We start from the raw sequence: 57671 nt of genomic DNA on the forward strand, positions 1-57671 counted from the left end.
CCCTCTTCACCGACCACTATTTGAAAGCCAGCTCATTGAGCTGGCTTTTTTCATTTTGGTGTTTTTGAAAGAAAATAGTGCAGTTTGGTAGCGCATCCAGAGCTCAGCCTCTACAACTCTTTATTCTTTTGCCAACTGACACGCCGCTGATTGTCCTTTGGTCAGCAAAGTCACTGTCATCCCTTCTTTTTCCAGCAATGAAGGTAATCCCTGCTCCCCAAATAGGTGCAGCGCGCCTACAACAATCAAGTAGGTACCTTTGCGGTAATCCGGGTTTTGGGTTAGTTGTTGTGCCCAGTTACGATTACGCTCAAAAATCAGCTTTTCGTCTGTGGCTTCTCCATACTGACTTTCTTCAAACAGTTCGTTGAGTTGCTGGTGATCACCGGATTTCCACGCGGAAATGAGGCAGGAGAGCTGCGATTGCATCTTGTCCCAGTCGCGAATGGTTGAGAGCAGAATATCTTGACCATGATCCGGCAGTTCCTCCATCACGGCCAGTTGCTGTTTGACGCCTTCCAGTTCAAGTACCGGTAATTTTTGCTGCTCAGCCCGTTTAAGAAGGACGATATCGACTCCTTTTTCCGGATTAAGGCCTACACCAGAAACCATCGCCATTTGCAGATTAACGGCTGCCAGCCATGGCGGGCTGTGGAGCAGGGAAAGGTAGGGCAGTCCGGTTTGTTTGGCAATATCAGCCAGAGTTTCTTTATCTTGGGCTTGCAGTAGGGCATTAGCCGAAGGAATAGTTCGGTCGAGCTGAATATCAACCGGCTTAAGGATATTGGCTTCGACCACCAGACTGTCAGCTTTTGGCCAGTAGTCCAGAAATGCCTGCGGTAGAGGGTAGAAGTCTTGTTCTCCTGCATGGATAGAACCGAGAAGAACAAATTGTCGCTGGGTATCTTTTGCCAGCCATACCATAGGTTCAGCAAGTGCTTGGCCTGCGACAAAAGGAAGGAGAAGCAGGGCTTTGGTGAGCAGTGATTTGAACATGATACACCGGGAAAAAACAGATAACTGACAAGGTTATATCAGTTATCTGTTTGAATAGCTAACGGTGGCAGGCTTTAGCTTTTGGTTTCCGGATGTAGCCAGAACCACCAGATGATAAAGGCGATAGCGGCAAGGCCGATGAGTGCAACCATATTATTTCTCCTGGTGATTTGGGGTGAATAGTCGCAGGCGGTTGGCATTGCTGACCACGGTAATGGACGACAGGGCCATCGCTGCTCCGGCGATAACCGGACTGAGTAGGGTGCCGGTTAGCGGGAACAGAACCCCTGCTGCCACGGGGATACCCAGGCTGTTATAAATAAACGCTCCGAACAGGTTTTGCTTCATGTTTTTCAGAGTCGCTGAAGACAGCTCAAGCGCATCAGCCACGCCATTAAGTGAGTGGCGGATCAGAGTCAGCTGGGCACTTTCAATGGCAACATCACTGCCGCTGCCCATGGCGATCCCGACTTCGGCCTGAGCTAACGCTGGCGCATCGTTGATGCCATCACCGACCATGGCTACGCGTTTACCTTGCTGTTGGAGCTCCGCTATCTTAGCCGCTTTACCATCCGGCAGTACTCCGGCAATTACGGTATCAATACCGGCTTGTTTGGCGATGGCTTTGGCGGTGATCTCGGTATCACCTGTCAGCATTACTACTTCAAGTCGCATTTTCTTCAGGCGTTTAATTGCTGCTATTGAATCAGTTCTGAGTGGATCACTGATCCCCATCAGTCCGGTCAATTGATTATCCACAGCAACATAGATCGGAGTCGCTCCTTGGCTGGCAATGACTTTGGCATCTTCTTTGGCTGCTGAAATATCAATGTCGTGTTTAGCCATCAACTTTGTATTACCGAGCAGAAGTTTGTGACCGCTTACCTTGCCTTGTACACCATAGCCGGGTAAGGCTTTGAACTCTGATTGTGGCACTAGCGGAAGGGACGTTTCTTCCGCTGCAGTGATAATAGCGCGAGCCAGCGGGTGTTCGGAGCCTTGTTCCAGGCTGGCTGCAAGAGTAAGCAGTTGCTCACTGCTTATTTCACTGTAGCTCCGGCAATCAATGACTTTTGGTTTCCCTTCAGTCAGGGTACCTGTTTTATCCAGTACGACAGTATCTACGTCGGCGGCAACCTGCATCGCTTCTGCATTGCGGATTAGCACCCCGTATTCTGCGGCGCGGCCGACTCCGACAGTTACAGACATCGGTGTTGCCAGTCCAAGTGCACAAGGACAGGCAATGATCAGCACTGTGGTTGCCGTTACCAGCATGTAGATAGAGGATGGCTCAGGCCCGACGTAATACCAGATCATGGCAGTAAGGATAGCGATAATCATCACGGCAGGAACGAAAATGGCTGAGATGGTATCTGCCATTTGTGCCAATGCCGGCTTACTGCTTTGTGCCTGACGAACCAGGCTGATGATTCGTGCCAGCATAGTATCGTTGCCGATTTGTTCGGCGCGGAACAGCAGGCTGCCGTTCTGGTTAATGGTTCCGGCATGAAGTTTGTCGCCGGGCTGCTTGTTCGCCGGCAGCGGTTCACCGGTCAGCATGGACTCATCCAGGTAGCTCTGACCTTGTTCAATACGACCATCAACTGGGACTTTGGCTCCCGGATGCAGGCGCAGCAGCATACCGACTTTGACTTCGGCCAGCGGTACTTCGCGTTCTGTGTCGTCGCTGACGATAATGGCAGTTTGTGGTTGCAGGTCGATCAGTTGTTCGAGTGCTTTGGATGTCCTGCTCCGGGCTCGAGCTTCCAGAGCGTGCCCCAGAGTGATAAGCCCGAGGATCATCACCGATGCTTCAAAATAGACATGGCGGGCCTGATCGGGGAAGAGATCCGGCAGCAGCACTACCATCATCGAATAAAGCCAGGCTGCACCAGTACCTAAAGCCACCAGCGTGTCCATCGTCGCGCGGTGATGTTTAAAGGCTTTCCAGCTATTGATGTAAAAATGACGGCCGATAGTGCATAGCAGAGCAAAAGTAATCAGCCCGACCAATCCCCAGCCGATCTGGCTGGCAGTTGAGTCAATCATCATACTGCCGCCGAAAACACCCCATGCCATCATTGGAATACCGACAGCCAGAGCGATAACGGCATTGCGGACATGTTGGCGGAAGTTTTGTTCATTCTGCTGTTGCTGTTTTTGGCGGCGGGTTTGTTCATCTTCACTCTGTTTCGCACCATAGCCGGCATCAGTAATGGCTGAAATGACGCTCTCGACTGGCGCATGACCGCTTACCAGAGCTGTTCTTTCTGCAAGATTGACGTTGGCATGGCTGACACCAGGTACTGCGATAATGGCTTTTTCGACGGAGGCGACACAGCTGGCGCAAGTCATTCCTGACAGCAGCAATTGAACTGTCTCGTCACTTTTACTTTGCCTCTCACTAGTGTTAGCCAAGTTGCCAATCGGCGTTGATTCCGCTGCGGTTTGCGGAGTGGCTTCAGGCGTCAATATGGACTCTGTTTCTGCTGTGCTGTTTTCAGGTTTTGAGCTGTCAGTCAGTTTTGCTGAGAATCCCAGATCATTGATGAGCGAAATTAGGCCATCTGCATCTACCGCTGATTTGATTTCGGCACGGGTTTTACTGACATTGAATTTGGATATTTGCGGATTTTCATTCAGTGCTTTTTCGACTTTAGCGACGCACTTGCCACAATTGAGGCCGCTTAGTGCCAGAATGACGGTATTGTCATCGACAACCTGAAACCCCAGTTTTTCGATAATGCTGATCAGCTCTGTCTCGGGAAGAGTACCTGTGACCGACAAATGGGTTTTGCTGACGCTGAAATCAGCTATTGCCGGATGAGCGGCTAGCTCGGTTTCGACTTTCTTGACACACTTACAGCACGACAAACCGCTTAATCCCAGCGAGTGGTGATATCCGGCTTCATAGCCGAGGTCGGTAACGGCCTGCAGTAGAGGAGGGAGTGTCGTTTCCCCGCGAACAACCGCTTGTCGGGTATCAACGTCTACCGACTCAATACCGGGCAGGGCAGATAAGGATGCTTTGATTTTTCCCGCACAATTCATGCAGCGAACTTTGCTGAGCGGGAGAATGTACTCAGCCATTTGTTTCACCTTAGCTATCAAACAATAGCGCTTGATTGACTGTCCAGGCAGTCTTTTTATAACGATGGCATGAGGATAAACCTTCCATCAAGTGGAATGTCAATGAAATTGTTTCAGTAAGATTTTCGGTTGTGTTTTTGTCATCAATAGAGAAATAATAACTCTATAACCTTCCAGAAACTGTAAGGATGAATAGTGAACATCAGTGAAGTTGCCAGGCTGACCGGCCTGACTGCCAAAACAATCCGTTTCTACGAGGATAAAAGTGTGATTACGCCGCCTTCCCGTTCCTCGAATGGCTACCGTTACTACAGCCAGACTAATATTGATGAGCTGTTGCTGATCCGCCGCTCGCGTCTGGTGGGATTTAATCTGGATGAATGTCGGGAGCTGCTAGATTTTTCACGCGATCCGCAAAGGAAGAGTGCGGATGTGAAAGCCAAGGCCGAGCAGAAGTTGGCTGAAATTGATCACAAGATTGCTGAGCTGATGGAGATGAAGACAACCCTTGAGGCATTGACGGTTCAGTGTCCGGGGGATGACAGCGCACGTTGCCCGATTATTGAAGGTTTGTGCCGCCACGCCAATCAGAATGGAAAAGAGTAAAAAAGCCGCGAGAATATCGCGGCTTTTCTGATGGGGGCTGAACCTGATTTAGTATTTGATGAATCAGTACAGCAAAGAGTACAGTTGACGACGGTACTGGCTGGCAACCGCATTGCCTTGGCCAAGTGCAGACAAGATATCCATCATGGTCTTTTTGGCATTGCCGTCGGCAAAGTTCATATCTTTACGCAGAATGCTAATCAACAGCTCCAACGCATCCTGAGGGCGGTTTACCTGGCTGTACTGCACGGCTAGCTCGTAAGCTACATCGGTGTTGGCCGGATCTGCCTGTAGCTGTTGTTCCAACAACTGGATTTCTGGTGAATTGCCCGCTTGTTTATGCAGTTCCAGCTTAGCCATCAGCCCTTTGTATTTAGCGTCCTGATCCTGCATTGGGATGCTATCCAGCAGTGGCTCTGCTTCATCAAACTGAGCTGTTTCAATCAGACATTCAGCGATAGCTAAGTTGATGATGCTGTTTTGTTCAAATTTAGCGGCCAGTTCACGCAGGATTGGCAGTGCCTGGTTGTGTTGCTGGCTGTCTACCAGTGCAAGAGCTTCTTTTAGTTTCAGCTCTTCCTGGCTTGGCAGGTGTTTGGTCAGCATTTCACGAAGGCTTTCTTCGGTTTGCGGGCCGGCGGCACCGTCAGCCGGTTGACCGTTTTTGAACAGCGCAACTGTTGGTAAGCCGCGAACACCGAACTGGGCTGCAACCATCTGCTGAGTTTCACAGTCCAGGGTGGCCAGTACCAGTTGTCCCTGATACTCCGCAGCTATTTTTTCCAGCGTGTTATTTACCTCGATAGTTTCAGGCATGGATGGTGCCCAGAAGCTGATCACCACCGGGGTCTGCATGGAGGTTTCGATAACTTGTTGCAGGTTTTGCTCGTTAAGTTCGATTGCTAGTTTCTCATACATGTTGCTGCTCTTCACTTAATCAGTCTTTGCTAATAGTTATGGGGGGTTATCGATGGAAATCAAGGGGGAAAGTGAAGTTAGAGTCATAAAACAGGGAGATAGAAAAAAGGAGAGCCAGGCTCTCCTTTTTAATTTTGCATTGTCAGCATCAGGGCAAGTGTCACACAGACACAGAGAATGTTGATTTGGCGCAACGTCATAACCACACCTTTGGATGTTAGTTTCAGCAATCGGATGAGTAACTGTAATGGGGGGGATTTCTGGGCTCCCCTTCAATTTACCCTTTTAAATTAACCTGATTGTGTGACACAAATATGACGTTTCTTTCTTTTTTGGTGGAAATTATTACTTTTAAGGCGCAACAGGGAGTTTTTTGTGTTCTAACAGTCCTAAATGTGATTGTCAGGCAGTGTTTTTTTGCTTTTTTGTCGTTAAGCGCCAGATGATAATAATGGAGGACCTCTGTTAGGTGGCTGATTTTGAATGTATTTGTAAGAACTCCCTCAATCTGTGCAGCTGTTATTTTCCGAGCCGGTCTTAATACATTGCTGATTGAGGGAGAGCGAGTCAGGTACTTTTACTGAGTAACATATCCAGTTTTCGTGTTGGCAGCAGACGGCGTAGGAAGCCAAAAATATAGGTTGGCTGGGTGACATAATAGCGGGGCTTAGGCCGCTGGCTATCAAGGATATTGAGTAGCGGTTTGAGTACGGCTTCTGGTGGCAGGGTAAACTTACTCGATGGTGACGACTTACCGAGCCTTTCCAGTGTTTTACGGTAGCTGGTCTGATGGCGGGAAGCATTCAGGTCGATATGCTGTTCAAATTTGCTTTTGGCATTGGCCCGGAAGTGACTTTCGATAGGGCCGGGTTCGATCAGGCTGATATGAACAGGGGTATCGTCAAGTTCAAGTCGTAGAGTGTCGGTATAACCCTCCAGAGCAAATTTACTGGCGTTGTAGGCTCCGCGGTATTTCATGGCAACGAGGCCGAGTACTGAACTGTTTTGTACGATTTTGCCGCTGCCTTGCTGCAACATAATCGGAATAACAGCCTGAGTCAGTTCATGCCAGCCGAACAGGTTGGTTTCAAACTGCTGGCGCAGGGCGTCAGTCGGTAAGTCTTCCAGAGCGCCGGGTTGGCCGTAGGCGGCATTATTGAACAAAACATCAAGTCGACCTCTGGTAATAGCCAGGCATTCTTGCAGTCCTTGGTGAATTGAAGTGGTATCGTCCAGATCCAGTTGTACGCAATTGAGCCCCTGTTGCCTGAGGGCTTCAACATCTTCGTGACGGCGGCAGCTGGCAACTACGTTGTAGCCTGCTTTATGAAGTTGTTCGGCACAGTAACGCCCGATACCACTGCTGCATCCGGTGATCAGGATGGATTCTTTCATTCTTGTTCCTTAAGTGATTCCTGATTGCTTTTTTAGTTGGGATTAACTGAATGTACTTAATTGACCGCTCTTATGGCAAACAGGATACGCTTTATTCTCTGTTAGTTCCTGTTTTGCCGGAAAAGTTGTGGAAGGAATAAGAAATGTAAAAAGAGAGCAGCGGGTACTCAAACTGCTCTCTCAGGGGGAATGTTATATCGCTTTAGGGAAGGGGTGATTGACTATCTTGAAAGTGAAGAGCCGTTGATATCAACAATGCTGCAGTTCACACCGCCTAAGTCCTCACAGGTTTGGATAGCCAGTTCTGCCGCTTCTCTGGTATTGCGCGCTCCCCATGAGGCTCCGGCAATTTTGTTGGTACCAATAGCATAAGCCTTATTGTTTGTTTGCAGACGGTAGTCCTGATAGAGCTTATAGGTATTATTGTAAGTAGATTCACAACCGGCAAGAGCCAGCAGGGCTGATATAGCGGCGAACTTAATAGTATATCCCTTTAACATAAGCACTCACTCCTGTTCTCTGACAGGTTGAAGCTTAGCCAATGTTTGTTTTTTTATCCTCCTGAAGACAAAAAAATACAACTTTAGGATGAAGTGTTAAGCCTGTAGTAACCCCTAGGCCGGAAGGCTCCGTTACAGGTGTGGCATCAACTCACTCACCATAAATTCCGCAATCCAGGGCTGGGCATCTGGCTTGGGATGCAATCCGTCTTCCATCATCCATTCCTGTCTGAGAATAATTTCTTCCAGGAAGAAAGGCAGCAGCGGGGCATCGTATTTCTGGCTTAGTTGAGGATAGATATTGCTGAAAACGTCACTGTACCGCTTGCCGTAATTCGGCGGGACGCGGATTTGTACCAGCATGGCTTTGCCGCCTTGTTCCTGTACCTGAGTGATCATCTGACTGAGATTCTTGCGTATAGTTGAAGGAGGAAAACCGCGTAGCCCGTCATTCGCTCCCAGCTCAATAATGACGTAATCTGGTTTATGTTGTTGTAATAATTTAGGCAAGCGGGCAAGGCCATTTCCCGTGGTATCCCCTGAGATGCTGGCATTGACCACTGTGATGTAATGGCCTTTTTGTTCCAGGACAGACTCCATCAGCACCGGCCAGCTCTTCTCGGCAGGCATTCGGTAACCGGCACTGAGGCTATCACCGACCACTAACAGCGTATTGCAGTAGGCGCTGAATGAAAAAAACACCAACAGGACAACGGAAAGGAATCGCATCATGTCAACATCCGTAATTAAGGCTTCATCAGTATCCAAACAGGTGACGACAGCAACATCGTCTCTCACCATTCTGCAGGATGTTTCCCTTGAGGTCGAGCAGGGAGAAGCAATTGCGCTGGTCGGGGTATCCGGTGCCGGGAAATCCACGTTGATGACCTTGTTGGCCGGTTTGGATACCCCGAGTAGTGGTGAGATTGAGTTGCTCGGACAGTCGTTGTCCCGGTTGGATGATGAGGCCAGAGCTGCACTTCGTAGCGATGCGATTGGGTTTGTCTTCCAGAGTTTTTTGTTAATTCCCTCGCTCAGTGCGCTGGAAAACGTAATGCTGCCATCGATTATTAAAGATGAAGAAGGGGATGAGCTACGCGCCGCTGAGTTGTTGCATCAGGTTGGTCTTGCGGGCAGGGAGACTCACTTACCGGCTCAGCTTTCCGGCGGTGAGCAGCAACGGGTAGCGTTGGCACGGGCTTTTATGACTCGGCCACGAGTACTGTTTGCTGATGAGCCAACAGGAAATTTGGATCAGCATACGGCCGCAACTGTGATTGATTTGTTATTTGCGCTTAACCGTGAGCATGGTACGACCCTGGTGTTGGTGACTCATGACCCACAGCTGGCTGATCGCTGTGATCGGGTACTTCGGATTCAGGGTGGATGTGTGGAGGCGGCATGACGGAAATGAGTGAAACCAGCCAGCTGACTCTGCCCGGCAAACCTTCACTGTTGCTGAAGTGGTGCTGGCGAGAATTATGGCACGGGCAGCTGTGGCCAGTGGCAGTTGCGTTGACCCTGATTATCGGCTGTGTGTTTGCCCTGTCGTCGCTGGTGGTCAGGGTTGAAAAGATCATGGTGGATCAGGGGCGATCGATGATTGCGGCTGATCTGGTGTTTCGATCACCGAACCCTATCGATGATGCTGTGCTTGAACAGGCAAGGACGCAGGGGCTGACGGTCTCTCAACAGACGCGCTTCGGTACGATGGCCTTTAGTGAGCAACAGATGCAACTGGTTAGTGCCAAGGCGGTTGAGAGTGACTTTCCGCTGCGCGGCGAGTTGATACTCAAAAAAGGTGAAGATGTTCAGCATCAGGTACGTCCGGGAGAGCTTTGGCTGGCTGAACGCCTGTTTTCTCTGTTGGAAGTCGAGCCAGGCGATGTCGTTTCGATTGGTGATGCTGAACTGAAGGTCAGCGGGCGGATCGTTCAGGAGCCTGAGCTGTCTTTTAATCCTTTCAGTCAGATGCCTGCTGTCTTGATCCATAGTGACGATCTGGACAGAACCGGGGCTGTTCAACCCGGCAGTAGGGTACAGTTCCGGGCGTATTTTGTTGGCCCGGACGAGAAGTTGGCTCAGTTGCAGCAGGGGATAACACTTGAACCTGGTCAGCGTTGGATTAGTGAAACGTCGCAGGGCCGAACCGGTGATTTGATTGAGCGGGCAAGGCAGTATTTATCCCTAACACTGATTCTGGTGATCCTGATGGCAACGGCCACACTGGTGCTGACCTGCCTGCACTATACTTCCACCCGAATTGAAACTGTCGCCATGATGAAAAGCTTAGGGGCTGGAAAAGCCTGGTTGTGGCGCTGGTTATCAAGGCAGCTGATGATGTTGTTTGGTATTGCGGCAGTTGCCGGTTTGTCACTGGGATGGGGACTGGAATTCTTGCTGCGCCTGCCTTTGTCTGATGCGCTGCCGGATCCTTTGCCGGGGATTGGTGTGACACCTTTCGCTGTTAGCCTCTTGGTTGCTTTGTTGGTTGCCATCCCCGGAGTCGGTATTTCTCTTCTTCGACTGGTAGATGCGCCGGCTATTTCTGTGATCCAACAGCAGGTGGACTGGCCGGTGAAGCGGCGCGGTTATGTGCTCATTTTGGTGCCGGTAGTGACTGCGCTGTTCTGGTTTGGAAGTAATACTCTGATGTGGCTGACACTGGCCGGTCTCGCGGTTCTGTTGGTGGTGCTGGCTATATTCGGACTGTTGTTTGTTGCTTTGCTGCGGCGCGGTAAGTGGGGCGCAGCGGTCAGATTAGCATTAAGCCGGATTGGTCGTAGCCCGATGGCAACCGGAGCTCAGTTGGCGGCGCTCACCAGCTCGTTGATGTTGCTGGCGGTTATCTGGTTGCTCAGAACTGATTTGCTGGCCGACTGGCAACAGACGCTGCCTGCAAATGCGCCTAATGTTTTCGCCCTGAATATCAGTCCGGAGCTGCAAGAGGCCTATATCCGTGAACTGGACCGTAACCAGGTTGTTCGCTCTGACAGCTACCCTGTGGTTCGTGGCCGCCTGACGGCGATAAACCGACAGGATGTTGAGGCGAAGAAAGCCTCCGGTGAGCTGAGTGATGAGTCACTCAGGCGTGAGCTGAATTTTACCTGGCGCAAGACTATGCCTGTTCACAATGTGTTGTTGGAAGGCGAGTGGCACTCTCAGGGCGGCGTTTCGGTGGAATCCGGCATTGCGGATCGGCTGGGTATAGGTTTAGGTGATGAGCTGACTTTCAACGTTAACAGTCAGCCTTTCAGCGCGACAGTTACCAGTATTCGTCAGGTCGAGTGGCGTAATATGCGGCCGAACTTTTACTTTATCTTTACTCCGGATGTTATGGCTGAACTGCCTGCGACCTGGCTGGTGAGTTATCGGATAGAGGCCGAACAGAATGCACTGGTGAACCAGCTCGGCCGTGATTTCCCGACCGTTACTCTGCTGGACTTGCGGATTATGGCTGAGCGAATTCAGGGAATATTGCAGCAGGTGTCGCTATCGTTGTCTGTGCTGGCGGCACTGGGTGTCAGTAGTGGTTTATTGCTGGTGCTGACATTGCTGCGGCTTAGTTTGTCTCAGCGTAAGGAAGAGCTAAAACTGTATCGGACTCTGGGAGCCAGCCGTCAGCGGATTTCTGCTACTGTGTGGAGTGAGTACGGCATTATGGCTTTGATTGCCGGCATAATGGCAGCCGCCGGTGCTGAGGCGGTCGTGGCCGCTTTGGTGAAGTGGGGCTTTGAGTTACCGCTGCAATGGCATCCAGCCTTGTGGCTGGTTGTGCCTTTGCTGTCTTTACTGCTGGTGGTGATCATTATTCGTTCAATGATCCGGCAGCTATTGCTGCCGTTAAGGGGATAGCGAGTTTTAATGTTTGTGAAGCGAGAGGAAAGGGGAATTTTTCTTCTCGCTTATCGCTCTTAGCCCAACGTCTCTCGCAGTGCGTGTTCCAGGTTTGGGAAGCAGAAGTGGAAACCTTCTTGCTGTAAACGGGTCGGGATGGCTCGCTGGCTGTCGAGCAACAAGGTAGCAGACTCACCCATCGCCGCTTTTAGTACCCAGGCCGGGGTTTTTATTATGTGCGGGCGGCGCAGCACCCGAGCCAGGGTCTGGCTGAACTCCTTGTTCGTCACCGGGTTTGGGGCGGTAAAGTTATAGACGCCCTGAGTTTCCGGATGTTTAAGCAGGAACAGAATACCTTTCACCATATCGTGGATATGGATCCACGGAAAATACTGTTTGCCGTCACCAATCGGCCCCCCCAGCCCAAGCTGGTAAGCTGGCAGCATCCGCGCCAGCGCTCCGCCGTGTTTAGCCAGTACAATCCCGGTTCTGAGCAGGCAGACACGGGTTTTATCTGACTGAGCTTCCAGTGCTGCTTCTTCCCATTTCTGGCAAACCATATGGGCAAAATCATCCGCGTCAGTTTCGCAGTTTTCATCAATGCAGTTTGCCTTTTGATCTCCGTAAATACCAACGGCTGAACCGCTGATAAAAGTGTGAGGCGGATTACTGCTGGCTTTGATCTTGTCTACCAGTTTACGGGTAACTTCCCAGCGGCTCTTGCAGATGATGTCTTTTTGGCGGTCGCTCCAACGTTTGTTCACTATCGGCTCACCGGCCAGGTTGATCACTACGTCGATGTCATTTAAATCATTTAACTGATCTAAATCGCTGATGACGTTGATGTGATGGCCGAGACGCTGGTAAGCGCGGTTGGGATTGCGGCTGAGAACGGTAACGTGATCGTGGCAGAAATGGCCGAGAAGTGCTTTGCCGATAAGTCCGGTACCACCGGTTACCAAAATATTCATGCCGTCCATAGTCCTTACTTTCCGTGGTTAAAGCTGAAGTAATGTACTTAATCAGAGTATTAAAACAATTATAAACGATTCACATAATCATAGCCTAATCAACGCATTGCTGTTCAGTTTGCTCAAGAGAAAAGAAAATTTGAGAGCCGGATACGAGTTCTCAGGATGATGAATTCGGGCAAGATTGCACGATACAGAAATAATGTGTTTGGTATCTCGCCTTGAACAAAAATAGTGTTTATGAATGTAAATGACTACTACCTTAATTGTAAGGGAATGAATGCAGTGCAGGAGGCAGCATGAAGGGCGTGGTGGCAATGCTAAAAGCAATGTTAAGCAGTCTGCGCGATTTGCTGCCCATTATTGTGGTGATTGCTTTTTTTCAGCTGGTGGTATTGCAGCAGCCTTTGCCTGCTTTGGGTTCCATTCTGCTTGGTTTGGTATTGGTCGTAACCGGTCTGACGTTTTTTATATTTGGCCTGGAAATGGGGCTGTTTCCTATCGGCGAATCCATGGCTCGTTCATTTGCCAGTAAAGGCAGCCTGGTTTGGTTACTTATTTTCGCATTTTGCCTGGGATTCGGAACAACCATTGCTGAGCCGGCGCTGACTGCGGTGGCGGCAGAAGCGGCTGAAGTCGCCGCTGAGGGCGGCTTGATCGAAGAAAACTTCGAGGTGATGGATGATTACGCTGGAGGGTTGCGGTTGACGGTTGCCCTGTCAGTTGGAATAGCGATTATGCTCGGGGTGATTCGAATAATCAGAGGCTGGCCGATCCATTGGATGATTATCAGTGGTTATGTGTTGGTGATGGTGATGACCTGGTTTGCACCGCCGAGCATTGTCGGGATTGCTTATGATTCTGGCGGGGTTACCACCTCGACTATCACAGTACCATTGGTGACTGCGCTCGGGGTCGGGTTGGCTTCATCAATTAAAGGACGTAATCCGATGATCGACGGCTTTGGCCTGATTGCCTTTGCCTCGCTGACTCCGATGATTTTTGTTATGGGATACGGCATGTTGGTGCATTAATTGAAGGACGCATGATTGAGCTAACATCAGTAGTAAGTCTGTTTTTTGAGACGTTGGCGACGACAGTCAGGGATGTGCTGCCGATCGCAATCATTATATTTGGCTTTCAGCTCGCGGTGCTGCGGCGACCGGTGGCGAATTGGCATCGGGTATTGCTGGGCTTCGTTTATGTGATACTGGGTTTATCCCTGTTTCTGATGGGGCTGGAACTGGCATTGTTTCCACTGGGCGAGTCGATGGCAGCTCAGCTGACAGACATCGGTTTTTTGTTCGACTCGGATGAGGTGATACCGCAGCCAGTACCCTGGGATGAGTATTATTGGGTTTATCTGTTTGCAGCCGCGATTGGTTTCAGTACGACGGTGGCTGAGCCCTCTCTGATTGCCGTTGCTATTAAGGCTAATCAGGTGTCAGGTGGCACTATTAAGGTTAACGGGTTGCGAATTGCGGTTGCCCTGGGGGTGGCGTTTGGGATTGCGTTGGGAAGTTATCGTATTGTAGCCGGTGATCCGCTGCATTATTACATTCTCGTCGGTTACATTATTGTAGTGATCCAGACCTATTTTGCGCCCAAGACTATTGTTCCTTTGGCTTATGACTCGGGTGGTGTGACAACCTCTACGGTAACAGTGCCGATTGTTACAGCATTGGGGTTGGGATTAGCGTCGAATGTACCGGGACGCAACCCGATGCTGGATGGCTTTGGTTTAATCGCTTTTGCCAGTTTGTTTCCGATGATCACTGTGATGGGCTATGCCCAGTTGTCGGTATGGCGGGGGCGCAAGGAGGAAGAGTAATGCGATTTAAGTTGTTACTTGCATTTGTTGAAGACTCCAGAACGGATGACGTACTGGATGCGGCAAGGGCTGCGGGGGCGACCGGCGCAACGGTGATTAACAATGCCCGCGGTGAGGGGCTTCGCAAGAAGAAAACGTTTTTCGGCCTGAATCTGGAAGTTCAGCGTGATGTCTTGCTGTTTGTGGTTGAAGAGCATTTGGCGCGATCGATTCTTGAAACAATTGAAGAAGTCGGTGAGTTTGATCGCGGAACCGGAGAGGGGATTGCGGTTCAGCTTGATGTAGAGGATGCGGTCGGGGTGGCGCACCAGGTTGAGTCGTTGACCAAGGTGGTTGAGGAGAGAATATGAGCAAGAAGGTGATCAGGGTCAGGGATGTGATGATGGATACCTACGCCATCGTTGAGGGTTTGACCACAGTGGCTGAAGCGGTGGAGATTGCCAAAGAGCGTCAGGTGAAGGCGCTGATCGTCAACAAACGGCATGACGATGACGAGTACGGCATTGTTCTTATGAATGACATTGCCAAGAAAGTGCTGGCAATTGACCGTTCACCTCAACGTACCAATGTTTATGAGATCATGACGAAACCGGCACTGTCGGTAAATGCGGGGATGGATGTCCGCTATTGTGCCCGTCTGTTTGAGCGTTTCGGTATCAGCCGCGCGCCGGTTATTGAAGATGGCAAAGTGTTGGGAATGGTGAGTTACAACAATATTGTGCTTAATGGCATGTTGCGGGTTGATTAGCCAGGATTCACCAGTCTCAAAGAGGATTGACGCCGGGATTTGCGATTAGAAATGTCACAGTGATAAGTGTAGGATCGGCGTATCCTGTTTTAGCTGGTAATTTCCCCTTATGAAGTTGTTTTTTGCATCTGACATCCATGGCTGTGCCGAGAGCACCAAAAAGACACTGGCGGCTTTTGAACAAAGTGGCGCTGAGCACTTGATCCTGTTGGGCGATGTGCTTAATCATGGCCCGCGTAATGCGTTGCCTGCCGGTTATGCCCCGATTGAAGTGGCTGAGCAGCTGAATCAATACGCTGATCGTATCACTGCTGTTCGTGGTAACTGTGACAGCGATGTCGATCAGATGCTGCTCGATTTCCCAATGATGGCTGATTACAACCTGGTTCTGTTGCCAAACGGCCGTCGCCTGTTCCTGACTCATGGTCACCTTTATAACGGTGACAAGCATCCACGCCTGCGTGCCGGTGATGTGATTGTGTCTGGTCATACTCATCTTCCGGTCGCTGAGCAGAAAGGCGAGCTGTACCTGTACAATCCGGGTTCTGTCACTATCCCTCGCGGCGAACATAAAGCCAGCTACGGTATGCTGGAAGACAATATCCTGAAAGTATTGGACTTCTCTGGTGAGGTGATTTGCCAGGTAGAGCTGGCATAAGCGCAACTTAATTGAATGACTCAGAGCGGCCAGAGTGCCGCTCTTTTTATGTCTGCTTTTTGTCAGATCAGATACCCAGTAGTAGCTTAAAACCGACGACAAAGGTCAGCAGTTCAAAGCAGCGTTTAATGAGGGTATTGCTTTTCTGGCTTGCCAGGTGAGCCCCGAGATAGCCGCCAAGCAGGGAGCCTGCGAGTAATATCGGAAGCCACGGCCAATATATTTCAGCACCTGCCAGATAGATGGCTGCTGCGCCAATGCCGTTCCAGAACAATCCGACACTGACCAAGGTAAGCGCCACTGCTTGCTTGTAGTCAAATCCGAACCAGCGGATCAAAAACAGGGTTACGAAAAGCCCGGTTCCTGCAGTCAGAGAGCCGTTTAATACCCCGATAGCAGCAAGGCCTAAACCACCGAGAATGATGCCGGTGCGATGACGATTGCGAGCTTCTTCCTGTTGGCCTAGTTCTTTTTTCGTCAGTGAATAAACTCCCAGCCCGAGAATTAACCCGCCTAACATCGCTTCAGCAATCCGGCCCGGTACAAACAGGATCAGGTTAGCGCCGAGAATAACGCCTAGCATACCGGCGAGAATGATCGCCAGGGTCAGGTTCCAGTTTAAGGTTCCGGATCGAATATGTTTCACTGCCGCTCCCATTCCTAAAGCAACGCTGGCGACTTTGTGGGTCGCGAGGGCAATACCAAATGGCAGTCCAAGAAAAATCAGTAGGGGAAACTGAAGCAGACCAGAGCCGCCTCCAGAGAGGGAGGCCAGGGTATTGGCGAATAGCGAGCCCAGAAACAGGCCGAGAGTGTTGAATAATTCCATAAATATGCGGTGATTCCTTTTACCTGCAATGAAATCATCTTAACAGTTATGTGATTGAGTGAGCCAGAGCAATGATTGGGGTGGATGTTGGTTTCGGCTAAACCGAATGTTGTTATGGCATCGATCTGTTGATTTTTGGTTGATGCTTTGCCGGAGAGGCGAAAAATCATCAGTTCTCACCAGCTATGGCAGACAAGAACTCACGTGGTTTGGCCGTGGTATTGTGAGTGCTATTTTGTGCAAATTGATCAATAGAATTACCGAAATGTTGATGTATGTTTACTTTATCTGTTGATTCGGTATATCCGAAATATTGATTCGTTTTTATCGAGTTTTTGTTGTGATCTAGCCTTGAATTTTATCTGAATAAAGTTCAATATCCGGCAACGCTTTTTATGTGTTTCAGTGAGTATCAGGTGCAATAAATATGAGTCAGGGTCATTTTGATTCTTTGTTACCGCCTCAAATGGCGGAAAAGGCGGCTGAGATCGGTGTCGGTAAGGCGACCAAAGATCCAATAAAGTCGTTGTTACTGGCGGTGACCGCCGGTATGCATATTGGAATTGCATTTGTGTTTTACACGACAGTCACCACAGGAGCGGGTGATATGGCGTGGGGAATGTCTCGATTTGTTGGCGGACTGGCATTCAGTCTTGGCCTTATCCTGGTAGTGATCACTGGTGGTGAACTGTTTACAAGCTCGGTGCTGACTTTGGTTGCCCGAGCTAGCGGTAAAATAAGCTGGAAGAGCCTGTGGTTAAACTGGGGTGTTGTGTATATCGGTAACCTTATCGGTGCTTTGTTGCTGGTGGGTATTATGCTGGTCAGTAAGCAATACATGTCAGCTGATGGCGGCCTTGGTATCAATACTATGGAAATTGCCCAGCATAAGCTGCATCACAGTTTCTTCCAGGCTGTTGCGTTGGGCATCATGTGTAACGTGCTGGTTTGTGTGGCGGTGTGGATGACTTTCAGTGGTCGTACCCTGACAGACAAGATCATTGTAATGGTGCTGCCGGTGGCAATGTTTGTTTCTGCAGGCTTTGAGCACTGTATCGCGAATATGTTCCAGGTGCCGATGGCAATTGGTATTAAGAACCTGGCTTCACCAGAATTCTGGCAGATGAGCGGTATGAACCCGGCTGATTTTGCCGATTTGACGTTGAGCAATTTTATCCTCAATAACCTGATCCCGGTGACCATTGGTAACATCATCGGTGGCGGCGTATTTGTCGGTATGGGTTATTGGATCATTTACCTGCGCGGTAAATAAAGTTTCCTTATTCCTAGTTCTACGTTTATTAACTAATTCGTTAGTTGTTTTCCTTGTTTTATTATCGAGTCTGAGTTTGGCCATAGTACTTCGGTACTATGGTCTTTTTTTGCTTCCTGTCACTGTCGGTATTTGTTGCGGTATTCCCTCGGGGTTAAGTGTTTATAGCTCTTGAATTTGCGGTTGAAGTTGGCCTGATTGCGGTAGCCGACGGCATCAGCAATATACCCCACACTGAGGGTTGTTGTTTCCAGTAAGCGGGCCGCATGACTGAGACGGATTTTCTTCAAATGCTGGCTGAAACTCTCCCCGAAATGCCGTTGAAACAAGCGGTGAATACTGCTTTCACTCATATATAAATGTTTTGCCAGCTGACAGAGAGTGATGTTCACGGCATAATTCTGGTTTATGTACGCTGACAGTTTTTCTATTTTGTCTTTATTCTCATCTTCTTTGCTTTCATCTGTTTGCGTGGATATAGGCACTAAAGTTACTGCATCTTTGTCCTGACAAAGTATCGCAATAATTTCAATTAATATGGCCAGTTGATGGATAGTTGTCGAGCTGTAGTCGATGTGCTTTAACAGGCTATGTACCGACTTAGCGGTTTGTTCCGAAAATAAGATGCCCTTGTCTGAACGTTTAAGCAGCGTTTCCATCTTTCTTAATTCCAGGCAACTGAAAATCATATTGGCAATCCACTCTTTCTTAAACCAGACCGAGTGAGACTCTGTTTTTTCCTCCCGGTTTTTAGTCTTCAGTTCAATAGCATGAGGCATATGTGGCGGGATCAGCACCAGATGATATTCGTTTAACTCTCCCTGAAATTGTCCCAGGCGGATCTGTCCTTTACTCGCTACTTGCAAATTTAGCTCAAATTCATGATGGTAATGGGTTTCCGAATTTGTTGTTAGTGCGGTTTGTATTTGGTGGCGCCAGGACATGCCCGGTCGTTGAGGGACTTTCTCAAGTTTGTACTTCATCACCTGACTACCTTGGAATGCAGAGATAGTACGTATTTTTAGCAAAAAACTATTGGTTTTCTAGCATGATTTGCACTGCTGACAGAAAAGTACTGGTTTTTTGAGGCTTAGTATTAGCTTTGTAAGTATGCAGGCTTAGATTGTGTCCATAACGAGCGACATAATAAGGAGCCAATAAATGGAAAAGTTGTATCAGGCGATTCGGCGTTTAGTCAGCAACACCCGTCGTGAGTGGATTTATACCCTGCTGGTTACTTATGGGTATAGTGGTAGCCGCGACTGGAAAGTCTTTGGTTATCAATCATTACAGGAACTCAATCAGGAGATGGTGACATTAAACAAGCCAGCCAGTATTAAAGCTAATTCTGGTATGAACCGTTAATGGCTATGCCATGTTTGGTGTAATGGTATTTGGATAGCTGATAACTCTTTTGTTCCCCCTAAAGAGAAACACTATCACGGAGTGAGTGACTTTATTGCCTCACTCTTTTTTTGTTAGAAAATCCAACAGTTAGATACAAAAACGCCCCCGCATGGCGGAGGCGCTTTTCAGTCACTTAGTCGTTAATAACGATTAAGCTTTTGCGTCGTCAGCTTGTTTCGCCTGGATCGCAGTCAGTGCAACTGTGTAAACGATATCGTCAACCAGTGCGCCACGAGACAGGTCGTTAACAGGCTTGCGCATGCCCTGAAGCATTGGACCGATAGAAACCAGGTCAGCTGAACGCTGTACGGCTTTGTAAGTCGTGTTACCAGTGTTCAGGTCAGGGAATACGAATACAGTCGCTTTACCAGCTACTGGAGAGTTTGGTGCTTTAGAAGCAGCAACGTTTTCCATGATAGCGGCGTCGTACTGTAGAGGACCGTCGATAACTAGATCTGGACGTTTTTCCTGAGCGATGCGAGTTGCTTCACGTACTTTATCTACGTCGGCACCTTTACCAGATTCACCTGTAGAGTAAGAGATCATAGCAACGCGAGGTTCGATACCGAATGCTTTTGCAGAATCTGCAGACTGGATAGCGATTTCTGCTAGCTGCTCAGCGTTTGGATCTGGGTTGATTGCACAGTCACCGTATACCAGTACTTGATCAGGCAGAAGCATGAAGAATACAGAAGATACGATAGATGCATCAGGTGCAGTCTTGATGATCTGGAACGGAGGAACGATGGTGTTCGCTGTTGTGTGAACAGCACCAGAAACCAGGCCGTCTACTTCGTCGTTTTCCAGCATCATTGTGCCTAGGAAAACAGAGTCTTGTAGCTTCTCGCGAGCAACAACTTCAGTCATGCCTTTCGCGCCACGAAGCTCAACCAGGCGAGCAACGTAGTTTTCACGTACTTCATCAGAATTGATGATAGTTACGCCTGAACCCAGAACAACACCTTGCTGCTCAGCAACACGCTTAATTTCTTCTGGGTTACCCAGAAGCACACATTCCGCGATGCCGCGCTCAGCACAGATTGCTGCTGCTTTAACTGTACGAGGTTCGTCACCTTCAGGAAGAACGATACGCTTAGCGGCTTTACGTGCAAGTTCTGTTAGCTCGTAACGGAATGCTGGTGGGCTCAGGCGACGTTCTTTAGTAGAACCTTCAGTCAGAGACTCAATCCACTGGCCGTCGATGTGGCTAGCCACGTATTCGTTAACTAGCTCAACACGCTCTTTGTCGTCGGCTGGAACTTCCAGGCTGAAGCTCTGAAGGTTCAGAGATGTCTGCCAAGTGTTACCTTGTGCAGTCATAACTGGCAGGCCAGTTTCGAATGCGCGCTCACATAGTTCCATTACAGGCTTAGGTAGCTCGTAGCCGCCAGTCAGCAGTAGGGCACCGATTTCAACGCCGTTCATTGCTGCAAGACATGCTGCAACGATAACGTCAGGACGGTCGGCTGAAGTTACTAGCAGTGAACCTGGGCGGAAGTGCTCAACCATGTGCGGGATAGAGCGTGCACAGAAAGTGATGCTCTTGATGCGGCGAGATTCGATTTCACCGTGGTTGATGATTTCAGCGTTCAGGTGGTGTGCAATGTCAGTTGCACGAGTTGCGATCAGCTCAGCGCTCCAAGGTGCACAGCCTAGTACACGGATTGGGCTTGAGTTGAACACTTGCATTACTTCAACGTTTGAAGGAACAGTGCTATCTGCATCGTCAAAGATTTCAGACAGATCAGGACGAGTACGGCCTTCAGCATCTACAGGAGCGTTTAGTTTGTTAACGATAACGCCAGAGATTTGCTCGTTCTTGATACCGCCGAAGTTAGAACATGCTACTTCGATACGCTCTTTAAGTTGTGCAGGGTTATCAGTACCTGGTGCAACAACGAATACGATTTCCGCATCCAGCGTTTTTGCGATTTCAAAGTTGATCTGGTTCGCGAACGGGTGCTTGCGAGTTGGTACCAGACCTTCAATCAGAGCAACTTCTGAATCAGCTGTTGCTTCTTTGAAGCGTGCAACGATACCTTCCAGCAGAACATCGCTTTGGTCGTTACGGATAAGCTCTTCCGCACGAACCATTGAGAAAGGTTCTGCTACTTTCATATCGCTGTTCGCGTGGATGATAGTAGTTGTCAGGTCTGGTTGCTCACCGCCGTGACGAGGCTGAGCGATAGGTTTGAAGAAAGAAACGCGAACACCTTTGCGTTCCATTGCGCGTAGAACACCAAGGCTTACGCTGGTAAGACCAACTCCGGCACCAACCGGAACAAGCATAATAGTACGGGACACTGTGGATTCCTCAACTATTTGACACGAAAGTGCTGTTCAATAACGATTTGGGAACCGTTATTGAACAGCACCACAAGAATAAGTCATAGCTTTCCTATATAGCAGAATGCCATGAAAAACGGCCGGCCTAAGCCAGCCGTTAATAATCGCTATGCCCAAGGCATAGGGAGAATCACTAGATTAGATATTAGTCAGACGAGCTGTATCTTCTGCGATTACTAGTTCTTCGTTAGTAGAAACAACCATTGCAGGGATGCGGCTGTTTTCAGTAGTGATAACACCTTCACCACCGAAACGAGCTTTCAGGTTAGCTTCAGAGTCAACTTCAACACCCAGGATAGCCAGACGGTTAAGAACCATCTCACGGATTGGTGCAGAGTTTTCACCGATACCACCAGTGAAAGTGATTGCGTCCAAACGACCTTCAAGAGTTGCAGTGTAGCCAGCAACGTACTTAGCCAGACGGTGGCAGAATACGTCCATTGCACGAGTTGCTTCTTCTTTGTCGCCGTAGTTGTCTTCAACGAAACGGCAGTCAGAAGTAACGCCAGTCAGACCTAGAAGGCCAGACTCTTTAGTGAACATAGTGTTGATTTCGTCAACGCTCATGCCCAGCTTGTCGTGTAGGTGGAACATAACTGCAGGATCCAGGTCACCACAACGAGTACCCATTACCAGACCTTCCAGTGGAGTCAGACCCATAGAAGTGTCTACAGATTTACCGTTCTTAACCGCACAAACAGAAGCACCGTTACCTAGGTGACAGTTGATGATGTTCAGTTCTTCTTCTGGCTTGTTCAGCAGCTTCGCAGTTTCGCGAGTGATGAACAGGTGAGAAGTACCGTGTGCGCCGTAGCGACGGATGCCGTGCTCTTTGTACAGGTTGTATGGGATAGCGTACAGGTATGCTTCTTCAGGCATAGACTGGTGGAACGCAGTGTCGAATACAGCAACGTTCTGAAGGCTTGGGAAAGACTTCTGAGCTGCTTTGATACCGATGATGTGTGCAGGGTTGTGCAGAGGAGCGAAAGTTGCTGCGTCTTCGATACCCTTAAGTACAACTTCATCGATCAGAGCTGACTGAGTGAACTGCTCGCCGCCGTGTACTACACGGTGACCGATAGCTTTTAGGTTCTCAGCTAGTTCTGGTTTAGAAGCAAGAATAGTATCAACCATGAAAGACAGTGCTTCTTCGTGAGCAGCGCCTTCGCCTAGTTGTGCTTCGTGCTTACCGTCAAGTTTCCACTTGATACGTGCTTCTGGAAGGTGCAGACATTCTGCTAGACCTGACAGGTGCTCTTCACCTGATACTGCGTCAACTACTGCGAACTTTAGAGAAGAACTACCGCAGTTAAGAACTAAAACCAGCTTAGACATGAGTGACTACCTATAATCTGTCTGAGAGTTGATATTCAACTGAAAAAAGTACCCAAAGAATAGACGACGATTGTTTAAGTCTGCCTACACAGGGTTAAATTCGTATGTATTATGTCCATATATAAGAATTGAGGTTACCGCAATTCCGGTCCTTCCTGGAGGTCGCCCTAGGTTGCCAGAACAGTGATTACAGGCAACAATTAGTTTAGGCGTGCTTAGGATAGCGATAGTTAAGCAATTTAACAAAAAGATTTTTAGAAAAATTTAATTTCAATCAAGTTTATTGTCACTAAATTTGAACCTTTACTATTTTTTTTGAGTTTTGGTGTTGTATGAGTCAAAGAATCTCGATCTGGCAGTGCTTCCAAAATGGCCAGCAGTACATGGCAACCTGGCCGATGCGAAAGGAGCTGGCGGTAATGTTCCCGGAGGCCCGTTATATCAGGGCAACCAAATTTGCCAACCGGGTGATGCCTGCTGTTGCTGTGATGAGTGTTTTGAGCCAAATGGCGTTTAATAACTATGATGCATTGCCTCAGGCTATAGTGATTGCTTTGTTTGCTCTGAGTATGCCATTGCAAGGTTTATGGTGGCTTGGTAAGCGAAGCCGTACAGACTTACCGCCGTCACTGGCAACTTGGTATCGTGAAATCCACGATAAAATTCTCAGTGAAGGGCATGCGATGCATCCGTTGAAATCGCGCCCGCGTTACCTCGAGCTGGCACAAGTGCTTAACCGTGCATTTAAGCAGCTGGATAAGGCATCATTGGAGCGGTGGTTTTAATTTTGATGTGTTTCGGGCTGAAAAGCAGACATAAAAAAAGTAGCCGGTTGGCTACTTTTTTGTGAGATGCGATCGGCTTATTCTTCTTCAGCATCGACTTTCTTCTGGCGAACAGCTGGCTTGGCCAGGATTTCCAGATAGAATGAAGTCAGAGCCAGCGATTCCGCTTCATCAATACACTTATTGATTTCTTTGACGTGAATTACCTTTGCTTCCTGCTCGGTGTGGCCATATCGACAGTCGAAATCCCAAAAATCCGCGCCTGCTGGCAGCGCTTTGTTACGCTCCCTTCTCAGGTATTTTTTTACTTCATACTTGACGGCTTCAACAACGCGAGGAACCGCTTTTTTTGGGTGAGTTAAAGCAAATGTTTTTTTCATCGTTTTCCTAAATATTCATAGGCCCGGAACATGCCGGGCACGATGGGTATATTACTTTAAATCTGCGGATGTCGCGAATATCAAGTTTCAAGCAAGGCTAACTAAGTAGCCAGTTATCTTAGGCTAACTCTTCTCCCCGAGCTTTGTTGGACATTTCCAGCGACTAACGCAATGGGGAAAGAATAGCCATGTCATCAACTAATAAAACATTTTGTGGCGGTTTTGTTCAGCCGGGATAAAGCTCTATTGAGCATAATGAATGTGCTTAAGGAAATACTAGCTGTTTCCCCCTACGAACCCCACAAGCTTGGCCGCCGGTGGGATTCGGTTCCTTTCTGCTTTTTCTTTATTCAGGTATTATTCGTAACACTTCAATGTATTGTTTCGGCTGTGTATTTTCTTCATGGCAGCCATCATTTTTTCTTTGCTCATATACCCATTTGGCAGTGGCATAACCTGCACGCGGTAGTCCGGGGCTGAATCTGACAGCTCAGAGGATTCAGACACAGGTGTAACCATCATAACTTTCAGGTTTGGGTTACGAGATTGGATCCGTGAAGCTGTTCCCATCCCCTCTGCGACATGAAAGCGGCCGGCGACGTGGATGATCTTTTTTCCCGGATGAAGAGCGAGATAATTGACCATGCTTTCCGCCATGGTGTCATCCCAGGTGGTCTGTGCGGCAAACTGGCGTTCAGTTTTGGCTTCATTGCCATGGTGCATTGAAGCGGTGAACTTCTGATGGTAAGCATCATCACTCAGTGTCAATGTGTCGGCTGCCCACTGGCGCTCAACGCCTGGCAGGCGGTCAAGATAATCGGCACCGTATTTACCGACGCAGCGCACAATAGATTTCGGTGCATTGGCGGCAATCACATCAAGTTGATACTGTTTGGCGAACTCAACCAGAGGGCGGTAGTTGCTGTCGTAATTCGGCCAGGCATTCGCTTCAGCTTTCAGCGTCTTTTCTCCGATTTCATTGGCCAGATATTGATTGATTATATGTTGTTTGTCCCTGGTGAACTGTTCCATCGACAAAGCAAGGTTTGGGGTTTGCTGATATAGCCGGGCAAAGAGTTGAGCCTGCAATAAATGGGTGCCGGGATGACCATGCCATTCACCGACCAAGATGATGTCGGCATCACGCAGAGCAAAAGCCAGTTCCTCTATATTCATCGCTTTTCCTTGCGGAGAGGTAATGGAGTAATCGTAGAACGTTTGAGGAAGTGCGTTAGATTGTACTTCATTTGGGGTTGATGATGGCTGGGTTGCGCATCCCATTAATAGCCCGGTTAGTCCCAGGGAAAACCATTTTTTCATTATTGTCACCATAGTGGTCGATTTGTTTACGGGCGTGCCTTGCAGATCAGGAAAGCGATAGGGAGAAGCCCCGCCAGAGAAAACAGACACTGATATAACTGTAGACGGTGCGGAATGATAAAAGAGAAGTTATCGCCAGGCAATGCAAATGATAATTAATTGCAGATTGGGTTTTAATTAAGCTGAGAGTTACAACACAGAAAAAGAGGGGGGAAGGGGAGAAGTGCCAGAAGATAAAGAATGTACCAGAAGGTAGATATAGTGATTGTCGGCCCGGATAAGGATATTCGGGCCAACGTTGTGCAGGCTGATTAGCTTCTACGGTAAACGCGGATAGAAAAGTCTGCCTCGCACTGGAAGCCTGAACTTTGTGCGAGTTGCTGCCATACCTCTTTTGAGGTTTTCCACGCAAAAGGTGTCATTTGCATCAGCGCCGTTGCTTCCTCTCCGGAAAGTGTCATGTTGTAGTGAAGCTGTTGGTCTGCAATCAGTTCAAAGCTTTCAATCTCTTCCGCCGCCATGTCGTGCAGGCGGACGCCATCATAGATAAGCTCTTTTAGTTGGTACAGGTGGCGTGCTGCCGGAGTCACGGTTACCAGAATACCGTCGGCTTTGATGGCACGACTGAGTTCGGAGTCTTTGCACGGCGCATAGATTCGCACAACGCCATCTAGCAGACCGTCGGCAAATGGCAGGCGATGGCTTGAACCAACACAGAAGAGGCAGTCCGGGTAGCGCTTAGCCGCATAGCGAACAGCGACTTTCGAAATATCAAGACCGTAGACAGACAGTTCCGGGTGTGCTTGGTTGAGCTGGGTAAACTCTGATGTGTAATAACCCTCACCACAACCGATATCCAGCAGGTGTCGAGACTGTGCCGGTAGGTGCTCGGCAAGCTGTTTTATAACGGCTTCCCTTAGCGGTTGGTAATGTTCCGTATTCAGGAACAGACGGCGCGCCTGCATCATTTCCTTGTTGTCACCAGGATTTTTAGAGCTTTTGTGATGGGCCGGCATCAGGTTGACATAGCCTTCTTTGGCCTGATCGAACTGATGGTTATTTTCACAGCGCCAGGTATTGCTCTGGAGTACAAGGGCTGAATGACATAGTGGGCATTGATAAGACATGGTGAAAACCGGACGGTGAGAAAATCAGCGCGTATTGTAAACATCCGTTATCGGGGCGACAAGGTGAGGTTTATCTCTCGGATTGAGAAAAAGATGAAAAGGGAGGGGAATGGGCTCTGGAACCCATCCGTTGTTGGGGGCTTATAAAAATCAACCACCGCATTTTTCGGTGGTTGATTTAGATTAACTCGAAGCGCGAACCTTATATTCAGCTTTATCTAGATTGTGTTTCTTCATACGTAGATAAAGCTTTTTACGTGGGATCTGCAAGTAGTTGGAAACATCATTAATGCGGCCTGCAAACAGGTACAAGGCATCTTCAATCACCTGCTTCTCGTAACCGTCGACCAGATCATCCAGTGGGCTGCTCATTTGCTCCAGTGGTTTGGTGCGCTCTTGCCCTGCAAGTTTAACGATGCCGATGGCATAAAGTTCCGCGACATTTTTCAGCTCCAATACATTCCCCGGCCACTCATGGCGGTTAAGCGTATTGATATAAGCTTTATCGACGGCTGGAAGCGATTTATTCAGCTTAAGGCAGCTTTGTTTCAGGAAATGGCGGAACAGCGGAGTAATATCACAGCTGCGCTGTTTCAGCGTTGGCAGGCTGAAACGAACCTGACTCAGGAAATAGAAGAGTTCCGGCAGTAGTTTTTCCTGCTCAACCAGACTTTCCGGTGAACCGTCAACAATAACCAGAAGGCGCACTTCTTTTTTCCCTTGACGATCCTGTTCCAGCAAGAAGCGGCAGAGCCATTGCTGGGTTTCAGTTGGCATTATCTGTGGGTTTTTCAGGCACAGGCTACCGCTGCGGGCTGAAATCATCTTACGTTGTAAATCAGCGGTGCAGCTGATTTCCTGGCCTAAGGTTGAAACGTAAGGGCCTTCACTGATTTCGCTGTTTTGGTGTAGTAGTTTGGCAACAGTATGGCGACCTGTGCCACTGTCACCTTCGATCAGTACATCTTTGGTTGTCAGGGCTATATCAGCAATTTGTTCACGGATTTTGATGATCAGTGGGCTGTCGCCTAGTAACATTTCAGATGCTGAAAGATTAAGGGTATTGCGCTGTTCAATTTTTCGTTTCCGTTCCGGCAGGTGCTTTTCAAGTAAGGCTAGCAGTTCAGCTGGCTGAAGAGGTTTTTGCAGGAAATCGAGAGCGCCTTTCTTCAGGGCATCGACAGCCATCGGAATATCACCATGACCAGTGATCATAATCACCGGAAGCTCAGGATCCAGTTCCCGAACTTTTTCAAGCAGTTCCATACCACTCAGACCCGGCATGTACATGTCAGTTACAACTACGCCTGGCCAGTCTTTGTGGAGCATATTGATAGCCACTGTTGGATCGGTTGCTGTCAGGGCTTTGTAGCCGGATACTTCAAGCAAATGTTGATAAGCTTCGACAACATCCTGGTCATCGTCGATGATCAGTACTTCTATATCATTATTTATCATCATGTTTATTTAACTCCAGTACGACCATAGCGCCACCTTGAAGGTTTGAGGCAAGAAAAATATCGCCATCAAAGCGGTTCATGATAGAGCGGCAAATACTTAAACCGAGGCCAAGGCCGACCTCTTTTGTTGTGGTAAATGGAATGAAAAGTTTTTTTATTATTCCTGCGTCAAAGCCTTTACCGCTATCGCAGACTGCAATGCGGATACGGCTATTTTCGCAGGCTAGCTCACTGACGGTAATTTCGCGCAGTTCACAGCTTGCGACGCTGTCGCAACTGTTAACCAGCAGGTTAACCAATACCTGTTCCAGTTGTACTTGATCGGCCTGAACCCTCAGCGGATAGTTAATGTCGCTGGTGATTCTGGTTTTTTGTACTTTGGCTCGACTCTCGACGATCAGCATTGCCTGCTGGAAGCAGGAAGGAACGTCAACCGGAATGAGCGGGCTGCTGGCCGATTGCTTTTTAGAGAAGCTGCGTAAGCTGGCAACAATCCGTCCCATACGGGAAGTCAGATTGTCTATCTTCTCTAGACTGTTTGGCAGCTTGGTATAATTTTCTCTTTCGATTGCCATTTTTGTTGCGAAGACATGGGTAGAAATAGCTGACAACGGCTGGTTGAGTTCGTGAGCCAGCGAGGTCATTGTCTGACCGACGACAGCCATCTTGGCGGCTTGGATCAATTCGTCTTGAGTGGAGCGCAGATCGGCTTCAACCCGTTTACGATCTTCGATCTCTGCTTTGAGCTGGCGGTTACGGTTGGTCAGGGACTGGGTTTTTTCCCGAACCATTTTTTCCAGCCAGCGGGCGGCATTTTCTTGCTCGGTAATATCTGTCATGGTGACGATTACCTTCTCGAAGCTGCCCTGTTGGAACAGGCGGAAATCCAGCCGTAGATAGAGGTTATTCTCTGACTCTTGGGCGTGCTTTAGGGTCAGCTGACATGCGCTGTTTAGTAACAAGGGACTGTTTTCATCAAACAGCGACTGCAGGCGAGGTTGCATTTTGTTGTCAAATAGCGACCAGACAGTTTTGTTTTGTGGGAAGGTGTCATAACGAAACAGGGTCTGCGCGCTTGGGTTAACTGATTCAACCTGGCCGTTGAGATCGCAGGTAATAATACTGGCTTGGGTATTATTTATCAGGTTAAGGGCATTACTTCGCTGCATTTCCTGCATCTGCTGGCAGAAATGGCGCAGGTTGTCGCCAAGTTTGCCGATTTCATCATTACCAGAGATCTGGATTTGGGCATTCAGGTGATCGTTAGCCACCGCCGCCAGATCCTGTGACAGCAGGTTCAGGCGTTTGACAATACCGCGGCCGACCAAGTAAATCGACAGAATAACAGACAGGAAAATTGACAGGATAACCACAACAAACAAGATCAGGTTGCTGAGCTGAACAGCCTCGCGGGTCTGCTCATTGAGTTCGCGAAGTGATGTATTCTCTTTTTCTACTATCGCCTGGATGACCTCTTCTTGATGTTTTAGGCGAGCCTGGATCTGCCTCTCAAATTTATCGATGGCGTTATGCAGTTCAACATCCAGCCTCAGTTGTTGTTCTAGGATGCCGTTGGGTTCCACTATGGTGATCAATTCCTGCAGCAATTGTCGGTATGAAACGGTTGACGGGTAATGGTTAAGTGCTTGGCTCATTTTGCTGACTTCATCGGTTTTATAACCGATAAAGTAGAAAGCATTGCCAAGATCCCGACTCTGACGTTGCTGAATGATTTCTTGTACCAGCTGATACAACTCGCTTTCATGCACAGTGATTGACTGGATCAGGGAAAACTCAGTCATTACATCGGCAACAGCCTCTATGTTGATGGCATTAGGGAGCATCCGGGTCAGCTGCCACTCGACTTCCTGACGGATAGGTGTCAGCTCATCAACCAGATCCTGATGAAGCCATTTAATGTTGTTTTCAGTTTGTGCCAGGGATGCATGCTGCATGTTGTGCCGGTAGAGTAGGTTGGCGTAAACCGCGGTATCGGTCAGCAATGCTTCATGTTCGGCCTTGATACTCGGATGCAGTTCGGTCAACGAAGTGTGGTTGATTGTATTGGTAATTCTTGCCAGTTTTTCGTCAACTTTTTGCTTCAGTTCACCATGCAGCAACGGATCGTGATTATTACCAAGCTGGTTCAGCGCCGCCTGCAGACCGGCAGTGTTCCGTTCCAGTTGGTAACTGGTTTTTAAGGTCGGGATATTTTTTTCGACGATGGAGTTTATTTGATCGTCCAGCGTTTCCCATGTAACAGCCGCAATCATACTCACACTGATAGTGAGGGTTGCCATAAAGCTGATAGCCAGGATCAGGTTTTTACCTATGGTATTGCGAAATGGCATCAGCGCTCCTTTTGTGCGCTGGCAAGGATCAGCTCTGAGATTCGGATAGATTGTTCCAGCTGTTTAGCCATCGCTGTTCGCCAGTTATTTGTCTGTCTGGCGGTAAAAACATCTGATGGTGACATAGTCAGCCGATTGAAGTAATTGCTGCTTTTTGCCTGTTCTTCTGAAATCGGTGGCGTAGAGGCCAGTTGTTGAGCCAGCTTATATTGTTGGCGTTGGGCTTCGGTTAGCGAGTTAAGCTGGCTTATTTTATGGAGCAGCTGCCAGGCCTGATTAAGGCTGACCAACTGGTGGCTGATCACCTGCTCAAATAACTGCATTACCAGCACGTCACGTTGAGATACTAGCTGATGATCAAGCGCCTTAACGATGAAAGGCATGCTCTCTGTTTGTTTGAGGTTATGTTTATGTACAGAGCCTTCCAACATATTGCTCTGGACGGGCTCAGACAACATAAACTCGATAAATGCGAGTGTGTCTTTGGCTTGATGGGTGTTTTTCAGTGCTGCAATATAGCTTGGCAGGTGCGGGCTGTTTTCCTGATAGCGGAAACCGATGAACGGGAATTGTTGGCTGCTTTGTGAGGCAAAGTTGTCGAGAACAATGCCAATACCGGCCAGACCACGAGAGACTGCATCGTTGACGCCAAAGCTTCTGGCTGATACTGAGGCAAGGTTTCCGCCAATTTGAAGCAGCAGTTTCCAGCCTTGTTCCCAACCGTAGTGTTGCAAGATGTTTTCAATGACCAGATGAGTAAAACCAGAACGCGCCGGACTGCTCATAATGACATGATGGTAATACTGAGGTTGAGCCAGACTCTCTAATGAGTCCGGAATATCAAGCCGGTGCTTTTGTAAATATTTTGTGTTCCACATCAGGCCATAGCCAGAGCAGGCAAAGACAGTGACATTGTCTGGTAACTGATGGAGTCGGGTTTGTCTTTTTGCCGACGGAGTCAGTTGAATGTCACCCAGCGGTAGAAATTCATTTTTTTCAATGACAGGCATAAACGCCAGTCGTGATGATGAAATGACTATATCAATATCATGAGCTTGTTTTTCCAGCAGGCGAAGCCCGGCCTCTCCACGACGATGGAGTACCTTAACCGAGGTTTCGGGATGTTGTTGTTTAAATTGCTGGATCACGGGTTCAATAGAGGACTCGGAAAAAGTTGTTAAGATAATTAAATTATTTGTTGATTTAGCAAGGCAGACTGAAGAAAAAAACAGACAAATAATAAGTAAACGGTTCATGAATTAATAACTTACCTTGCATTGACAGTCCCTATATACAAGGTTATTTGATTGGTTTGTAGTGAATTAAGTCAGGTGGGTTAGGATTTTCTAATAGTGCTATCGATTTTGTATTTGTAACTGTTTGTTATGAGTCAGGGGTGACACATCATGACATTAAATACTGCTTAATGTCACATTTTTCTGGTGTTGGAGCAGATGAAACCGAGGTGTTAATAAGATGTCTGCCGATGTTCTTTTTTGCTATCAATAAATTGGGCTGAATAGAACGATTAGCTATATATAAATATAAACCGCCCATAAAAGAAAACCGGAGCCAGGCTCCGGTTTTCTTTTAGAAAAATCGCTGGAAATTAAGCGTTCTGGATCTGTTGGATTTCTGTTGCAGACAGGTGGTACTGACGCGGGCAGTTACGCCAGGTTTGCAGCATGCGCTGGTATTTTTCCAGCATCGGAACCTGGCTGTTGAAATGGTGTTCTGCTTTATCAAACTGAGGGTAAAGACCTTCTTCTTCGGTCAGGAAGCGAACATAGTGCACAAGCTGAGATTCTGTTGCCGCATCAAAGCCAAGGAACTGCAGACGGCGTTGGTCTACTTGTTTCTGGTTTTCTTCACTCAGCATTTTGTATGATTCCTGCATGGCATGATGCATTTCCATGAAATCAATGATGGTGCGACATTCTTCTTCTTCAAGGCAGCCAAAATCTTTATTAAGTTCACGCATCTGCAGGCCGTAACCACGTTCTACAATGGTTTGCAGGCGACGGTATTTTTCGGCGTTCTCAGGGGTCAGCTGAGCCATCAGGTAGTACTGGTTAGAAAGAATCAGACGTTGTGCGTTAGTCATTTCCATAATGATAGGCCTTTAATTATTTATTGAGCTGGCTTTGAGATTATCAGGTTAATTGCAAAAAAAATTGATCTGACGACATCTTTGCGGACGATTTCTTGTTAAAAAATCATGTTTGGCTAAAGCTTGTCCAATCAGGTTTGAAGCTGATGTTTTAACAATATTTACCCTTATTCATTACATGGTTATTGTCGGGTTAATCTTTTAATTTTAGCTTATCAACCTTAAAGGAAAGTGACAGGGATGACGGCGTTGCAGTGGTGCGGACTCCTGCTCTGGCTGGCGATTCTTGTGTTGAGGTACCCACGGGAATTCTGGTCGAAGTTCAGAGCGGAAAGTGACTACCAGCATTTGGTGATGGCAAGTGTGTTGGTATTGTTTCTGCTCTGGAGCCTGAGGGCCGGGATCGCAGAGGGGCTTCAGGTGCATTTCCTGGCACTGACTGTGCTGATTCTCTGTCACGGCTGGAAGATAGCTGTTTTGATTGGCTCTTTGCCTGTTGTGGGGTTGAGCTTGTTCGGGATGGTTGCCTGGCCGGATGCCGGGCTGTATGCCATGACGGGAGTTGTGTTGCCGATAACCTTTAGTTACGGCTTTTTCCTCTTTACCTACCGTTTCCTGCCCAGGCATTTGTTTGTTTACCTCTTTGTCGGGGCTTTCTTCAACGGCGCGCTGACAATGGCGGTGCATTTGTTGCTGACCAGCGGTTGGGTATTTTTCAGCAACCTGTATTCATGGCACTACATTGTTGAAAATTATCTGGCATTACTGCCTTTGCTGTTATTTCCGGAAGCACTACTCAATGGGATGGCGATGACGTTGCTGGTGGTGTATAAGCCGGAGTGGGTGAGGACGTTTGCGGACAGAGACTATATCTATTCATCCCGTGATCGGGATGAATAGATAGGGTGGAAGTGAGTTGAAGATCAGCTCAAACCGGTGATGTTACCGTCTTCATCAATATCCATTTCCATGAAGGCCGGCCTTTCAGGCAGGCCCGGCATGGTCATAACATTGCCGCACAGTGCATAGATAAAACCGGCGCCGGCGCAAAGCTTCAGCTCACGGATCGGAATGGTGAAATCAGTCGGAGCACCTTTGAGACTCGGATCATGGCTGATAGATAGCGGGGTTTTTGCCATGCAAACTGCCAGATTGTCGTGACCCAGAGCTTTAAGTTCAGCCAGTTGGTTTTTAGCTAGCTCGGAAAGTTCAATGCCTCGACCGCCGTAACCGACTTCTGCCACTGTCATCAATTTCTCTTCCAGAGTTTGTTCAAGGTTGTACAGCGGCTTGAATTGAGCCGGTGTTTCACAAGCTTTTACGACCGCGTTGGCCAGCTCAATCGCTCCTTCACCACCTTTACCGAATGCTTCGCTGATTGCTACATCGACATGGCAGCCAAACTCTTCGGCTTCAACCATGGCTTTTAGCTGGGTAAGTTCAGCATCAGTGTCCTGTGGGAAGCGGTTGATTGCTACTACCACCGGGATCCCGTATTTGGCTGCGTTACGGATATGCCATTTCAGGTTGGCAAAACCAGCCTGCAGTGCCTGTTCATCCGGTGCAAAAATCGCTTCAGGTAATGCCTGGCCCGGGCGCAGATCATACAAGCCAGAGTTGGCTTTAAGGCCTCGCAGTGTTGCAACGACAACCGCACAATCCGGTCCGCGATCAGCTTGCTGCGCTTTGATGTTACAGGCTTTCTCGAAACCCATGTCTGAACCGAAGCCGCCTTCGGTAATGGTGAAGTCGCTTAGCTTCAGGGCAATACGATCAGCAATGACAGATGAGTTGCCGTGGGCAATATTGGCGAATGGGCCTGCATGGATTAATGTCGGAACACCTTCCAGGGTTTGCATCAGGGTTGGCTCTATGGCTTCGCACATAGTGACAGCCATGGCTCCGGCTACTTTGAGGTCTTCTGCTGTTACCGGTTTACCATCAAGGTTATAAGCCATAACGGTGCGGCCGATACGTTGGCGCATGTCCTTGAGATCTTTTGACAGGGCAAGGATAGCCATCAGCTCAGAGGCCGCCGAGATATCAAAGCCGTCTTCACGGGCAATGCCATTGATGGTTTTACCCGGCTCATTGTTGCCGACCGTGATCATACGCAGGGCGCGATCGTTGTGATCCATTACGCGCTTCCAGCTGATGCGGTTGATATCAATGCGCAGTGCCTTTAGGCCGGTCTTCTCTTCAAATGCATCGTAACCATGGCGCTGTTCATGGTAAATCCGGGCATCCAGAGCTGCTGCTGCGAGGTTGTGGGCTGCGCTGACCGCGTGGATATCGCCGGTCAGGTGCAGGTTCAGCTTTTCCATTGGAGCTACCTGACTGTAGCCTCCACCGGCTGCGCCACCTTTGACGCCAAAAACCGGCCCCATTGATGGTTGGCGGATGCACGCCATAACGCTTTGGTTGATTTTGGCCAGCCCTTGAGCCAGTCCGATGGTGGTTACGGTTTTGCCTTCGCCTAGCGGAGTCGGGGTAATGGCGGTAACCAGTACTAATTTACCTTCTTTTCGGTCACTCAGACGATTGAGGATAGAGGGCTTTACTTTCGCTTTCAGGCTGCCCTGGGGAGATAAGTCGTCCGGTAGAATTCCTGCTTGTTCTGCGATTTGCTCAATTGGGGTCAGTGTGGTGTCACGACAGATTTGAATATCACTTTTCATGGGCGGCCATAACCTCGCATTGGTAGCAATAGAGATATTGCATCGAACTGCTTTTGCAGGTCACGCAATCGTTTGCGTTTGGTTTATACCATAATTTTATCACGTATATGTAGAAAAAATCCGATGTTAGTGTGGTTTATTTGTTCTTAATTAAATCCTTGCCAGATGTGGAGGAGTAATGAGGAGGAAAAAAGAAAACCTGCCGGATATACCGGCAGGTGGTTCAGCGATTAAGCTGTTTCAGTTTTAGCCTGAGCTTGGTCTAACTCAGAAACAGAAACCAGGCTGCCGTATACCGGGCGTAGGGCCTTGATGATATCGTGGCGGCTGATCATACCAACCAGTTGCTCGTCTTTGACAACCGGGAAGCTTTGCGGACGGCTTACAACCATAGTGCGGGCACGCTCAGTCAGTGATTGGGTAGTCATTTGAGTTGCGATACCGCTGCTGCTTACCGGGTACAGGATGTTCTTGTCGATGCTCATGTACTCAGCAATTTCCAGAATTGAATTGTCTGGGCTTACTGTCTGGATTTCATGCTTCATCAGATCCTGCACTTTGCATTCTGCATCTGGCATGTAGTCGTTACACCATAGGTCAACCAGCGCATCATGAACAGAGAAGAAGCCAACAAGGCGGTTGTCGCTGGACAGAACCGGCGCACCTGACTGTTCTTCTTTCATCAGAATATCCAGCGCCTGTGCAACAGGCATACCTGGTTGCAGAGTCGTAGTTGCCGGACGCATGTAATCGTTCACTAATAGGTTTTCCTGAAGCATAGCGTTGTCCTTGTTTAAAACGGTGGAGTTAGAAAAATCCGGGGTGATGATGGTTGCAGTGGCTTGGTGCGTCTTATTTGAGCTGAAGATAGACCAGTAGCTCAGGCCGACAAGCACGCCGCCGCCAACAATGTTGCCCAGGGTGACTGGGATCAGGTTGGCAAAAATGAAGTTATGGATATTGAGGTCGGCAAACTGTTCAGGCGAAACTCCCAGGTTCAGCCAGAATGATTCCGGGGCAATGTTCTGAATAGTAATACCCAGCGGGATCATGAACATGTTTGCGACGCTGTGCTCAAAACCGGTGCTGACAAACATCGCAACCGGCAGGATCATCATGGCCATTTTGGTCATCATGTTGTTTGAGCAGAAGGTCATCCAGATAGCAAGACAAACCAACAGGTTACACAGCACCCCCAGAGAGAAAGCTTCCAGTGGCTGGTGGTGAAGTTTGTGCTGGGCAACGTGCAGGGCGTTAAGACCCCATTGGCCGCCGTCCAGTTGGTAAAGGCTACCCATGGTTACCAGGCTTAGCAGCAGCATCGCCCCCAGGAAGTTACCGAAATAAACTTTGCCCCAGGTTGCCAGCATACGGCCGGTGGTTATGTGTTTATTGGCACGGGCGATGGAAGACAGAACTGTACTGGTGAACAGTTCACCGCCGCAAATTACGACTAGGATCAGGCCCATACTGAATGCCAGGCCACCGAACAGACGGTTCAGGCCCCAGCCCAGGTTGCTGCCTGTGGTTACAGTGATGTAGAACACGAAAGCCAGGCCGATGAAGACACCGGCGGTAATCGCCAGTGAGATCGTGGTGCGGGTTGGTTTAGAAGCTTTGCCAACCGCGTACGCTTCTGCCTGTTTCATCATCTCCTTCGGAGTGAAGTTATGGTTATTATTGGTTGCTGTTGACGCAGCCATGTCAAAATTCTCCTTTAAGTTTACTGACACTCCGGTGCGGGATGCGTGTTTGCGCTTTGGTTAGTAATGTCACTTTTCCTCCTCTGTGTGACGTGAATTACTGAGCGTCAGAATAAGTGGGAGCAAAGTCTTGAGTAAAATTGATAATTTCTTTAACCCCAATCACAAAAATTGATATTCTTGGCGATAAGGAACGATTTGCATTGGTAATAGGAGTTTTGAATGCGTTATTCACTAAAGCAGCTTGCTGTTTTTGAAGAGGTGGCAAGTACGCGAAGTGTGAGTAAAGCCGCTGAAAATCTGGCATTAACCCAGTCTGCGGCCAGTATGGCACTCTCCCAACTGGAAAAGCTGCTGGGGCGGCCCCTGTTTGAACGTCAGGGAAAGCAAATGGCACTGACATATTGGGGGGCCTGGCTGCGACCACGGGCTAAGAAACTGTTGTTTGATGCTCAGCAGATAGAATTGGGTTTTTATGATCAGCATATTGTCAGCGGTGAAATCAGCCTGGCTGCCAGCCAGACCGCAGCGGAACACCTGTTACCTGAACTAATCAGTATCATTGATAAAGACTTCCCTGAGTTGCGCATTCAGCTGAGTGTAAAGAATGCTCAGAAAGTGATTGATCAGGTTAGGAACTATGAATGTGAGTTAGGGATTATCGAAGGACGTTGTGATGACAGTCGGCTGGAGCAGGAAGTCTGGTGTCATGACCATCTGGTAATTATCGCCTCCAAGTACCATCCTTTTGCCAATTTCGAAAAAGTCAGTTTTGCTCAGTTGGAACAGGCGAAGTGGGTGCTTCGCGAACAGGGGGCCGGTACCCGAAAAAGCTTTGAGAGCGCTTTGCACGGGGTCATTGAAGACTTAGATGTCTGGCGTGAGTATGAACAGATTTCCGTCCTTAAATCTTTGGTTACTCATGGTCCTTATTTGAGTTGTCTACCTTATCTGGACGTGGCTAAACATATCGAGCGCGGAGAGTTGGTAGCCTTGAATGTACCTGAGCTGAATATGAAGCGAACACTTTCTTTTATCTGGCGTGCTGACTCGATAGAGAACCCGTTGCGTGAGTGTATCCGCCGTGAAGCTGTCAGGATGATTAAAGACCGTAAGATGGAAATGTAATCTGCATCAGAAAAATTGATGTACATTACAAATTATATAAATATAAAACCAAGGGCATAACGATCGGTTCTTACTTATAAAGTGTGATCTCATGAAGCCATAAAGGCTTAAAATTGACCTTAATGATGACCAAGAACACATATTTAGTTGTTTGTTTTTCCGTAAAGGAAAAAATAACATGATTTCTTATGCTGAACCGAATGCTAATTTGCATCAGTTTTCATGATAACTATTTTTAGTGAAATTGATATGTAAGTATGTGCATTGATCGTAGTTGAGTAGGTGGTTTTTGTTGGTTATTTAGACAAATAATCAAGTTTTCTTATTAAAAATAGAAGAATTGATACTGGCTGGCTTTTTATTTGTGCTGAATGCTTGTTATTAAGGCGCTTTAAAGGCGTTTTTGCGATATAGGAAACTTTGAATAAAGTAGGTTTAACTATCAGTATTACTTATTCACTAGTGCAATAAACCTTATATGCATTTATATCCATATTTAGGTTGAGGTCGCCCAGAAAACCTAGTGGTGAAAAGCCGGATAGCAAAATTGTCAGGTAAATCTGAAGAAAAACAAAAAGGAGAGCGATGAGCTCTCCTTTTTAAAATGAATCGATTTGATCTGGAATTAATACATTACTTTAGCAGAAGTGTATTCGCTGATAATGCCTTTGATTTTTTCCATGGTTTCTTTTGGTGGTGGTTTTACGCCGGTAAGAGGGTAATCATAGCCCATGGCTTCCCACTTGTGTTCGCCAAGCTGGTGGTAGGGCAGCAGCTCAACTTTTTCAATGTTATCCATGTCCTTGATGAAATCACCCAATAGATGAGCAGATTTTTCATCGTCGGTGAAACCCGGAACGATAACATAACGGATCCAGGTCTTCTGGTCACGTTTGTGAAGGTAGCGGGCAAAGTCCAAAACGCGCTTGTTAGGTACGCCAACCAGTTGTTGGTGAACGGAATCATCAAGCTGTTTCAGGTCCAGCATGACCAGATCAGTGCTGTCTAGCACTTCGTCAACAACATCCGTATGTTTGCGAATGTAGCCATTGGTATCAAGACAGGTATGGATTCCTTGCGCCTGTGCCGCACGGAAGAAGTCGCGGACAAATTCAGGCTGTAGCATGGCTTCACCGCCAGATGCAGTAACACCACCACCGGAGGCGTTCATAAAGTGACGATAGGCACCGGCTTCTTTGATCAGTTCATCAACGGTGATTTCTCGTCCGTCATGCAGGTCCCAGGTATCACGGTTGTGACAGTACTGACAACGCATCAGGCAGCCTTGCAAAAAAACGATGAAACGGATGCCGGGTCCATCCACGGTACCGCAGGATTCAAAAGAGTGAATACGGCCTTTTACAGACATTGCTTTACTTCTCCGCGTGGGGCGTGTTTTATATTGTTATTTTATTACAAAATGTCTGGCTTAAATAGCGAAAAAAGAGTCAAAACTGTAATAGTTCTACATTTTTTATGTGGAAGCGTTTGCGTCTCAGCCTGTTTCTTTTTGCTCTGCTACTTTCCATGATTATAGCTGTCTGGTTTGTTGTTCAAGCTGCAAAATCAGGTCGCTTGGCACAAAGAGTGTGGGTCAAAATATAAAAAAAGCCGGTCAGAGACCGGCTTTTCTGTTTGTCAGCTAGTTACTATCGCTAGCGGCTAGCTTACTTACACTGAAGTCTCAATTATAGAGATGCAGTGAAAGTACGAGAAATTACGTCACGCTGCTGCTCTGGAGTCAGAGAGTTGAAGCGTACAGCGTAACCAGATACACGGATAGTTAGCTGTGGGTAGTTCTCTGGGTGCTTAACTGCGTCTTCTAGAGTTTCGCGGTTAAGAACGTTAACGTTCAGGTGCTGACCGCCTTCGATGCCAGCTTCGTGGTGGAAGTAACCATCCATCAGGCCAGCAAGGTTAGCTTTCTGAGTCTCAACTTCTTTACCTAGCGCGTTAGGAACGATAGAGAAAGTGTAAGAGATACCATCTTTCGCGTCAGCGAATGGTAGTTTACCTACAGAAGTCAGAGATGCTACCGCACCCTTCTCGTCACGACCGTGCATTGGGTTAGCACCTGGAGCAAATGGAGCACCAGCTTTACGACCGTCTGGAGTAGTACCAGTCTTCTTACCGTATACCACGTTAGAAGTGATAGTCAGGATAGACTGAGTAGGGATTGCATCACGGTAAGTGTTAAGCTTACGGATCTTGTTCATGAACGTAGTAACAAGTTCACAAGCGATGTCATCAACGCGTGGGTCGTTGTTACCGAATTTAGGGTAATCGCCTTCGATTTCGAAATCGATCGCGATGCCGTCTTCGTCACGAACTGGTTTAACAGTTGCGTATTTGATTGCAGACAGTGAGTCAGCAGCAACAGATAGACCAGCGATACCACAAGCCATAGTACGCTTAACATCACGGTCGTGAAGAGCCATTAGAGATGCTTCGTAGCTGTACTTGTCGTGCATGAAGTGGATGCTGTTCAGTGCAGTAACGTACTGTTTAGCCAGCCAATCCATGAAGTGATCCATGCGATCCATTAGGTCGTCATAGTTCAGAACTTCGTCAGTCATCTTGTCCATTTCAGGACCAACCTGGATCTTCAGCTTCTCATCCACACCACCGTTGATGGTGTAAAGCATTGTTTTAGCTAGGTTAGCACGAGCACCGAAGAACTGCATTTGCTTACCAACAACCATTGGAGATACACAACATGCGATTGCGTAGTCATCAGACTCCATGTCTGGACGCATTAGGTCGTCGTTTTCGTACTGGATAGAAGAAGTATCGATAGATACTTTCGCACAGAACTTCTTGAAGCCTTCAGGTAGCTTCTCAGACCATAGAACAGTGATGTTCGGCTCTGGAGAAGGACCCATAGTGTACAGGCTGTTTAGGAAACGGAAGTTAGTACGTGTTACCAGCGTACGACCGTCAAGACCCATACCACCCATAGATTCTGTTGCCCAGATTGGGTCGCCAGAGAACAGCTCATCGTACTCAGGAGTACGTAGGAAGCGAACCATACGTAGTTTCATTACGAAGTGGTCGATCATTTCCTGAGCTTGTTCTTCAGTGATCTTACCTGCTTCGATATCACGCTGGATGTATACGTCTAGGAACGTAGAAGTACGACCCAGAGACATAGCTGCACCGTTCTGAGACTTAACAGCAGCCAGGTAACCGAAGTAAGTCCACTGGATTGCTTCTTGTGAAGTTTCAGCTGGACGAGAGATGTCACAACCGTACTTAGCAGCCATCTCTTTGATCTGGCCTAGAGCACGGTGCTGCTCAGCGATTTCTTCGCGTAGCTGCATAGTAGCCTGTAGGTCTTCGCCGTTCTCGAATTTCTCTTGAAGAGAAGTGAACTGAGCGAACTTGTCCTTCATCAGGTAGTCGATACCGTACAGAGCAACACGACGGTAGTCACCGATGATACGACCACGGCCGTATGCATCTGGAAGACCAGTCAGAACACCAGACTTACGACACTTCATGATATCTGGAGTGTAGATATCGAAAACGCCTTGGTTGTGAGTCTTACGGTATTCAGTGAAGATTTTCTTAACTTGAGGATCTAGTTCGCGATCGTACGCTTTGCAAGAACCCTCAACCATGCGGATACCACCGTTAGGGATGATCGCACGCTTAAGTGGTTTTTCAGTCTGAAGACCAACGATAGTCTCTAGATCTTTGTTGATGTAGCCTGCATCATGCGCAGTGATGGTAGAGATAACAGAAGTATCGAAATCTACAGGAGCGTGAGTGCTGTTTTCCTGCTTGATACCTTCCATTACCTGAGCCCATAGCGATTTAGTCGCTTCAGTACCTTCAGATACTAGGAAAGATTCGTCGCCTTCATACGGAGCGTAGTTCTTCTGGATGAAGTCGCGTACGTTAACTTCGTTTTGCCAGTCACCTGCCGCAAAACCTTCCCAAGCTTTAGCAAATTGCTCTGCCATGACATACCTACCTTTTTAGTAGAAAAAACACGTACTGTTGAACTTTGACAGTTCTTCACCACCGGAGGGTGGTGGACAGTACACTTTTATTAACAATAATACGGATAATCAAATCATAGGTTTCAGATTGTTTATGATTTCATTATTCGTATTAGTGCTAGAAACTTGCACTAATACTAAGTTGGGGCAGCATCATCTACTGCCCCAGCTTTGATTATAGTAACGCTGGAATGCCGTATTGGCCTTCAAGCATACCAACTGCCAGCATCGCAATCAGACAGATAATCAGTACACCACCAGGGATGATTACCTTGTCAGCGAAAGACAGCTTAGTTGCGCGCTCTTTGTCACCGATCAGACCGTTGTTGTCCAGTAGCATAGTCAGAGCCCATGCCAGAACCGGGTTAACAACAGCAGATGCGAAGATACAGATACCCGCAGACTGTGAATCTTTAGTGTCTTTAACCATCTGAACACCAGCTTCCAGAAGTGGCAGGAATACACCAACCAGCAGAGCAATACGCATTACTGGTGGCCATACTGCTACGTCCATTGGGAAGCCAAGGATAGCAATGAACATTACCAGACAGCCAAGAACGATCGCGCCAGCTGGAATTGGACGCTTCGCGATAGCTGCAGGGATCATGTAAGTACCCCAAGATGAAGTGATGTTACCACCACCCAGAGCAGTACCTACCATCTGACGGATAGAACACATAGTCATAGTGTCATCAACGTCCATCAGTACTTTATCAGTGCCTTTAGGGTAGTTCAGTTCCTGGAAGATACGGTGACCAAGGAAGTCTGGAGACCACATTGCTACAGCCAGGATTGCGAAAGGTAGAGATGCGATGAAGTGCTGCAGGTTAGGCAGACCAAGCATCCAACCTTCTTCTGTGCTACCCCACCAGTAAACAGGGTTCAGGTTAGGCAGGCCCATTTCTGTTTCGAACTTAAGGTCGAAACCGGCGCCTAGAACCAGGGCAACGATCAGGCCTGTGATAGCACAAGCAGGGATCGCTAGCCAGCGTTTGTTAATACGCGCCAGGTAAGCATAAAGAATAATGTTTACAGCCAGTACGATCAGACCAACGTAGCCCATGCTGCCAGCAGCAACATCAGCAGACTGAAGACCTGTAGCCCAAGACTGGATTGAACCGATCTGGCTCATGGTACCGGTAAAGCCCAGGAAGATAAGCAGACCACCGGCTGTACCTTCAGAGGTCAGGTTTACCAGTTTAGAACCGCCTTTGAAGTAACTTAGCAGAAGACCGAATACACCAAGAAGGATGGCTAGAGCAAGAGGGTGGGCACCGGCCAGGGCGATAGAACCGATCAATGGAATCATTGGACCGTGGTTACCAGCCAGGTTGGCGCGAGGATTGATGAATCCGGATGCTAATACACAGAAAAGAAGCGCAGGAAGCAGCATTTCAACACGTGCAACTTCGATTGCGAATTCTTTACCAAGGTTGATGTGATCCCAAGCTTGAGTCAGGCCGTCAGCCCAAGACATCATTACCGCAGAGTACATTGCGATAATACCGATAGTACCTGCCAGTGCTGGTACCAAATCTTCAAGCTCGAAACGGAAGTCACGACCAGGCAGGTTAAGGCCGAAGCGGCGTGGCTTCATAATTTTCAGTTCATGATCGAGATATTCCGATCGCGTTGAGAAGTCAGATGCAGGGCGGTGCAGCTCCTGATAACTTCTTTCTTCAGATGACATAATTGCCTCGTTCTACGTTTAAAATAATTCTTGTCTTTGGTTTCTGTAATGTAGCTTGCCACTCAAAAATTGGACAATCTGAATTGCGCGCCGATGAGTGTAATTAAATTTCACCAAATTTTATCCGAAGTGTACCGTCAGAATACTAAAATGGAATTGATCTCGATCACTACGACTAAAATATTATAAGAAAAAAACCAACAAAAATTGAGTGGAAAGACTAAAAATTATGAAAAATGTCGTAAATTTCATAACAAAATAGTACTTGTGAATACACTTTGAATAGGTTTTTATTGGTTTAAGTTATTATTTTATAATGGATTTTACCATTGTAGCGCATGCATCATGGTTTACAACTGGTGAAATGCTGTTGTCACTATTAGTTGTTTTATTTTTAAACAATTCATTATGAGCATAGATGAATAAAAATGCCGATAGAAAACTACCGGCACAAGTCTATATAGCTAAAAGTTGTAAAAAACCTACATTTCACTAGCCGCTTTGGCTTTCTGTAGCTTCTGGTAAGAAGCTAGCAACTGCTGATGGGCCGGGAACTGAGCCATACTCAGGTCACCACCGGTCAGGCCATAAAAGCGAACTGTACCCTCAATTGAGCCCCATGCTGCTGTTACGGTATCTTTACCGTACAGGCGTTCAAATTCAGCTTTGCACTGAGCCGGATCGCGTTCTTCATCAAGAGCAAATGCCAGGCTGGCGATTAGGCAGTGGAAAAAGTGGGTACGTTCCGGGCTGTATGATGAAGCGTTATACTCGATACTCCAGTTCGCATATTCCAGAGCTAGCTCAAGATCACCGCCAGCCAGTGCCAGCAGACACTTTAGCTCGCCGATACACAGGGTTTGCCAGGCACTATCCGCTTTAGGTACTAAGCCGATGAGTTCAGAAAGGTAATTTCTATCATCCAGGCGCTCTTCTTCCAGAATGCAATACATTTCGGCATATTGCTCGCTGTCCCATTCTGTTGTCGGTAGTGCTAATAGGGTTTCACGCAGTTCCAGAGCAACGTTATTGTTGGCTTCGATCAGTTTTTCTACTGGATAAATTTCAGACCAGCCCGGTACGATGATGCGGCAACAGTCAACCCCCAGGAAGTCATAGTCAGCAATATAGACGTCAGTATTTTCTTGCTCAAAGATAGCCATCAGGTGGTTGAATTCTTCTTTTGACGTACCGCTGAAGTTCCAGTCAACAAATTTGTAGTCGGTTTCTTCTTTTTCTTTGAAAAGATCCCATGACACCAGAACCGATGAGTTGATGAAGTGAGCTTCTTCATTATCAAATGGCGCTTTAGGGAATACATCAAGGTCTTTCAGTCCACGTCCCTGAAGTAGTTTGGTAACACTACGCTCTAGTGCAACCTCGAAGCGAGGGTGAGCGCTAAATGATGCTAAGCAGCTATTGCTCTGTTGGTTTAACTGTATCACGCAGATCACTGGGTATTTACCACCCAGCGAGGCATCGTAACAATAAATAGGAAACCCTTCTGCTTTCAGGGCGCTGATTGACTCTTGAATGCCAGGGAAGCGATTCAGAACTTGCGTCGGGATTTCCGGTAGTCTGATGTGCTCTGTGATAATGCGGTTTCTGATGGCATGTTCGCAAATTTCCGCGAGTCCCTGAATGCGGGCTCCTGCTTTTGTATTGCCAGCCGCGATGCCGTTAGATTCATACAGGTTACTGATGATGTTCATCGGGATATACGTTGTTTCTTTGTCGCTCTGACGTTCGAACGGTAGGCAGCATATTCCGCGTTCCATATTGCTTGATTGCAAATCGATCAGATCAGTACCCAGTAGTTCCATGGTGGGATCGTAGAACTGAGTCAGACGTTCATCGAGGATCTCTTCCGGTGGCAGGTTTTCTTCAAGGCTGACTGGGAACCACTTTTCGTTCGGGTAGTGGACGAATTCGCTTTCAGCAATGTCATTCCCTAGGTAGTAGTCGGTATAGAAGTCATTATTCGACAGGCGCTCAAAGAATTTACTCAGAGCTGAAGCTAACGCAGCTTTTTCACTGGAGCCTTTACCACTGGTGAAATTCATCGGTGCGTCGACGTCGCGGATTTCGACAGACCAGACATTGGCTACCGGGTTCTGCCATGAAGCTTCTTCAATATTAAAGCCTTGTTTTTTCAGTTGGCTCTGGAAACGTTCGATTGTTTCCTCAAGTGCGGCGTCTTTACCTGGAATAAATGTTTTCATTAGCGATTTCGTCAGGAATCTTGGGGGGCGCGCAGTATACCTAATTCGTTCGCTTAAGCCTAAGAGTGGACAGAACCAGTTTTTTGGAAATTAAAAGTGAGGGTAAATAAAAGAGGGAACAACTAAGAGAGTAATGAAGAAGAGAAGGAGGAGTGGCTTCAGCACCACTCCCTCTTTATATTACGAGTGCTTTGCAACCTGGAACTCACCCAGGCGTTTTTTCTGGTCTTCTGCAAGTCGCGACAGGTGATTGCTGGCTTCGGCTGTTTGGCTGATGCCTGCTACGTTTTGGTTAATAATGTCGTTGATATTGTTGATGCTCTCAGTGATCTCAACAATAGCTCGGCTCTGTTCGTCGACAGAAGTAGTGACATCACCGTTAACGTGGCTGATCTGTTCCAGCGCTTGGCTGATTGACTCTATCTGGCGGTTTGTCTGCTCAGTGATCTCATTATTACTGTTGACCTTGTCCAGACTGTTGTTGACAGCATCAACAACAGCTGCTGATTTTTGTTGCAGCTGCTCGATAATGGACTGGATTTGCTGGGTTGAATCCTGAGTTTTAGCCGCCAGAACTCGAACTTCATCAGCAACTACGGCAAAACCGCGTCCGCTGGCACCGGCACGTGCCGCTTCGATGGCGGCATTCAGTGCGAGCAGGTTGGTTTGCTCTGAGATACTGTCGATAACAGTGATAACTTCACTAATCCGGATGCTCTGCTCATTCAGTTCCGTCACCTGGCCAGAGGTATCGTTCAGTTGCTCAGTTAGTTCCTGAGTCAGTACGCGCGCCTGCTGGGCAATAGCGGTACTTTCTGCGCCTAGTGCCAGTGCCTGTTGAGCACTTTCATCGGCTGTTTTGGCATAGCCATCTACTTGGGTTGCCGCCGAAGAGAGCTGAGTAACTGCAGTGGCAATCTGTTCAACTTGTTGTTGCTGATCACGGCCGTTAACTTCACTTTGAGTCATAACTGCAGCCAGTTCAGTAGATGATGCTGCTACTTCATCACTAACGCTACGCAGAGCACGGATTGTGTGGCCCAACTGGGTAATAGCATTATCCAGGCTGGCACCCAGCATACCGATTTCATTGTTACCACTGATGCCGGTTGTTTTATCCATCTTTCCATCCGCAAGGTCGCGCACAGCAAGATAAAGGGTGCGCAGGATTTGATTGATAGCATTGGCCAGCAATAGGCTGATGGTGATCGACAGGACAACAGCAATTGCGCTGGCTGTCATCTGACTGGTTGTTACTGAGCTCAGCAGAGATGTCGAGGTTTCTGACAGTTCTTCTGTGGCAACGCGAGATTGCTCGGCCAGCATATTGATCAGTCTGGTATTTTTATTTGCCAGATCGATCATGTGCTTGACGGTGCTGTCTTTTTCATGCTGAAGGCGAATGATTGTCAGCAGTTGCTGTTCCCAGATTTGTACATCGGTATACAGTACTTTGGTCTCTGGCCATTGCGCGAATGGTTTTACCAGCTTAAGCATATCGCGGGTATGCTTCAGGGCATTTTGGGTTGATTCTTTATTTTGATCTTTTACTCCTTCAGCAATGTTGTAGAGCATCAGGCCTGCAATGTCAGACATCTGGGCAATGTCTTTATTCCACTTTGCAAGATCAGCAGCACTTCTGTTGCGGGTAACCCGAACATCAGCTTCGTTTAGTACAGTAGAAATCCAACTGGTCTCATCATAGATTTTGCGAATTTCACGGCGTTGCTGGCGTAACTGTTCTGAATCAGCTGTGTATTGTTGGAAGTTCTCAATGAACTGTTCCAGTGAACGGGAAAGTTCGGGTGTCAGTGCCTGGTTGCCATTGGTACGTAGCTGGCTGAATTCGTTTTTTATTGCAGTTAGGTTGTTGTTATTGGTTTGTACCATGGCATCAAGATGCTGGTAGAAGCCAAGTGCATAAATGCCTTTCATGCGGCTGGCATCGAATAGGTTCTGGAAGCTGTTTATCTGGCTGTTGAAAACGATGTAGTCATTCACTTTCTGAGTATTACTTTCTACTTCATTAAGCAGGTTTTGGCTGATGAAGATAGTGATGATGAAACACAAGATGGCAAAGGCCGAAGAAAGTGAAAGCAGGATGCGTAATGGTATATTTTTGATTGTATTTAACATGAATGTCGCAGCTTAATTCTGTGTGAATGCACGAAAGATGCTTTGCGGGCATCAGGTATTCGGGAGGGGTATATTAAACGGGTTGTAATGTATTTTGTTTTATATTAATCCGAGGTGGCAGTAGTCTATTGCCATATATATGCTTTGTAAATACATTAGCTTGCATTTGTGTGATGAATTATTCGGCAGTTAGATGAAGACCCGGCCGAAATGGCAGAAGGTGGTGAAAGGTTCGTCGGATGAGAGGGTATTTGATGAGGGTATAAGAAAAGGAAGTGACATTGCTGCCACTTCCTTTTAATAAAATATGGGGGTTATTGGCCGACCTGGAATTCACCCAGGCGATTTTTCTGGTCTTCTGCCAGCTGAGACAGGTGGCTGCTGGCCTCGGCACTCTGACTGATACCAGCTACATTCTGGCTGATAATATCGTTGATATTGTTGATGTTCTGAGTGATATCAACGATAGCCCTGCTTTGTTCTTCCACTGAAGCGGTAACATCGCCATTAACCTGACTGATTTGCTCCAGAGCCTGAGATATCGACTCGATCTGGACCGTGGTTTGCTCTGCAATCTCGTAGTTGCTGTTTACTTTCTCAAGGCTGTTGTTTACTGCATCAACCACGGCTGAAGATTTATGCTGCAGCTGCTCAATGATCGTCTGGATCTGCTGAGTTGAATCCTGAGTTTTGGCTGCCAGTACACGAACTTCATCAGCAACAACCGCAAAGCCGCGACCGCTTTCACCGGCACGTGCTGCTTCAATCGCCGCATTCAGCGCCAGCAGGTTTGTCTGCTCTGAAATGCTGTCAATTACAGTAATGACTTCACTGATCTTGATGCTTTGCTCGTTCAGGTCAATTACCTGGCTTGATGTTTCATTCAGTTGATCGGCCAGTTCTTGGGTTAGCTGACGTGAGTGCTGGGCAATCGTAGTGCTTTCAGCGCCCATTGCCAGTGCCTGTTGGGCATTTTCGTCAGCCGCTTTGGCATAACCGTCAACTTGGCTGGCGGCTGCAGAAAGCTCAGTGACTGCTGTGGTGATCAGTTCCACCTGCTGTTGCTGTTCACGACCATTGACTTCGCTTTGGGTCATCACCGCCGCCAGCTCTGTTGACGATGCGGCCACTTCGTCACCGACACCACGAAGAGCGCGAATGGTTTGTCCCAGCTCTTCAATGGCTTCATCAAGACTTGAGCCAAGCAGGCCGATTTCATTATTGCCTTTGATGTTTGAGCGAACATCAAGTTTACCTTCTGCCATATTTTTAACGGTCTGGTATAAGGTGTTCATGATATCGCTGATCGCATTGGAGAGCAGGATACTGATAGACAATGCCAATACAGTTGCAATCAGAGTCGCGATTAGCTGAGTGCTGTTAACAGATTCAAGTAGATCTGTGGTTGTCTCAGACAGTTCAGCCGTTTTGCTATTTGAAGCCTGTGATAGCTTAGTGATGATTTCGGTATTGATATTACCTAAATCAATCATGTGTTTAACTGTCTGGCTTTTTTCGTTTTGCAGCTCAATAATTTGTTTGATTTGCTGCTCCCACATGCGTGAGTTTTGTACCAGTTCTTTACTTTCTGGCCAGTTGGTAAAAGGAGCTAGCTGTTTAAGCAGAGACTGGGTGTGTTCCAGAGTGATTTTGGTATCTTCCTGGCTTTGACCTTTTACACCAACTGCAATGTGGTAAAGCATCAGGCCGGTAGTATCTGCCATTTGTGCAATTTCTTTATTCCACGGCTCTCGTTCTTCTTCGCTGCGTTTTTCTGTCACCTGCAAATCAGCATTTTTCAGATCGGTGGTGATCCAGCTGGTGGCATCATAAATCGTTCTGATTTGCTGGCGCTGGCTGCGCATCTCTTCAGAGGCTTTTACGTACTGCTTGTAATTACTGACAAATGTTTCCAGAGATCGCTTTACTTCCGGAGTCACTGCGTAATTATCAGAATGCATTAACTTGTCAAAGCTGCGCTGGATATTTGCCAGGTTCTCTTTATTGATGCTGACCATTTCGTCCATACGGTCATAAAAACCCAGTGCATAAATAGATTTCATCCGGCTTACATCCTGCAAGTCCTGGAATAGTTTCATTACACTGTTAAATTCAATGAAATCATTAACTACGTCGGTATTATCTTCAACCTCTGAAATCAGGTTCTGGCTGATGACAATCGTAATAATGAAACACAGCACAGCAAAAGCTGATGATAACGAAAGTAATATTCGTAGTGGTAGATTCTTTATTGTATTTAGCATGACTTTTAACGTTATTTATGGCGCAAGAACGAAGGTGGCTTTTTATAGTAATTAGTGTGATTGCATATATTGAACATATCCGTCACACATAATCTGTTCGTGGTGGGTATTATATGTTCAATCAATAAAACTTAATAGAGGATAAAGGGCGCAATTTCTTATTTGGTGGTAAAAATAAAATGAAAAAAATAGATCATACAGAAATATATAAAAATACTTTTTCATAAATACAAATAAGCCTGATCTTTATATATTAATTGTATTTTCTCCTTCTCTTTTTCTTTATTTAATTTGTTTCATAGCTACTTGGATTTACTGTTGACTGATTTTAATTCTCACCTTTTTCTAGGAAATATTCCTAATTTAATTAAAGCTATCTTCACTGCGCTTTTTTACTTTTCTTTGTGTTATATGATTTGGCTATATGCCATTTGTGCAAAGATTAAGGTTTGGTGACAACTTGATAATTATTATTGAGTTTTTGACCGCCATCCCACCTTGATATAACACCAAGTGAAAGTTGTCACAGTTAAAATTGTTGCGTTATAGCAGAATGAATTGGTCGGATGAGATGCCGTTAGGTGTTTATTCTGTCAGTTCATAACTATTCATCAGTTTAGCCTGAATTAGTAATAAAAATCAGTCTAAGCCGGATGGTGATAAGAGGGATACGATGAAAGCAACAATAGCATCAAAGATAAACGCAATGCGTGATGACTATATTGCCGCAGTGAAGCGTTTAGTGGCGATACCGAGTGTTTACCAGGAAGACGATACCGACAGGCCGTTTGGGCAGCCGATTGATGATTGTCTGACGGAAACACTGAACCTTTGTCAGGAAATGGGTTTTTCCGTTTTTAAAGACAGTGACGGTTATTACGGTTACGCCGAAATTGGTGATGGTGAGCAGATGATTGGTGTGCTTGGCCATTTGGATGTTGTACCAACAGGTGAACTTTCTGCCTGGGATTCTGAACCATTTGTACCAGAGATCCGCGACGGAAAATTATATGGTCGTGGTACCCAGGATGATAAAGGCCCGACACTGGCCGCTATCTTTGCGGTTAAAGCCCTGATTGACAGCGGCGTTACCCTGAACAAGCGAATTCGTTTTATCTTCGGTACAGACGAAGAAACCCTGTGGCGCTGTATCGATCGCTATCTGGAAAAAGAAGAAGTACCTCAGTGCGGTTTCACACCAGATGCTTCTTTCCCGTTAATCCACGCAGAAAAAATGCTGATCCAGTCCTGGGTTCACGGACCGGGTGACGCAGAAGTGCAGTTGGATTGTGGCGGCGCATTAAACGCTGTGCCTGAACTGGCGAAGTATGAAGGTCCGCTATGGGAAGAGCTGGTTGCCAAACTTGATGAACTTGGTTTTGATTTTACTGCTGAAGATGCCGAGGTAACTGTTTTCGGTAAGGCGGCACACTCTGCGGCTGCGGACATCAAGGGCGTTAATGCGATTTCTCGCTTGTGTATTGCTCTGAGTGAGCTTGGCGTTACCCATCCTGCGGTTCACTTTGTTGCTGAGCAGGTTGGTGAAGATGCCAATGCCAGAGAGATTTTCGGCCCGGTAGAAGATGTCAGCGGTCGCCTGACATTTAACGTTGCCCAGCTCAATATTAATGAACAGAGCAGTAAGCTCGGTATCGATATCCGGGTGCCGGTAACTTTCAGTAAAGAAGATTTTGATAACGATATCCTGGCGGTTTGCGAGCAGTATGACCTCAGGTATGAAGAGTTTGATGTGTTGCCATCTCTGTATATGCCAGCAGAAAGCCCGGTTATTCAGACATTAATGGCCGCATATCAGGAAGTAAGCGGTGATATGGAAAGTCAGCCTATGACCTCGGGAGGCGCGACTTATGCTCGTGCAATCCCTAACTGTGTTGCTTACGGGGCGATTTTCCCTGGCCGTGAGAAAGTTGAGCACATGCCCAACGAGTATTTGATCATTGATGACATGCTCAAAGCAATGAACGTGTATGCAAATGCGATCTACCAATTGCAGGGAGTAGAGCTATGACGACAGCAACAGAGGCTGGCAAAATGAAAAAATCATTCAAGATGCCAACGGTTTATACCATCCTGTTTATCATCATTGCCCTGGTGGCATTGCTGACGTGGATTATGCCGGCTGGTAAATATGACTACATCGTTAACGGTACGGATCAGGTGATCCCGGCTGCTGAAGTGTTGGATTATTCTGGTGGTGAGCGCCTGTTGCCGATTCCTGGCTCGTATCAGGAACTGGAATCTTCGCCACAGGGTGTGATTGATGTGCTGATGGCACCAATCAAAGGCTTCCACAAAGCGGTTGATGTGGCGCTGTTTGTGCTGGTGATCGGTGGTTTCCTTGCAGTAACTATGCGCACCGGCGCGATGGACTCCGGGGTTGCGGCGATTGTTCGTAAGTTCCATGGTCGTGAGCAGATGATGATCCCGGTACTTATCACCTTGTTTGCATTAGGTGGTTCTACTTACGGGATGGCGGAAGAAACCGTTGCCTTCTGGGCGGTGATTCTGCCGGTAATGGCTGCTGCCGGCTATGACCGTATGGTTGCGGCGGGGATTATCCTTTTGGGTTCCGGTGTCGGTGTTCTGGCATCTACCGTTAACCCATTTGCGACAGGTATAGCTTCCGGTTTTGCCGGGCTGCCTATCGGTGAAGGTATCGGCTTGCGTGTGATTCAGCTTGCAGTTTTGGTTGTGATGGCTTCATGGTTCGTTATGCGTTATGCATCGAAAGTGAAAGCGGATAAATCACATTCTGTGCTGGCTGATATCGAGTTTAATGATGAGTTCTCTCATGTTAAGGAAGATGACGGTGAATTTACCGGTAAGCAGAAGCTGACCATGACCGTCTTCTTCGGTGCTTTCCTGGTGATGATCTACGGTGTTATTCCTTGGGAAGACATGGGCATTACGGCTATTCCAACCCTGTGGTGGTGGTTTGATGAATTGTCTACCTTATTCCTGACCGCTGCGATTGTTATTGCTGTGATCAACCGGATGTCTGAGGGGGATTTCATTAAAACCTTCATGGAAGGTGCCAAAGATCTTATCGGCGTTGCCCTGGTTGTTGCGGTTGCCCGTGGTATCTACGTGGTGATGGATAACGGTGTGATTATTGATACTATCCTGAACTGGGCTGAAGGTGTGGTTACCGGTCTGTCATCTGGTGTTTTTGTGGTGGTGACTTACTTTGTACACATTGTGCTGAGTTTCTTCATTCCATCTACATCCGGCCTGGCAACAGTTTCTATGCCGCTAATGGCACCGCTGGCTGACTTCTCTGGCATCGGTCGTGACTTGATCATTACCGCTTACCAGTCTGCTAGTGGCTGGATCAATATCTTTGCGCCAACTGCCGGTCACCTGGTTGCGGGTCTGGCGCTGGCTAAGATCCCTTATGAGCGCTTCCTGAAATGGGTAATGCCTTTTGTCATCATGGTATTGGTTGCAACTGTCATTATTCTGTTTGCCGGAGCAGCAATGATGTAATCATCAGAGAAGGGGCCTGGTTCTCCTTTCTTGTTACAGTAAAAAGAGCGAGTGGGGTAACCTGCTCGCTCTTTCTATTTCTGGCTGCTTATAGCGGTCAGGATTAGTGTTTGTTCACCTCTTTTCATTTCTTCATCTCCCTGCTTTCGGTTCGTATTTTATGCTTGGCTTGTCATGTTCTGGCCATTTGCCTAGCTGGAAAAACGATAAGCTCATTTTTGTTTAATGAATATTTTTTCAGGTCGGGCTCGTTGGTTTTACCTCTGATAACATCAATACATTTTAGAGTGTTGCTTATTCTTTGGTGAGTGTTTATTGGCTTGTCTACTATAGTTTCTTATTACACTCAGGCTGCTTTTGTTTCTTTTTCTTTGCTCGCCGTTAGTCAGAGCTATGATGATTGAAATTTGATGTAAAATTGTTCTTTTTCCTCATTGTGAGTTGTTATAACTGGTTTTTTTTGCTGTTTTTTAGTTTGGAATAGGGAGCAAATTTGTAGGAAAAACAACATTTATATCTGTGTTTGTGTGGTAGTTAATGATATCAGGTTCACTATTATCCCGCTTTTAAAGAAGGAAAAGCTATAAAGGTTTTTTTTACTATCAAAGCAGGGCGTTCTTTTTTGCAGTCAGGAAGGGTGATGTTGTTGCTAAGTGAATAACTATTCGTGTATTTTAGCTAATGTTGTCGCCTTGCTTTAGGTTAATGAAATGTTGCCAATTGTTATTGGTGGTGATATTTTCGGTAAGGTGCTCGGAATGCAGACAATCTGGCTATTCTTCATTTGAGTGTTCAGGCTGGCAGGAATAATGGCTCAGCATGCATTGTCGACGGGCGTAATTTTGAATTCACGGAGCAACAGGAGTTAGCGCGCATGGCAGAACAAGTGGCGCTTGATGTAAAGGATCTGCACAAATCTTTTGGTCAGAACGAAGTCCTTAAGGGGATTTCGCTGACAGCTCATCGTGGTGATGTCATTTCAATTATCGGCTCTTCCGGTTCCGGTAAAAGTACCTTTCTACGTTGCATCAATTTATTGGAAACGCCAACCCAAGGGGAGATTTGGGTTAATGGTGAATTGATCAAGATGAAGAACAACCGTCGTGGTGAATACCTGCCTGTTGATGAGAAGCAGGTTCAACGTATTCGCTCACGGTTGGCAATGGTTTTTCAGGGGTTCAATCTCTGGTCACACATGACGGTGCTGGGTAATGTGATTGAAGCGCCGATCCATGTACTGGGCGTTCCTCGGGCAGAGGCAATAGAAAAAGCTGAAGAGCTGCTAAATAAAGTTGGCCTGTATGAACGTCGTAATTACTATCCGGGTCACCTTTCCGGTGGACAGCAACAGCGTGCTGCAATTGCCCGTGCGCTTGCGGTTGATCCGGAAGTGATGCTGTTCGATGAACCGACATCCGCGCTTGACCCTGAGTTGGTCGGGGAAGTGTTAGGGGTAATGCAGGAGCTGGCACAGGAAGGCCGAACCATGCTGGTGGTTACTCATGAAATGGCTTTTGCTCGTGATGTTTCAAACCAGGTGATGTTCTTGCATCAGGGATTGGTAGAGGAGCAGGGATGTCCTGGCAAACTGTTCACCAACCCTGAATCAGAAAGGTTGCAGCAATTTATCTCATCTATTTACTAAACTCAGTTATCAGGTTTTCAATCACTGCGCAGGCCAACGTTTGGGGACAGGCAGGCGCAGCAGCAAACACAACAGGAGTAGACAATGAAAAAATGGATTTTGGCCGCGGCTGTCGTATTAAGTCTGGCAGTAACATCGGTTCAGGCTAAAGAGTGGAAAGTCGTTCGTTTCGGCATTGAAGGTGCCTATCCTCCGTTTAGCTGGACAGAGCCAAGCGGTGAGCTGAAAGGTTTTGATGTCGATATGGCCAATGCCCTGTGTAAAGAGCTGCAGGTTAAGTGCAAGATTGTGGCTCAGGACTGGGATGGCATTATTCCTTCCCTGCTGGCACGAAAATACGATGCGATTATTGCTGCTATGTCGATCACTGATGAGCGTAAGAAAAAGGTCGATTTCACCGGTAAGTATGCGTTGATCCCAAATAAGTTTGTTGCAAAGAAAGGCACCAAGATTGAGTTCACTAAGGAAGGGCTTAAAGGGGTGAAAGTCGGCGTACAGCGTGCGACAACTCATGATAAGTACCTGACTGATAATTACGGTGATTCTGTTTCCATTGTTCGTTACGGCTCGTTCGATGATGCCTACCTTGATCTTAAGGCCGGGCGTATTGCCACCATTCTTGGTGATGCATCGGCACTGGAAGAAGGTTTGCTAAATAAAGAAGGCGGTAACGGTTATGAGTTTATCGGCCCTTCATTGACGGACCCTCAGTGGTTCGGTGACGGTTTCGGTATTGCTGTCCGCAAGCAGGATAAAGATCTGACCAAAAAGCTGGATGACGCGATTAAATCTCTTCGTGAGAAGGGAGTCTATCAGGAGATTGCTTCCCGCTACTTTGCCTACGATGTTTATGGTGAGTAACGCCCTTTTGTATTAAAGGGTTGGGGCCTGCAGTCTGTGTTGGCCCCGGGAAAATGAGAGCCGGACTCGGAAAGTATATGACAATAAGCCTGAGAGCTTAGTGTCCGGGGCGGCTCTGACCTGAGAAGTTTAAAGGAGTCTTCCCTTGATAGATTTGAAAGGATACGAGTGGTCACTGATTGAAGGGGCGTGGGTGACCCTCCAGGTTGCTTTGCTGTCTCTTTTATTGGCTGTGATCCTGGGGATGCTGGGGGCATTGGCTAAGTTGTCTCCTTACCGTTGGGCAAGGGCAGTTGCTACCCTCTATACCACAGTGATCCGGGGTATTCCGGATCTGGTTCTGATGATGTTGATTTTCTTCGGTGGCCAGATGTTGCTCAATGACAGCCTGTATCGGATCAATGAGTGGCTCAACGAATATTTCACTTCTTCCGATCCAAATCACGAGTGGACTTCTTATCTGCCGGACTATGTGGAAATCAGTCCTTTTATCGCCGGGATCATTACTATTGGCTTTATTTTTGGCGCTTATATGGCTGAAACTTTCCGTGGTGCCATTATGGCTGTCGATAAAGGTGAATTGGAAGCCGGTAAAGCTTATGGCATGAGTAGCTTTCTCTCCTTTCGTCGTATTTTGTTGCCGCAAATGATCCGTCACGCGTTACCGGGGTTTGGTAATAACTGGCTGGTTTTATTGAAAACAACGGCTTTGGTTTCCATTATCGGCCTGGATGACATGGTACGTAAGGGGGCGCTGGCTGCCGGTACCACTCAGATGCCATTTACTTTTTATATGACGATTGCTGTCATTTTTCTTCTGTTTACCTCTCTCTCAACGTCAGTGTTGAAGTGGGCAGAGCGCAAATTCAGTATTCATACGAGGTAGATCATGGATTTTAGTATTCTCGGCGAAAGCTGGACGATTTATCTGCAAGGCTTCTATACCACGGTATGGATGGTATTTGTTGCTCTGATTGTTGGCCTGGTGATTGCGATTCCAATTGGTATTGCCAGAAACAGCCACTTTATCTTCGTTTATGGCCCAGCTTGGGCGTTTATTTACTTCTTTCGCGGAACGCCGCTACTTATTCAGTTGTACCTGATTTATTACGGCCTGAGTCAGTTGATATCTGTACAAGGAACATTATGGGAAGATGCCTGGTTCTGCGCTTTGGTGGCATTTGTGCTCAACACGGCAGCCTATACCGCAGAGATTATCCGAGGCTCAATTAACAGTATGCCGAAAGGAGAAATTGAAGCAGCGAAGGCTTATGGTATGAGCAACGCGCAGGCTTTCCGGCGGGTTATTCTGCCAAGCTCACTTCGCCGGGCGTTACCGGCATATAGTAATGAAGTCATTTTCATGCTGCACGGGTCAGCAGTAGCCGGGATTGTGACCATTGTTGATTTAACCGGAGCCGCCCGTATCGTGAATTCGCGCTATTACGCGCCATTTGAATCATTCCTGTTTGCCGGACTGTGTTATATGGCACTGACGTTTATTATCTTGTGGGGATTCAGGAAGCTGGAAGGGCACTGGATGAGGCATTTAAGGCCATT

At 47.5% G+C, this 57671-nt stretch carries 45 protein-coding genes (1 of these 45 running past the window's edge); 19 read left to right on the forward strand and 26 right to left on the reverse strand.

Annotation, left to right across the window (positions count from 1 at the left end):
• Positions 1 to 120: 120 nt before the first annotated feature.
• Positions 121 to 996, reverse strand: a complete 876-nt coding sequence (locus tag C942_RS15620) for a TraB/GumN family protein (protein ID WP_007467372.1) — start codon at positions 994 to 996, stop codon at positions 121 to 123.
• Positions 997 to 1149: 153 nt separating this feature from the next.
• Positions 1150 to 4086, reverse strand: a complete 2937-nt coding sequence (locus C942_RS15625; RefSeq protein WP_007467375.1) for a copper-translocating P-type ATPase — start codon at positions 4084 to 4086, stop codon at positions 1150 to 1152.
• A gap of 195 nt (positions 4087 to 4281) precedes the next feature.
• On the opposite strand from C942_RS15625, the gene cueR reads away from it, so the two are divergent.
• Positions 4282 to 4692 carry a Cu(I)-responsive transcriptional regulator gene (gene cueR, locus C942_RS15630; RefSeq protein WP_007467376.1) on the forward strand — a complete coding sequence of 137 codons (411 nt, stop codon included), beginning with the start codon at positions 4282 to 4284 and terminating at the stop codon, positions 4690 to 4692.
• A 63-nt stretch (positions 4693 to 4755) separates the two neighbouring features.
• Here cueR and C942_RS15635 read toward each other — a convergent pair whose 3' ends face one another.
• The 4 genes from C942_RS15635 to tesA form a co-directional block, all read right to left on the reverse strand.
• Complete coding sequence (locus tag C942_RS15635; RefSeq protein WP_007467377.1) at positions 4756 to 5610, reverse strand: co-chaperone YbbN; 855 nt, start codon at positions 5608 to 5610, stop codon at positions 4756 to 4758.
• Between the two features lie 567 nt (positions 5611 to 6177).
• Complete coding sequence (locus C942_RS15640; protein ID WP_007467378.1) at positions 6178 to 7005, reverse strand: SDR family oxidoreductase; 828 nt, start codon at positions 7003 to 7005, stop codon at positions 6178 to 6180.
• A 221-nt stretch (positions 7006 to 7226) separates the two neighbouring features.
• Entirely contained in the window at positions 7227 to 7505 is a 279-nt protein-coding gene (locus C942_RS15645; RefSeq protein ID WP_007467379.1) for a hypothetical protein, read from the reverse strand.
• Positions 7506 to 7637: 132 nt separating this feature from the next.
• A complete protein-coding gene (gene tesA / locus C942_RS15650) occupies positions 7638 to 8237 on the reverse strand; it encodes a multifunctional acyl-CoA thioesterase I/protease I/lysophospholipase L1 (RefSeq protein ID WP_036800515.1) in 600 nt (199 codons plus the stop codon).
• Between tesA and C942_RS15655 the strand changes: the two genes are divergently transcribed.
• The gene (locus tag C942_RS15655) at positions 8236 to 8910 is read left to right on the forward strand and encodes an ABC transporter ATP-binding protein (RefSeq protein WP_007467384.1); all 675 of its coding nucleotides are present in this window, start codon (positions 8236 to 8238) and stop codon (positions 8908 to 8910) included. The genes tesA and C942_RS15655 overlap by 2 nt on opposite strands.
• Entirely contained in the window at positions 8907 to 11360 is a 2454-nt protein-coding gene (locus C942_RS15660) for an ABC transporter permease (protein WP_007467386.1), read from the forward strand. The genes C942_RS15655 and C942_RS15660 overlap by 4 nt, the downstream gene beginning before the upstream one ends.
• A 59-nt stretch (positions 11361 to 11419) precedes the next feature.
• Here the strand turns inward: C942_RS15660 and C942_RS15665 are convergent, their stop codons facing one another.
• Positions 11420 to 12313, reverse strand: coding sequence for a TIGR01777 family oxidoreductase (locus C942_RS15665; protein ID WP_036800533.1), 894 nt, complete (start codon positions 12311 to 12313; stop codon positions 11420 to 11422).
• Positions 12314 to 12612: 299 nt separating this feature from the next.
• Here C942_RS15665 and C942_RS15670 point away from each other — a divergent pair, with 299 nt between their 5' ends.
• The 5 genes from C942_RS15670 (at position 12613) to yfcE (ending at position 15550) form a co-directional block, all read left to right on the forward strand.
• A complete protein-coding gene (locus C942_RS15670) occupies positions 12613 to 13347 on the forward strand; it encodes a DUF1538 domain-containing protein (RefSeq protein ID WP_007467396.1) in 735 nt (244 codons plus the stop codon).
• An 11-nt stretch (positions 13348 to 13358) separates the two neighbouring features.
• The gene (locus C942_RS15675; protein ID WP_007467399.1) at positions 13359 to 14144 is read left to right on the forward strand and encodes a DUF1538 domain-containing protein; all 786 of its coding nucleotides are present in this window, start codon (positions 13359 to 13361) and stop codon (positions 14142 to 14144) included.
• Positions 14144 to 14494 carry a P-II family nitrogen regulator gene (locus tag C942_RS15680; RefSeq protein ID WP_007467401.1) on the forward strand — a complete coding sequence of 117 codons (351 nt, stop codon included), beginning with the start codon at positions 14144 to 14146 and terminating at the stop codon, positions 14492 to 14494. The genes C942_RS15675 and C942_RS15680 overlap by 1 nt, the downstream gene beginning before the upstream one ends.
• On the forward strand, positions 14491 to 14892 hold the full coding sequence (locus C942_RS15685; protein ID WP_007467410.1) for a CBS domain-containing protein: 402 nt from the start codon (positions 14491 to 14493) through the stop codon (positions 14890 to 14892). Before C942_RS15680 ends, C942_RS15685 begins: the two co-directional genes overlap by 4 nt.
• Before the next feature lie 109 nt (positions 14893 to 15001).
• Positions 15002 to 15550 carry a phosphodiesterase gene (gene yfcE / locus C942_RS15690; protein ID WP_007467415.1) on the forward strand — a complete coding sequence of 183 codons (549 nt, stop codon included), beginning with the start codon at positions 15002 to 15004 and terminating at the stop codon, positions 15548 to 15550.
• 67 nt (positions 15551 to 15617) lie between these two features.
• Here yfcE and C942_RS15695 read toward each other — a convergent pair whose 3' ends face one another.
• Positions 15618 to 16379, reverse strand: coding sequence for a sulfite exporter TauE/SafE family protein (locus tag C942_RS15695; protein ID WP_007467422.1), 762 nt, complete (start codon positions 16377 to 16379; stop codon positions 15618 to 15620).
• Positions 16380 to 16806: 427 nt separating this feature from the next.
• Between C942_RS15695 and focA (C942_RS15700) the strand changes: the two genes are divergently transcribed.
• Positions 16807 to 17652 carry a formate transporter FocA gene (gene focA / locus C942_RS15700; RefSeq protein WP_007467427.1) on the forward strand — a complete coding sequence of 282 codons (846 nt, stop codon included), beginning with the start codon at positions 16807 to 16809 and terminating at the stop codon, positions 17650 to 17652.
• Positions 17653 to 17771: 119 nt separating this feature from the next.
• Here the strand turns inward: focA (C942_RS15700) and C942_RS15705 are convergent, their stop codons facing one another.
• On the reverse strand, positions 17772 to 18635 hold the full coding sequence (locus C942_RS15705; protein ID WP_007467428.1) for an AraC family transcriptional regulator: 864 nt from the start codon (positions 18633 to 18635) through the stop codon (positions 17772 to 17774).
• Between the two features lie 178 nt (positions 18636 to 18813).
• On the opposite strand from C942_RS15705, the gene C942_RS15710 reads away from it, so the two are divergent.
• Positions 18814 to 19017 (forward strand): hypothetical protein, encoded by a 204-nt coding sequence (locus C942_RS15710; protein WP_007467430.1) that lies wholly within the window; start codon positions 18814 to 18816, stop codon positions 19015 to 19017.
• A 192-nt stretch (positions 19018 to 19209) separates the two neighbouring features.
• On the opposite strand, the gene pta is transcribed toward C942_RS15710, so the two are convergent.
• Complete coding sequence (pta, locus tag C942_RS15715) at positions 19210 to 21363, reverse strand: phosphate acetyltransferase (protein ID WP_007467432.1); 2154 nt, start codon at positions 21361 to 21363, stop codon at positions 19210 to 19212.
• 180 nt (positions 21364 to 21543) lie between these two features.
• Positions 21544 to 22740, reverse strand: a complete 1197-nt coding sequence (locus C942_RS15720) for an acetate kinase (protein ID WP_007467436.1) — start codon at positions 22738 to 22740, stop codon at positions 21544 to 21546.
• A gap of 332 nt (positions 22741 to 23072) precedes the next feature.
• On the opposite strand from C942_RS15720, the gene yfbV reads away from it, so the two are divergent.
• Positions 23073 to 23525, forward strand: coding sequence for a terminus macrodomain insulation protein YfbV (yfbV, locus tag C942_RS15725; RefSeq protein WP_036800521.1), 453 nt, complete (start codon positions 23073 to 23075; stop codon positions 23523 to 23525).
• Between the two features lie 77 nt (positions 23526 to 23602).
• On the opposite strand, the gene C942_RS15730 is transcribed toward yfbV, so the two are convergent.
• The 7 genes from C942_RS15730 to C942_RS15760 form a co-directional block, all read right to left on the reverse strand.
• The gene (locus C942_RS15730; protein ID WP_007467440.1) at positions 23603 to 23905 is read right to left on the reverse strand and encodes a DUF6172 family protein; all 303 of its coding nucleotides are present in this window, start codon (positions 23903 to 23905) and stop codon (positions 23603 to 23605) included.
• 357 nt (positions 23906 to 24262) lie between these two features.
• A complete protein-coding gene (locus C942_RS15735) occupies positions 24263 to 25225 on the reverse strand; it encodes a ChaN family lipoprotein (RefSeq protein WP_007467442.1) in 963 nt (320 codons plus the stop codon).
• A gap of 311 nt (positions 25226 to 25536) precedes the next feature.
• On the reverse strand, positions 25537 to 26352 hold the full coding sequence (gene rlmA, locus C942_RS15740) for a 23S rRNA (guanine(745)-N(1))-methyltransferase (RefSeq protein ID WP_007467444.1): 816 nt from the start codon (positions 26350 to 26352) through the stop codon (positions 25537 to 25539).
• A gap of 183 nt (positions 26353 to 26535) precedes the next feature.
• Positions 26536 to 27813 (reverse strand): sigma-54-dependent transcriptional regulator, encoded by a 1278-nt coding sequence (locus C942_RS15745; RefSeq protein WP_036800524.1) that lies wholly within the window; start codon positions 27811 to 27813, stop codon positions 26536 to 26538.
• A complete protein-coding gene (locus tag C942_RS15750; protein WP_007467448.1) occupies positions 27800 to 30163 on the reverse strand; it encodes an ATP-binding protein in 2364 nt (787 codons plus the stop codon). Before C942_RS15750 ends, C942_RS15745 begins: the two co-directional genes overlap by 14 nt.
• On the reverse strand, positions 30163 to 31419 hold the full coding sequence (locus C942_RS15755; RefSeq protein ID WP_007467450.1) for an ABC transporter substrate-binding protein: 1257 nt from the start codon (positions 31417 to 31419) through the stop codon (positions 30163 to 30165). Before C942_RS15755 ends, C942_RS15750 begins: the two co-directional genes overlap by 1 nt.
• Positions 31420 to 31772: 353 nt before the next feature.
• Positions 31773 to 32273 (reverse strand): YfbU family protein, encoded by a 501-nt coding sequence (locus C942_RS15760; protein WP_007467452.1) that lies wholly within the window; start codon positions 32271 to 32273, stop codon positions 31773 to 31775.
• A 240-nt stretch (positions 32274 to 32513) separates the two neighbouring features.
• Between C942_RS15760 and C942_RS15765 the strand changes: the two genes are divergently transcribed.
• Positions 32514 to 33173 (forward strand): energy-coupling factor ABC transporter permease, encoded by a 660-nt coding sequence (locus C942_RS15765; protein ID WP_007467454.1) that lies wholly within the window; start codon positions 32514 to 32516, stop codon positions 33171 to 33173.
• Between the two features lie 23 nt (positions 33174 to 33196).
• On the opposite strand, the gene C942_RS15770 is transcribed toward C942_RS15765, so the two are convergent.
• Together C942_RS15770 and focA (C942_RS15775) are read right to left on the reverse strand one after the other, a co-directional pair.
• The gene (locus C942_RS15770) at positions 33197 to 34951 is read right to left on the reverse strand and encodes a formate--tetrahydrofolate ligase (RefSeq protein WP_007467456.1); all 1755 of its coding nucleotides are present in this window, start codon (positions 34949 to 34951) and stop codon (positions 33197 to 33199) included.
• Between the two features lie 230 nt (positions 34952 to 35181).
• Complete coding sequence (gene focA / locus C942_RS15775; protein ID WP_007467457.1) at positions 35182 to 36654, reverse strand: formate transporter FocA; 1473 nt, start codon at positions 36652 to 36654, stop codon at positions 35182 to 35184.
• A 222-nt stretch (positions 36655 to 36876) separates the two neighbouring features.
• Here focA (C942_RS15775) and C942_RS15780 point away from each other — a divergent pair, with 222 nt between their 5' ends.
• Positions 36877 to 37782 carry a LysR substrate-binding domain-containing protein gene (locus tag C942_RS15780; protein ID WP_007467458.1) on the forward strand — a complete coding sequence of 302 codons (906 nt, stop codon included), beginning with the start codon at positions 36877 to 36879 and terminating at the stop codon, positions 37780 to 37782.
• Positions 37783 to 38407: 625 nt separating this feature from the next.
• On the opposite strand, the gene pflA is transcribed toward C942_RS15780, so the two are convergent.
• From pflA to C942_RS24425, 6 genes are all read right to left on the reverse strand, one after another.
• A complete protein-coding gene (gene pflA / locus C942_RS15785; protein ID WP_007467459.1) occupies positions 38408 to 39151 on the reverse strand; it encodes a pyruvate formate lyase 1-activating protein in 744 nt (247 codons plus the stop codon).
• Positions 39152 to 39470: 319 nt separating this feature from the next.
• Positions 39471 to 41747: a formate C-acetyltransferase gene (pflB, locus tag C942_RS15790; protein ID WP_007467460.1), complete on the reverse strand. Its 2277-nt coding sequence runs from the start codon at positions 41745 to 41747 to the stop codon at positions 39471 to 39473.
• Positions 41748 to 41961: 214 nt separating this feature from the next.
• On the reverse strand, positions 41962 to 43476 hold the full coding sequence (locus C942_RS15795) for a DUF3360 family protein (protein ID WP_007467461.1): 1515 nt from the start codon (positions 43474 to 43476) through the stop codon (positions 41962 to 41964).
• 482 nt (positions 43477 to 43958) lie between these two features.
• Positions 43959 to 45698, reverse strand: a complete 1740-nt coding sequence (gene ycaO / locus C942_RS15800) for a 30S ribosomal protein S12 methylthiotransferase accessory factor YcaO (RefSeq protein ID WP_007467462.1) — start codon at positions 45696 to 45698, stop codon at positions 43959 to 43961.
• A 180-nt stretch (positions 45699 to 45878) separates the two neighbouring features.
• On the reverse strand, positions 45879 to 47834 hold the full coding sequence (locus C942_RS24420) for a methyl-accepting chemotaxis protein (RefSeq protein WP_007467463.1): 1956 nt from the start codon (positions 47832 to 47834) through the stop codon (positions 45879 to 45881).
• Between the two features lie 314 nt (positions 47835 to 48148).
• Entirely contained in the window at positions 48149 to 50098 is a 1950-nt protein-coding gene (locus C942_RS24425) for a methyl-accepting chemotaxis protein (RefSeq protein WP_007467466.1), read from the reverse strand.
• Between the two features lie 673 nt (positions 50099 to 50771).
• Here C942_RS24425 and C942_RS15815 point away from each other — a divergent pair.
• The 6 genes from C942_RS15815 to C942_RS15840 all read left to right on the forward strand — a co-directional run.
• Complete coding sequence (locus tag C942_RS15815) at positions 50772 to 52127, forward strand: M20 family metallopeptidase (RefSeq protein WP_007467468.1); 1356 nt, start codon at positions 50772 to 50774, stop codon at positions 52125 to 52127.
• On the forward strand, positions 52124 to 53605 hold the full coding sequence (locus C942_RS15820) for a YfcC family protein (RefSeq protein WP_007467470.1): 1482 nt from the start codon (positions 52124 to 52126) through the stop codon (positions 53603 to 53605). Before C942_RS15815 ends, C942_RS15820 begins: the two co-directional genes overlap by 4 nt.
• A gap of 874 nt (positions 53606 to 54479) precedes the next feature.
• Positions 54480 to 55250, forward strand: coding sequence for an ABC transporter ATP-binding protein (locus tag C942_RS15825; protein ID WP_007467472.1), 771 nt, complete (start codon positions 54480 to 54482; stop codon positions 55248 to 55250).
• An 84-nt stretch (positions 55251 to 55334) separates the two neighbouring features.
• Positions 55335 to 56111 carry an ABC transporter substrate-binding protein gene (locus tag C942_RS15830; protein WP_007467481.1) on the forward strand — a complete coding sequence of 259 codons (777 nt, stop codon included), beginning with the start codon at positions 55335 to 55337 and terminating at the stop codon, positions 56109 to 56111.
• A 145-nt stretch (positions 56112 to 56256) separates the two neighbouring features.
• Positions 56257 to 56997 carry an ABC transporter permease gene (locus C942_RS15835; protein WP_007467483.1) on the forward strand — a complete coding sequence of 247 codons (741 nt, stop codon included), beginning with the start codon at positions 56257 to 56259 and terminating at the stop codon, positions 56995 to 56997.
• Positions 56998 to 57000: 3 nt separating this feature from the next.
• Positions 57001 to 57671: the 5' portion of an ABC transporter permease gene (locus tag C942_RS15840; RefSeq protein WP_007467485.1), read on the forward strand. Its footprint extends 7 nt past the window's final position; 671 of the gene's 678 nt are visible here — the first part of the coding sequence; the start codon lies at positions 57001 to 57003; the stop codon falls past the right edge of the window.

The organism is Photobacterium marinum, from assembly GCF_000331515.1.
Lineage (GTDB): Bacteria > Pseudomonadota > Gammaproteobacteria > Enterobacterales > Vibrionaceae > Photobacterium > Photobacterium marinum.

What these genes read in the sequence shown, in the direction of transcription:
- focA (WP_007467427.1), top strand. Translation starts at nt 16,807, where the DNA reads ATGAGTCAGGGTCATTTTGATTCTTTGTTACCGCCTCAAATGGCGGAA.
- C942_RS15660 (WP_007467386.1), top strand. Translation starts at nt 8,907, where the DNA reads ATGACGGAAATGAGTGAAACCAGCCAGCTGACTCTGCCCGGCAAACCT.
- C942_RS15795 (WP_007467461.1), bottom strand. Translation starts at nt 43,476, where the DNA reads ATGTCATCTGAAGAAAGAAGTTATCAGGAGCTGCACCGCCCTGCATCT.
- C942_RS15820 (WP_007467470.1), top strand. Translation starts at nt 52,124, where the DNA reads ATGACGACAGCAACAGAGGCTGGCAAAATGAAAAAATCATTCAAGATG.
- C942_RS15670 (WP_007467396.1), top strand. Translation starts at nt 12,613, where the DNA reads ATGAAGGGCGTGGTGGCAATGCTAAAAGCAATGTTAAGCAGTCTGCGC.
- pflA (WP_007467459.1), bottom strand. Translation starts at nt 39,151, where the DNA reads ATGTCTGTAAAAGGCCGTATTCACTCTTTTGAATCCTGCGGTACCGTG.
- C942_RS15730 (WP_007467440.1), bottom strand. Translation starts at nt 23,905, where the DNA reads ATGAAAAAAACATTTGCTTTAACTCACCCAAAAAAAGCGGTTCCTCGC.
- C942_RS15770 (WP_007467456.1), bottom strand. Translation starts at nt 34,951, where the DNA reads ATGAAAAGTGATATTCAAATCTGTCGTGACACCACACTGACCCCAATT.
- C942_RS15675 (WP_007467399.1), top strand. Translation starts at nt 13,359, where the DNA reads ATGATTGAGCTAACATCAGTAGTAAGTCTGTTTTTTGAGACGTTGGCG.
- C942_RS15720 (WP_007467436.1), bottom strand. Translation starts at nt 22,740, where the DNA reads ATGTCTAAGCTGGTTTTAGTTCTTAACTGCGGTAGTTCTTCTCTAAAG.
- C942_RS15780 (WP_007467458.1), top strand. Translation starts at nt 36,877, where the DNA reads ATGCGTTATTCACTAAAGCAGCTTGCTGTTTTTGAAGAGGTGGCAAGT.
- C942_RS15825 (WP_007467472.1), top strand. Translation starts at nt 54,480, where the DNA reads ATGGCAGAACAAGTGGCGCTTGATGTAAAGGATCTGCACAAATCTTTT.
- C942_RS15755 (WP_007467450.1), bottom strand. Translation starts at nt 31,419, where the DNA reads ATGAACCGTTTACTTATTATTTGTCTGTTTTTTTCTTCAGTCTGCCTT.
- C942_RS15645 (WP_007467379.1), bottom strand. Translation starts at nt 7,505, where the DNA reads ATGTTAAAGGGATATACTATTAAGTTCGCCGCTATATCAGCCCTGCTG.
- C942_RS15710 (WP_007467430.1), top strand. Translation starts at nt 18,814, where the DNA reads ATGGAAAAGTTGTATCAGGCGATTCGGCGTTTAGTCAGCAACACCCGT.
- C942_RS15765 (WP_007467454.1), top strand. Translation starts at nt 32,514, where the DNA reads ATGACGGCGTTGCAGTGGTGCGGACTCCTGCTCTGGCTGGCGATTCTT.
- C942_RS15830 (WP_007467481.1), top strand. Translation starts at nt 55,335, where the DNA reads ATGAAAAAATGGATTTTGGCCGCGGCTGTCGTATTAAGTCTGGCAGTA.
- C942_RS15735 (WP_007467442.1), bottom strand. Translation starts at nt 25,225, where the DNA reads ATGAAAAAATGGTTTTCCCTGGGACTAACCGGGCTATTAATGGGATGC.
- C942_RS15750 (WP_007467448.1), bottom strand. Translation starts at nt 30,163, where the DNA reads ATGCCATTTCGCAATACCATAGGTAAAAACCTGATCCTGGCTATCAGC.
- C942_RS24420 (WP_007467463.1), bottom strand. Translation starts at nt 47,834, where the DNA reads ATGTTAAATACAATCAAAAATATACCATTACGCATCCTGCTTTCACTT.
- rlmA (WP_007467444.1), bottom strand. Translation starts at nt 26,352, where the DNA reads ATGTCTTATCAATGCCCACTATGTCATTCAGCCCTTGTACTCCAGAGC.
- yfcE (WP_007467415.1), top strand. Translation starts at nt 15,002, where the DNA reads ATGAAGTTGTTTTTTGCATCTGACATCCATGGCTGTGCCGAGAGCACC.
- C942_RS15760 (WP_007467452.1), bottom strand. Translation starts at nt 32,273, where the DNA reads ATGGAAATGACTAACGCACAACGTCTGATTCTTTCTAACCAGTACTAC.
- ycaO (WP_007467462.1), bottom strand. Translation starts at nt 45,698, where the DNA reads ATGAAAACATTTATTCCAGGTAAAGACGCCGCACTTGAGGAAACAATC.
- C942_RS15625 (WP_007467375.1), bottom strand. Translation starts at nt 4,086, where the DNA reads ATGGCTGAGTACATTCTCCCGCTCAGCAAAGTTCGCTGCATGAATTGT.
- tesA (WP_036800515.1), bottom strand. Translation starts at nt 8,237, where the DNA reads ATGATGCGATTCCTTTCCGTTGTCCTGTTGGTGTTTTTTTCATTCAGC.
- C942_RS15695 (WP_007467422.1), bottom strand. Translation starts at nt 16,379, where the DNA reads ATGGAATTATTCAACACTCTCGGCCTGTTTCTGGGCTCGCTATTCGCC.
- pflB (WP_007467460.1), bottom strand. Translation starts at nt 41,747, where the DNA reads ATGGCAGAGCAATTTGCTAAAGCTTGGGAAGGTTTTGCGGCAGGTGAC.
- C942_RS15685 (WP_007467410.1), top strand. Translation starts at nt 14,491, where the DNA reads ATGAGCAAGAAGGTGATCAGGGTCAGGGATGTGATGATGGATACCTAC.
- C942_RS15705 (WP_007467428.1), bottom strand. Translation starts at nt 18,635, where the DNA reads ATGAAGTACAAACTTGAGAAAGTCCCTCAACGACCGGGCATGTCCTGG.
- yfbV (WP_036800521.1), top strand. Translation starts at nt 23,073, where the DNA reads ATGAGTCAAAGAATCTCGATCTGGCAGTGCTTCCAAAATGGCCAGCAG.
- C942_RS15620 (WP_007467372.1), bottom strand. Translation starts at nt 996, where the DNA reads ATGTTCAAATCACTGCTCACCAAAGCCCTGCTTCTCCTTCCTTTTGTC.
- C942_RS15640 (WP_007467378.1), bottom strand. Translation starts at nt 7,005, where the DNA reads ATGAAAGAATCCATCCTGATCACCGGATGCAGCAGTGGTATCGGGCGT.
- C942_RS15655 (WP_007467384.1), top strand. Translation starts at nt 8,236, where the DNA reads ATGTCAACATCCGTAATTAAGGCTTCATCAGTATCCAAACAGGTGACG.
- C942_RS24425 (WP_007467466.1), bottom strand. Translation starts at nt 50,098, where the DNA reads ATGCTAAATACAATAAAGAATCTACCACTACGAATATTACTTTCGTTA.
- C942_RS15635 (WP_007467377.1), bottom strand. Translation starts at nt 5,610, where the DNA reads ATGTATGAGAAACTAGCAATCGAACTTAACGAGCAAAACCTGCAACAA.
- C942_RS15665 (WP_036800533.1), bottom strand. Translation starts at nt 12,313, where the DNA reads ATGAATATTTTGGTAACCGGTGGTACCGGACTTATCGGCAAAGCACTT.
- C942_RS15815 (WP_007467468.1), top strand. Translation starts at nt 50,772, where the DNA reads ATGAAAGCAACAATAGCATCAAAGATAAACGCAATGCGTGATGACTAT.
- C942_RS15680 (WP_007467401.1), top strand. Translation starts at nt 14,144, where the DNA reads ATGCGATTTAAGTTGTTACTTGCATTTGTTGAAGACTCCAGAACGGAT.
- C942_RS15745 (WP_036800524.1), bottom strand. Translation starts at nt 27,813, where the DNA reads ATGATGATAAATAATGATATAGAAGTACTGATCATCGACGATGACCAG.
- focA (WP_007467457.1), bottom strand. Translation starts at nt 36,654, where the DNA reads ATGGCTGCGTCAACAGCAACCAATAATAACCATAACTTCACTCCGAAG.